This window comes from Streptomyces sp. NPDC018045, assembly GCF_044327445.1.
Lineage (GTDB): Bacteria > Actinomycetota > Actinomycetes > Streptomycetales > Streptomycetaceae > Streptomyces.
Map to the genome: position 1 here is coordinate 281987 of NZ_JBIRFL010000005.1, position 57671 is coordinate 339657.

General features: G+C 73.2%; 45 protein-coding genes and 1 pseudogene (2 of these 46 running past the window's edge). 27 read left to right on the plus strand and 19 right to left on the minus strand.

The window, feature by feature from the left end:
* A protein-coding gene (locus ACH4EB_RS15030) for a TetR family transcriptional regulator (RefSeq protein ID WP_398347866.1) crosses the window boundary here: on the minus strand, window positions 1-203 show its 5' end (the start). It extends 445 nt beyond the left edge of the window; 203 of the gene's 648 nt are visible here — the first part of the coding sequence; its start codon is at window positions 201-203; its stop codon lies off the left edge, out of view.
* Window positions 204-592: 389 nt separating this feature from the next.
* Here ACH4EB_RS15030 and ACH4EB_RS15035 point away from each other — a divergent pair, with 389 nt between their 5' ends.
* Both ACH4EB_RS15035 and ACH4EB_RS15040 read left to right on the plus strand, forming a co-directional pair.
* Window positions 593-1357, plus strand: a complete 765-nt coding sequence (locus ACH4EB_RS15035; RefSeq protein ID WP_398347867.1) for a VOC family protein — start codon at window positions 593-595, stop codon at window positions 1355-1357.
* 702 nt (window positions 1358-2059) lie between these two features.
* Entirely contained in the window at window positions 2060-4684 is a 2625-nt protein-coding gene (locus tag ACH4EB_RS15040) for a serine/threonine-protein kinase (protein ID WP_398347868.1), read from the plus strand.
* A gap of 77 nt (window positions 4685-4761) precedes the next feature.
* Here ACH4EB_RS15040 and ACH4EB_RS15045 read toward each other — a convergent pair whose 3' ends face one another.
* The gene (locus ACH4EB_RS15045) at window positions 4762-5691 is read right to left on the minus strand and encodes a hypothetical protein (RefSeq protein ID WP_398347869.1); all 930 of its coding nucleotides are present in this window, start codon (window positions 5689-5691) and stop codon (window positions 4762-4764) included.
* A 227-nt stretch (window positions 5692-5918) separates the two neighbouring features.
* Here ACH4EB_RS15045 and ACH4EB_RS15050 point away from each other — a divergent pair, with 227 nt between their 5' ends.
* Both ACH4EB_RS15050 and ACH4EB_RS15055 read left to right on the plus strand, forming a co-directional pair.
* Window positions 5919-6506 (plus strand): hypothetical protein, encoded by a 588-nt coding sequence (locus ACH4EB_RS15050; protein WP_398347870.1) that lies wholly within the window; start codon window positions 5919-5921, stop codon window positions 6504-6506.
* The gene (locus ACH4EB_RS15055) at window positions 6503-7036 is read left to right on the plus strand and encodes a hypothetical protein (RefSeq protein WP_398347871.1); all 534 of its coding nucleotides are present in this window, start codon (window positions 6503-6505) and stop codon (window positions 7034-7036) included. The genes ACH4EB_RS15050 and ACH4EB_RS15055 overlap by 4 nt, the downstream gene beginning before the upstream one ends.
* A 65-nt stretch (window positions 7037-7101) precedes the next feature.
* Here the strand turns inward: ACH4EB_RS15055 and ACH4EB_RS15060 are convergent, their stop codons facing one another.
* From ACH4EB_RS15060 to ACH4EB_RS15070, 3 genes are read right to left on the minus strand one after another with little or no spacing between them, the layout of a single operon-like run.
* Window positions 7102-7902: an enoyl-CoA hydratase/isomerase family protein gene (locus ACH4EB_RS15060; protein WP_398347872.1), complete on the minus strand. Its 801-nt coding sequence runs from the start codon at window positions 7900-7902 to the stop codon at window positions 7102-7104.
* The gene (locus ACH4EB_RS15065; RefSeq protein ID WP_398347873.1) at window positions 7899-8459 is read right to left on the minus strand and encodes a Zn-ribbon domain-containing OB-fold protein; all 561 of its coding nucleotides are present in this window, start codon (window positions 8457-8459) and stop codon (window positions 7899-7901) included. The genes ACH4EB_RS15060 and ACH4EB_RS15065 overlap by 4 nt, the downstream gene beginning before the upstream one ends.
* A 6-nt stretch (window positions 8460-8465) precedes the next feature.
* Entirely contained in the window at window positions 8466-9617 is a 1152-nt protein-coding gene (locus ACH4EB_RS15070; RefSeq protein WP_398347874.1) for a lipid-transfer protein, read from the minus strand.
* A gap of 136 nt (window positions 9618-9753) precedes the next feature.
* Here ACH4EB_RS15070 and ACH4EB_RS15075 point away from each other — a divergent pair, with 136 nt between their 5' ends.
* Window positions 9754-11403 (plus strand): FadD3 family acyl-CoA ligase, encoded by a 1650-nt coding sequence (locus ACH4EB_RS15075; RefSeq protein ID WP_398347875.1) that lies wholly within the window; start codon window positions 9754-9756, stop codon window positions 11401-11403.
* Between the two features lie 384 nt (window positions 11404-11787).
* A complete protein-coding gene (locus tag ACH4EB_RS15080) occupies window positions 11788-12399 on the plus strand; it encodes a hypothetical protein (RefSeq protein WP_398347877.1) in 612 nt (203 codons plus the stop codon).
* A 146-nt stretch (window positions 12400-12545) separates the two neighbouring features.
* Here ACH4EB_RS15080 and ACH4EB_RS15085 read toward each other — a convergent pair whose 3' ends face one another.
* On the minus strand, window positions 12546-14129 hold the full coding sequence (locus ACH4EB_RS15085) for a class I adenylate-forming enzyme family protein (RefSeq protein WP_398347878.1): 1584 nt from the start codon (window positions 14127-14129) through the stop codon (window positions 12546-12548).
* A gap of 151 nt (window positions 14130-14280) precedes the next feature.
* Here ACH4EB_RS15085 and ACH4EB_RS15090 point away from each other — a divergent pair, with 151 nt between their 5' ends.
* Window positions 14281-14712 carry a pyridoxamine 5'-phosphate oxidase family protein gene (locus ACH4EB_RS15090; protein ID WP_398347879.1) on the plus strand — a complete coding sequence of 144 codons (432 nt, stop codon included), beginning with the start codon at window positions 14281-14283 and terminating at the stop codon, window positions 14710-14712.
* A gap of 88 nt (window positions 14713-14800) precedes the next feature.
* On the opposite strand, the gene ACH4EB_RS15095 is transcribed toward ACH4EB_RS15090, so the two are convergent.
* The 3 genes from ACH4EB_RS15095 to ACH4EB_RS15105 form a co-directional block, all read right to left on the minus strand.
* Window positions 14801-15064 carry a hypothetical protein gene (locus ACH4EB_RS15095; protein ID WP_398347880.1) on the minus strand — a complete coding sequence of 88 codons (264 nt, stop codon included), beginning with the start codon at window positions 15062-15064 and terminating at the stop codon, window positions 14801-14803.
* A gap of 330 nt (window positions 15065-15394) precedes the next feature.
* Entirely contained in the window at window positions 15395-15766 is a 372-nt protein-coding gene (locus tag ACH4EB_RS15100) for a laminin G (protein ID WP_398347881.1), read from the minus strand.
* 210 nt (window positions 15767-15976) lie between these two features.
* On the minus strand, window positions 15977-18919 hold the full coding sequence (locus ACH4EB_RS15105) for a BTAD domain-containing putative transcriptional regulator (protein WP_398347882.1): 2943 nt from the start codon (window positions 18917-18919) through the stop codon (window positions 15977-15979).
* A gap of 354 nt (window positions 18920-19273) precedes the next feature.
* Between ACH4EB_RS15105 and ACH4EB_RS15110 the strand changes: the two genes are divergently transcribed.
* The 9 genes from ACH4EB_RS15110 to ACH4EB_RS15150 all read left to right on the plus strand — a co-directional run bounded on the left by ACH4EB_RS15110 (window position 19274) and on the right by ACH4EB_RS15150 (window position 30309).
* Window positions 19274-20494, plus strand: coding sequence for an amidohydrolase family protein (locus ACH4EB_RS15110; protein ID WP_398347883.1), 1221 nt, complete (start codon window positions 19274-19276; stop codon window positions 20492-20494).
* 176 nt (window positions 20495-20670) lie between these two features.
* Window positions 20671-21477: an alpha/beta fold hydrolase gene (locus ACH4EB_RS15115; protein WP_398347884.1), complete on the plus strand. Its 807-nt coding sequence runs from the start codon at window positions 20671-20673 to the stop codon at window positions 21475-21477.
* A gap of 69 nt (window positions 21478-21546) precedes the next feature.
* Window positions 21547-21930: a thiol-disulfide oxidoreductase DCC family protein gene (locus ACH4EB_RS15120; protein WP_398347885.1), complete on the plus strand. Its 384-nt coding sequence runs from the start codon at window positions 21547-21549 to the stop codon at window positions 21928-21930.
* A 244-nt stretch (window positions 21931-22174) separates the two neighbouring features.
* The gene (locus ACH4EB_RS15125; RefSeq protein ID WP_398348120.1) at window positions 22175-23122 is read left to right on the plus strand and encodes a TIGR03619 family F420-dependent LLM class oxidoreductase; all 948 of its coding nucleotides are present in this window, start codon (window positions 22175-22177) and stop codon (window positions 23120-23122) included.
* 57 nt (window positions 23123-23179) lie between these two features.
* Window positions 23180-23971, plus strand: a complete 792-nt coding sequence (locus ACH4EB_RS15130; protein ID WP_398347886.1) for an SDR family NAD(P)-dependent oxidoreductase — start codon at window positions 23180-23182, stop codon at window positions 23969-23971.
* Between the two features lie 137 nt (window positions 23972-24108).
* Window positions 24109-25233 (plus strand): LLM class flavin-dependent oxidoreductase, encoded by a 1125-nt coding sequence (locus tag ACH4EB_RS15135; RefSeq protein ID WP_398347887.1) that lies wholly within the window; start codon window positions 24109-24111, stop codon window positions 25231-25233.
* Window positions 25234-25276: 43 nt separating this feature from the next.
* The gene (locus ACH4EB_RS15140) at window positions 25277-27007 is read left to right on the plus strand and encodes an amidohydrolase family protein (protein WP_398347888.1); all 1731 of its coding nucleotides are present in this window, start codon (window positions 25277-25279) and stop codon (window positions 27005-27007) included.
* On the plus strand, window positions 27004-28494 hold the full coding sequence (locus ACH4EB_RS15145) for an aldehyde dehydrogenase family protein (RefSeq protein WP_398347890.1): 1491 nt from the start codon (window positions 27004-27006) through the stop codon (window positions 28492-28494). The genes ACH4EB_RS15140 and ACH4EB_RS15145 overlap by 4 nt, the downstream gene beginning before the upstream one ends.
* Before the next feature lie 237 nt (window positions 28495-28731).
* A complete protein-coding gene (locus tag ACH4EB_RS15150; RefSeq protein ID WP_398347891.1) occupies window positions 28732-30309 on the plus strand; it encodes an APC family permease in 1578 nt (525 codons plus the stop codon).
* A gap of 110 nt (window positions 30310-30419) precedes the next feature.
* Here the strand turns inward: ACH4EB_RS15150 and ACH4EB_RS15155 are convergent, their stop codons facing one another.
* Together ACH4EB_RS15155 and ACH4EB_RS15160 are read right to left on the minus strand one after the other, a co-directional pair.
* On the minus strand, window positions 30420-31124 hold the full coding sequence (locus tag ACH4EB_RS15155; protein ID WP_398347892.1) for a response regulator: 705 nt from the start codon (window positions 31122-31124) through the stop codon (window positions 30420-30422).
* On the minus strand, window positions 31121-32338 hold the full coding sequence (locus ACH4EB_RS15160; protein ID WP_398347894.1) for a sensor histidine kinase: 1218 nt from the start codon (window positions 32336-32338) through the stop codon (window positions 31121-31123). The genes ACH4EB_RS15155 and ACH4EB_RS15160 overlap by 4 nt, the downstream gene beginning before the upstream one ends.
* Window positions 32339-32725: 387 nt before the next feature.
* Here ACH4EB_RS15160 and ACH4EB_RS15165 point away from each other — a divergent pair, with 387 nt between their 5' ends.
* Window positions 32726-33508, plus strand: a complete 783-nt coding sequence (locus tag ACH4EB_RS15165; protein ID WP_398347895.1) for a polysaccharide deacetylase family protein — start codon at window positions 32726-32728, stop codon at window positions 33506-33508.
* Between the two features lie 104 nt (window positions 33509-33612).
* On the opposite strand, the pseudogene ACH4EB_RS15170 reads toward ACH4EB_RS15165, so the two are convergent.
* Both ACH4EB_RS15170 and ACH4EB_RS15175 read right to left on the minus strand, forming a co-directional pair.
* Window positions 33613-33819, minus strand: a pseudogene (locus tag ACH4EB_RS15170) (hypothetical protein); the annotation flags it as partial.
* 22 nt (window positions 33820-33841) lie between these two features.
* On the minus strand, window positions 33842-35380 hold the full coding sequence (locus tag ACH4EB_RS15175; protein WP_398347896.1) for a CehA/McbA family metallohydrolase: 1539 nt from the start codon (window positions 35378-35380) through the stop codon (window positions 33842-33844).
* Between the two features lie 202 nt (window positions 35381-35582).
* Between ACH4EB_RS15175 and ACH4EB_RS15180 the strand changes: the two genes are divergently transcribed.
* From ACH4EB_RS15180 to ACH4EB_RS15190, 3 genes are all read left to right on the plus strand, one after another.
* Entirely contained in the window at window positions 35583-36407 is an 825-nt protein-coding gene (locus ACH4EB_RS15180) for a TIGR03619 family F420-dependent LLM class oxidoreductase (protein ID WP_398347897.1), read from the plus strand.
* A 283-nt stretch (window positions 36408-36690) separates the two neighbouring features.
* Window positions 36691-39333 carry a bifunctional FO biosynthesis protein CofGH gene (locus ACH4EB_RS15185; RefSeq protein ID WP_398347898.1) on the plus strand — a complete coding sequence of 881 codons (2643 nt, stop codon included), beginning with the start codon at window positions 36691-36693 and terminating at the stop codon, window positions 39331-39333.
* A gap of 147 nt (window positions 39334-39480) precedes the next feature.
* Window positions 39481-42321 (plus strand): tetratricopeptide repeat protein, encoded by a 2841-nt coding sequence (locus ACH4EB_RS15190; RefSeq protein ID WP_398347899.1) that lies wholly within the window; start codon window positions 39481-39483, stop codon window positions 42319-42321.
* Window positions 42322-42394: 73 nt separating this feature from the next.
* Here ACH4EB_RS15190 and ACH4EB_RS15195 read toward each other — a convergent pair whose 3' ends face one another.
* A complete protein-coding gene (locus ACH4EB_RS15195) occupies window positions 42395-42655 on the minus strand; it encodes a hypothetical protein (protein ID WP_030021897.1) in 261 nt (86 codons plus the stop codon).
* Between the two features lie 219 nt (window positions 42656-42874).
* Here ACH4EB_RS15195 and ACH4EB_RS15200 point away from each other — a divergent pair, with 219 nt between their 5' ends.
* The 5 genes from ACH4EB_RS15200 to ACH4EB_RS15220 all read left to right on the plus strand — a co-directional run bounded on the left by ACH4EB_RS15200 (window position 42875) and on the right by ACH4EB_RS15220 (window position 50582).
* Window positions 42875-43996: an ADP-ribosylglycohydrolase family protein gene (locus ACH4EB_RS15200; protein WP_398347900.1), complete on the plus strand. Its 1122-nt coding sequence runs from the start codon at window positions 42875-42877 to the stop codon at window positions 43994-43996.
* 225 nt (window positions 43997-44221) lie between these two features.
* On the plus strand, window positions 44222-45202 hold the full coding sequence (locus tag ACH4EB_RS15205) for an ABC transporter permease (protein WP_398347901.1): 981 nt from the start codon (window positions 44222-44224) through the stop codon (window positions 45200-45202).
* A complete protein-coding gene (locus ACH4EB_RS15210; protein ID WP_398347902.1) occupies window positions 45202-46278 on the plus strand; it encodes an ABC transporter permease in 1077 nt (358 codons plus the stop codon). Before ACH4EB_RS15205 ends, ACH4EB_RS15210 begins: the two co-directional genes overlap by 1 nt.
* Window positions 46275-48806, plus strand: a complete 2532-nt coding sequence (locus ACH4EB_RS15215; RefSeq protein ID WP_398347903.1) for a dipeptide ABC transporter ATP-binding protein — start codon at window positions 46275-46277, stop codon at window positions 48804-48806. Before ACH4EB_RS15210 ends, ACH4EB_RS15215 begins: the two co-directional genes overlap by 4 nt.
* Window positions 48807-48884: 78 nt before the next feature.
* Window positions 48885-50582, plus strand: a complete 1698-nt coding sequence (locus ACH4EB_RS15220; protein WP_398347904.1) for an ABC transporter family substrate-binding protein — start codon at window positions 48885-48887, stop codon at window positions 50580-50582.
* A 24-nt stretch (window positions 50583-50606) separates the two neighbouring features.
* Here ACH4EB_RS15220 and ACH4EB_RS15225 read toward each other — a convergent pair whose 3' ends face one another.
* Both ACH4EB_RS15225 and ACH4EB_RS15230 read right to left on the minus strand, forming a co-directional pair.
* Window positions 50607-52199, minus strand: a complete 1593-nt coding sequence (locus tag ACH4EB_RS15225) for a sodium:solute symporter family protein (protein ID WP_398347905.1) — start codon at window positions 52197-52199, stop codon at window positions 50607-50609.
* Between the two features lie 370 nt (window positions 52200-52569).
* Window positions 52570-53355, minus strand: a complete 786-nt coding sequence (locus ACH4EB_RS15230; RefSeq protein WP_398347906.1) for an SDR family oxidoreductase — start codon at window positions 53353-53355, stop codon at window positions 52570-52572.
* Between the two features lie 375 nt (window positions 53356-53730).
* Here ACH4EB_RS15230 and ACH4EB_RS15235 point away from each other — a divergent pair, with 375 nt between their 5' ends.
* Window positions 53731-54594, plus strand: coding sequence for a hypothetical protein (locus tag ACH4EB_RS15235; protein WP_398347907.1), 864 nt, complete (start codon window positions 53731-53733; stop codon window positions 54592-54594).
* Window positions 54595-54783: 189 nt separating this feature from the next.
* Here ACH4EB_RS15235 and ACH4EB_RS15240 read toward each other — a convergent pair whose 3' ends face one another.
* The 3 genes from ACH4EB_RS15240 to ACH4EB_RS15250 form a co-directional block, all read right to left on the minus strand.
* On the minus strand, window positions 54784-54993 hold the full coding sequence (locus tag ACH4EB_RS15240; RefSeq protein WP_398347908.1) for a DUF397 domain-containing protein: 210 nt from the start codon (window positions 54991-54993) through the stop codon (window positions 54784-54786).
* A gap of 201 nt (window positions 54994-55194) precedes the next feature.
* Window positions 55195-56061, minus strand: a complete 867-nt coding sequence (locus tag ACH4EB_RS15245) for a helix-turn-helix domain-containing protein (protein ID WP_398347909.1) — start codon at window positions 56059-56061, stop codon at window positions 55195-55197.
* A 455-nt stretch (window positions 56062-56516) separates the two neighbouring features.
* Entirely contained in the window at window positions 56517-57290 is a 774-nt protein-coding gene (locus ACH4EB_RS15250) for a GPP34 family phosphoprotein (protein WP_398347910.1), read from the minus strand.
* A 248-nt stretch (window positions 57291-57538) separates the two neighbouring features.
* Here ACH4EB_RS15250 and ACH4EB_RS15255 point away from each other — a divergent pair, with 248 nt between their 5' ends.
* Window positions 57539-57671, plus strand: partial view of a D-alanyl-D-alanine carboxypeptidase gene (locus tag ACH4EB_RS15255; RefSeq protein ID WP_398347912.1) — the 5' portion only. It continues 2810 nt past the right edge of the window; 133 of the gene's 2943 nt are visible here — the first part of the coding sequence; the start codon lies at window positions 57539-57541; its stop codon lies beyond the right edge, outside the window.

A 57671-nucleotide genomic window follows, 5' to 3' on the forward strand; every position in this document is an offset into this window, starting at 1 on the left:
AGCACCGCGCCCTCGACATCGGGGAAGTACTGGTAGAACGTCGCGGGCGAAGTGCCCGCTTTGCGGGCCACATCGATGACCTTGACGTCTCTGTACGGGGACGAACTGAGCATGTCGCTGAGGCAGTCGAGCAGCTTCTGCCGGGTCGCCTGTCCACGGCGCCCGGCGACTCTGCCGTCGACGGTCCGAACTTGTCCTGTCATGCCGTCAGCTTACCGAGGGGTGATCGGAGCGCGATTTGGCTGCCTGCAAATGGGGATGCGGGAGTTCGGCCGTATCGGTCCTGGTCGGTCCCGTGCGCAGAGCGGCCGGGGCGGCCTGGGGCGGGCTCGGCGGACGGTTTGGCCCGAACAAGTGAATCATATTGTCAACAGGCTGTGGACAACTTTTCCGCACCGGTGGACGGGGTTCCGTCGGGGCGGAAGCGGGCGCTCCGAGCGCCTGCGCGGACGCCGGGCGGGTCATGCCGGATACGGAGCCGGTCCTTGCCGGACGCCGGGGAATGTCCGGTAAGGAGCGCGATCGCGGAGAATTGGCAAAATGTTCGATTACTCTCCGGGCGCGATGCTTGATCCAGGGCTAGTTTGGCCCCATGACTGCATTCGCGGCGGGCACCCCCTGCTGGGCCGATGTCATGCTGCCCGACCTGGAAGCGGGCAAGCGATTCTACGGAGAGCTGTTCGGCTGGACCTTCTCCGACGGCGCCCCCGAGTTCGGCAACTACACCGAGGCGTTCAAGGACGGCAGGGCGGCCGCCGGGCTGATGCCCAAGCAGGACGGCCGGATGCCCACCGCGTGGAACGTCTACTTCGCGACCCCGGACGTCGCCAGGGCCGGCGCGCGGATCCTGCGGGCGGGCGGCCGGATCGTCGCGGAGGCCGCGCCCGTCGGTGACTTGGGCACCATGCTGGTCGCCGCCGACCCCACGGGCGCGGTCTTCAGTGTCTGGCAGGCCGGCACCCACCCGGGCTTCGGGGTCCGGCGCGAGCCCGGCGCGTACGTCTGGACGACCCTGAGCACCCGCGACCCGCGGCGGGCCGACGCCTTCTACGAAGAGGTCTTCGGCTTCGAGAGCGTCGCCGACAGCCCGGCGTCGGACGGGCGCTTCCGGCCCTGGCGGCTCGCCGGCCAGGAGCGGGAGATCGGTGGCCGGGTCCTGATGGACGAGCGCGCGCCGGCCGAGATGCCGCCGCACTTCACCGTCTGCTTCCTCGTCCCCGGGATGGACGACGCCGTACGGACCACCACCCGGCTCGGCGGCCGGATCACGGTGGAGCCGGTCGGCACGCCGGGCGGACCGTTCGCGGTGTTCGCCGACAACCAGGGCGCCGGGTTCGGCGTCATGGCCCCGGAGTAGGGGGATACGCAGCACAATTGGGGTCGATGGCAGCTCCCGCTGTCGGGCCGCGGACGGCGCGGCCCGGCAGCGGGCCCGTGCGGGGCCGGGGCGCGGCGCGGTGGCCGCTCATCCGTGCGGGCAGCGCGATGACCTTGAGTACGGCACAGTGGGTACGGCCGCGCCGGTGCGCGACGGCGCGGCGGCGCGGGCCCGGCACGGGCGCCGCGCGCGGGGAGAGGACGGGGACGGGACGGCATGGACGGCAAGGGTGGCGTGACCGGCACGGGCGGCAGGCCGGGCGGACGGCGTCGGGTGATGCGGGACATACCGGGTCCCGGCGGGCGTTCCCGGACGAGGTGACGGACCGGCGGCCGGATCGGGGCGGTGCGACGGCGCGGCGACGGCACGCTGCGGCGGGTGCCGGTCGTACGGTGTTCGACAGCCCTTCGGCGGACCGCGCGGCACGGCGTCCGGCACCCGTACGGACGGACCGGCCGCACGGCACCGTCACGGCATGTGACGGTCCCGGTGCGTACCGCGGAAGCCCGCCGGGACACGACGGGAGCGGCCCCGGGTTCGCAACCCTGGGCCCGGCCAGGAAGAATCAGCACGCGTACGGCCGAATCGGCCAGGCGGTGAGACGCTGCACGGGGCAGTGGCTCTCGGCGGCCACTGGCTTTTGAGAGTCTCTTTTACGCCCCACGGGGAGGTGGCAGGCAAGTGGTGGAGCAGCTCACACAGCTCACGCAGCACGATCCCCGGCGGATCGGCCCGTTCGAGGTGCTCGGCCGTCTCGGGGCCGGCGGCATGGGGCTGGTCTACCTCGCGCGCTCGGCGTCCGGGCGACGCGTGGCGATCAAGACGGTGCGTACGGAACTCGCCGAGGACCAGTTGTTCCGGGTCCGCTTCACACGCGAGGTCGAGGCGGCCCGCGCGGTCAGCGGCTTCTACACCGCCGCGGTGGTGGACGCCGACCCCCGGGCCGCGGTGCCGTGGCTGGCGACCGCCTACGTGCCCGCGCCCTCCCTGGAGGAAATAGTCAATGAGTGCGGGCCGCTCCCGGCCCAGGCGGTGCGCTGGCTCGCGGCCGGCATCGCCGAGGCGCTGCAGTCCATCCACGGCGCCGGCCTGGTCCACCGGGACCTGAAGCCGTCCAACGTGCTGGTCGTCGAGGACGGCCCGCGCGTCATCGACTTCGGCATCGCCAGCGGCGTCTCCAACACCCGGCTGACCATGACCAACGTCGCCGTCGGCACACCCGCGTACATGTCGCCCGAGCAGGCCCGTGACTCCCGCAGTGTCACCGGCGCCAGCGACGTCTTCTCGCTCGGCTCCACCCTGGTCTTCGCCGCCACCGGACACGCCCCTTTCCACGGCGCCAACCCGGTCGAGACGGTCTTCATGCTGCTGCGCGAGGGCCCGGACCTGGCCGGGCTGCCGGACGAACTGCGGCCGCTGATCGAATCCTGCATGCAGATGGAGGCGCCCGGCCGCCCCTCCCCCGCCGACCTCCAGTCCCAGCTCGCGCCGCACCTGTTCGGCTCCGGCAGCGACGACAGCGGCACCGCCTCCGCCTGGCTGCCGGCCGGTGCCGTCGCGCTCATCGAGCGACGGCGCGGCGGGCGCCAGGCCACGCCGGCGGCCGTCGGCCGCGGCGGCTCCGGGCAGGCCCGCGCCGTGCGGCAGCCCGTACCGCAGTCCCCGCCGCCCGCCCCGCCCTCGCCGCCCCGCCCGCGCAACGCCCCGGCGGCCGCGATGGCCGCGCCCGCGGCGGAGCCCGGCTGGGCCGGAGCCGCGGGCGTGGGCCCCGGCGCGCGCCGGGGCGTCGACCCGCGCGGCGCCGCGCAGCCGCCGCAGTCCGCGCCCGCCGGCCCGGTGGCCGCCGCCCCGCCGGCCGCCCCGGCCCCGCAGGCCGCTTCCGCCCCGCCCGTACCGTCGCGGCTGCCGGACGCCGACCTCCCGGACGGCTCCGTACGCCTCGCCGGCACCTCGGCACCGATAGGTCCCGGCCCCCGCGCCGGGGACAACGGCCCACCGCCGCCGCGCGCCCAGGCGCCCGCGACGGACTGGGTCCGGCCGCCCGCGGGCGCGCCGGGCGCCCCCGCCCACGGCACCCACGACGGCGACCCGGCCGCGCCCCGGCCGCAGCAGGGCGGTGCGGCGGGACACGGTTCCGGTGCCCCCGCCGCCACCGGCGCGGGCGGTGCCGCGCCCGCCCGTTGGCGCCCCTGGCGCTTTCGCATGTCCAACGACGTGTGGGGCACGCCCACGGTCGCCGGCGACCTGCTGTACGTCACGTCCTTCGAGGTGCACGCCCTCGATGTGGCCAGCGGCCGCCGCCAGTTCAAGACCCGCGACGTCGCCTGGAGCATGGCCGTCGCGGACGGCCGTATCCACGCCTCCGACGGGCCGAGCCTGTACGCGCTCGACGCGGCCGACGGCACCGAGCGCTGGCGCCTGGGCAGCGACGGCTGGATCTACGCCCTCACGACCGGCCGGGGCACCGTCGTCACCGGCACCCGCGGCGGCGGCGTGCAGGCCCGGGAAGCCGCCACCGGCGAACGGCTGTGGGAGACCGGCGGCGTCCAGACCGACTTCGAGACCGCCGACCTGGGGCCGGTCGTGCACGAGGGCACGGTCTTCGTCTGGGCCGACGGACGGCTGAAGGCCCTGGAGGCCCGTACGGGCGCCGAGCGCTGGTCGTACCCGGTCGGCGACGCGGCCTCCTGCGGCGGGGTGCCGGTGCGGCTGCTGCCCGCGCCGGACGGCGCCGTGTACGTCACCGCGGGCACGCGGGTGCTGGCCATCGACATCGCGCGCGGCGAGGTGCGCTGGCACTTCGAGGCGCCCGCGGCGTTCCTCGGCCGCCCCGCGTACGCGCCGGGGCCCGCGGTCACCGGCGGCGGTCTCTACCTCGCCGACTACCTCGGCACGGTCTACGCCCTGGACGCGGCCGACGGCCGGGACCGCTGGCGGATCGCGACCGAGGCCCGGCAGTCCACCGAGCCGGTGCTCGTCGCCGACGGCGCCGTCCATCTGGGCAGCGGCAAGGCGCTCTACACCCTCGACGCCGTCACGGGCACGCCCCGCTGGCGTTTCCAGGCGGGCGGCGAGGTGATCGGGGCGCCCGTCGTGGCGGACGGCCGGGTGCACTTCGGCTCCGCCGACCACTGCCTGTACACCCTCGACGCGATGGGCGGTCAACTGCGCTGGAAGCTGGCCACCGGCGGCGAGATCACCGGCACGCCGGTGGTCGTCGGGGGCGTCGTCTACGCGTGCAGCAAGGACCGGTGCGTGTACGCGCTGGACGCGGCGAAGGGGACGGGGCTGGCGCGGCGGTCGTGACGCGGCCGCCGGCGTGTCCGCGCGGCGGCCGCCGGTCCGGTGCGCGCTGCTGTGTCGTGGCGCCAACAGCCGTACGGCTACTGCTCCTTGTCGAAGCGCGGGCGCTCTGCCGCAGGAGGCTCCGGTGTCTGGCCCGGTTGACTCGGTTGGTCCGGTTGACTCGGTTGGTCAGGCCGGCCCGGTTGGCCCGGCTGCCCTGGCTGCTCAGGTGGGCCCGCCTGCTCCGGTCGGCCCGTCTGCGCCGGTCGTTCCGGCGGCGGTGTCGTCCTGATGGGCCGCGTCTCGTCATCGGGCCGGGGCGGCGGCTGCCCCGGGTCGTCCGAGGCCGGTGGCATCCGTACGGCCCGGGTGGGCTGGTCGTCCCCGGCCGCGTGGCCCGGCTCCGGCGGCGGATGCCCGGCGCCCGGCCACCGTACGGGCGGCTGGTGATGCGGTGTCGCGCCGTACGCGGGGGTGCCCTGCGGCGGGGTGTCGCCGTCCCGGATCGGGCCGGGTTCCCACTCGGGGCCGGGCGCCATGGGCCGGGCGGGACCGCCGTACCGGTCGTCGTGGTCCGCGGCGTGCTCCGCGCGGCGGCGCCGGGAGCGTACGCCGCGGCGGCCGCTCATCACCAGGGCCGCCAGCCACAGGACCGCGCCCCCGCCGAGGGCGAAGGCCACTCCGAGGCCCAGGCCCTGGTTCGCGTTCTCGCCGACCGTCAGACTGCCCGCCTCCTGTCCCTGGCGGACCATCCACAGGATGGTGAAGCCGAGCACCACCAGCCCCGCCAGCGCGACGAGCAGGCGGGAGCGGAGCACCAGGCCGATCAGGGTCACCAGCGCGGCGAAGGCCATCGGCAGCAGCACCGAGCCGAACAACTCGGCCTTTTCGCCGGTGATGCCCCGGAACAGGTCCTCGATACGGATATCGCGTCCGTGACGGCCGTCGTACCAGGCACGGAAGGGGCTCCAGACGGCGGCCGCCGCTCCGGCGAGGGCCAGCACGGATCCGAGTACGTTGCGCACCACAGGCGTCGCCTCTCAGGTCGCTGATTCGTCCCGTTTCCCTCTGTAAACGACGCTACGCCCGACTGCACGCGAGCGCCAGAGCTGCGCGTTTTACCTGGTCAGGAAGAGATTTTGGGGAATGTGAAGAGGTTGCTAGTCTGCCGTGCACTCGTCAAGAAAAGATAAAGACGAGGTGCGCCGCACGCGCGGCGCGGTTCTTTCCACGGGGTCAACGGGGGCACAACATCATGAAGTTCCGTCATGTCCGCGCGGTCGCGGCGGCCGGGGTGGTCCTGGTCGCGCTGACCGGCGCCCGGCACTCGCACGGCGGCGGCTGCGGCAGCAGCCACAGCGGCGGCAGCGACGGCGGCTCCAGCAGCACGGGCAGCAGCGGCACCACCGGCAGCAGCACCAGTGGCGGCTACGAGGCCAGCACCGGCGGTTACGACGGCGGCACGAGCACCGGCGGCAGCACCACGAGCGGCAGCACGTCCAGCGGCAGCACCTCCGGTTACACCACCGGCGGTTCCGGCAGCAGCCGCAGCGCCATGGGCGACATCAAGATCGACGGTTGCCGGTACAACGGCTCCGGGAGCGTGAAGACCACGGTCAGCGCCACCAACAGCTCGTCGAGCAGCAAGTACACGTACCTGCTGACGGTGAAGTTCACCGCGCCGGGCGGCAAGGACCTCGGCACCCGCCACCCGAGCATCCCCTACGTGATGCCGGGCCGCACCGACTCCATCGACGTGATCCAGTACGTGCCGTCCGACGCCGCCACCGCCGGCACGTACCGCTGCTCGGTCACCGACGTCCAGCGCACCCCGCTGTCGTGACGGCCACCCGGGGACGGCGGTCCGCGCGGGCCGCCATCGCGGCCGCGACGGTGGCCGCCAGCGCGCTCGGACTGGTCGGCTGCGGTGCCCTGCTGCCGGGCGGCCACGCCCGCCGGCTGACACCGCCGCCGCCACCCAGTGGCTACAGCTCTGCGCCGTCGCCGGGCCCGTACGACTCGCCGTCGTACTCCTACTCGCCGTCGCCGTCGCCGGAGGAGACCTACGACCCGGACGGCCGCTCGGACGCGCGCGGCAGCAACTGCCGCTACGACCAGTCGGCCCGCCGCCTCGAATACACGGTCTCGGTGACCAACCCGTCGCTCACCAAGACCTTCACCTACGAGATGGCGGTCAACTGGATGAAGGCGCGGCCCGCCGACGGCACCGCGTTCGGGCTGCACCAGCGCAGCATCGTCGTACGGCCCGGGCGGACCGAGACGTACACGGCCGCCTACAGCTACACCAACACCTCGACACGGCAACTGTGGTTCCAGTGCGAGATTCGCAGGGCGCGCAAGTCGGAGCTGTGAGGGGGCCGTCGGCGGGCCGGTGACACCTTCGGGCGTACGGCCTCCGGGGCCGGTGCGCCCCGGCGTCAGCGCACCCGGAAGTCCCGGGTGCGGGCCGCGTGGAGCCCCGCCTGCTCCTCCGGCGGCAGGTTGCCCAGCGCGATGAGCTGCGGGGCGTGCGCCACGGCCTGCGCCCGCGCGGCCTCCCGCGACGCCCACAGGGCCCGTACGGTGCCCTGTACCGCACCGGTCGGCTGGGCGGCGAGCACGGCGGCGGCCCGCCGGGCCGCGGCCACCGCGCCGCCCGGCGGCGTCAGTTCCGACACCAGGCCCGTCTCGTAGGCGCGGCGGGCGCCGAGCCGCTCCGCCGAGCCCATCAGGGCCAGCCGCGCGATCTCGCCGTACGGCATCCGCTGCGCCATGAAGACCGACTCGTACGCGCTGACCATTCCGTACGTCGTGTGCGGGTCGAAGAACGTGGCCTCCTCGGAGGCGACCAGGAACTCGCACTCGCCCAGCAGATAGAACGCCCCGCCGCAGGCCATTCCCTCCACGGCCGCGACGACCGGCTTCCACAGGTCGTTCGTCTTCGGGCCGATGCCGAGCAGCGGGTCGTCGACCGAGTACGGGGAGGACGGCTGCGGGACGTCCGCCGAGCGGTCGATACCGGTGCAGAACGCCGCACGCCCGGCGCCGGTCAGCACGACGGCACGGACGTCGTCGGCGGAGCGGAACCGGCGCCAGACGGCCGCGAGCGCGCCGGCCGTCTCCAGGTCGACGGCGTTGTGGCGGCCGGGCCGGTCGAGCGTGACCAGGGCGACGCCGTCCGGTGCCGTCTCCACGCGGACGGGCGACGCCGGTTCCCCGGGTACAGAAGGCGGCGTCACGGGCGCTCCAGCAGCCAGCGCGGCACGGTCACTCCCGGCGCCTGCTCGTGGAACGCCACCTTGACCGGGGCCCCGATGCGCAGGCGGGCCGGGTCGACGGAGTTCAGCGGCGCGTCCGGGGCCGTGACCAGGTTGCCGGCGAGGCGGATGCGCGGGGCGTCGGCCAGCTCCACCAGGATGACGTTGTACGGGGCCTGGGCGGCGTAGGCGGGCAGCAGGGGCGGGTGCGGCAGGACGTACGACCAGATGCGGCCGCGGCCGGACATCCGCCGCCAACGGTCGTCGAAGGACTGGCAGTGCGGGCAGCAGGGGCGGGGCGGGAAGCGGAGTTCACCGCAGGCGGCGCAGGACTGGACGCGGAGTTCGTGCCGGGCGGCGTACCGCCAGAAGGGGGCGCCGTCGTCGTCGGGGACGGGGAGGAGGAGGGCGTCGGAAGGTGTCGTGTGCTGATCCGGGCCCGGAGCCGAGGTGGGGGAGGGGGCCGGGTTTCGGTCCCGTCCCTGGTCAGGGGCCGGGTCCGGGCCGTTGTCAGTGGTCGGCCTCATGCTGGTGGACATGAGCACTCAACTCCTCAGCAGCAGGGCCGATGTGGGCACACCCTCGCCGGCCGTGACCAGGCAGGTGGCGGCGTCCGGGACCTGCGCGGTGCCGGTGCCGCGCAGTTGCCGGACGCCTTCGGTGATGAGGTTGAAGCCGTGTACGTACGCTTCGCTCAGCCCGCCGCCCGCGGTGTTGAGGGGGAGCCGGCCGCCGATCTCCAGGGCGCCGCCCTCGGTGAAGGCCGCTCCCTCGCCGCGCCCGCAGAAGCCGTAGCCCTCCAGGGAGAGCGGGATCAGTGGGGTGAACGCGTCGTAGATCTGCGCGACGTCGACGTCCTCGGGGCCGAAGTCGGCCTGTTTCCAGAGCTGCCGGGCGGCGGTCCAGGCCGGTCCGGTGAGCGGGTCGTCCGTCCAGTAGTTGACCATGCCGTGGTGCTGGGCGGGCAGGCCCTGCGCGGCGGCGTGCACATACACCGGGCGGTGGCGCAGATCGCGGGCGCGTTCGGCGGCGACGACCACGCACGCCAGCGCGCCGTCGGTCTCCAGGCAGTTGTCGAAGAGGCAGAGCGGTTCGCTGATCCAGCGGGCGGTCATGTACATCTCGCGGGTCAGCGGCCGGTCGTACATGACCGCGGCCGGGTTCTGGTTGGCGCGGTTGCGGCAGGCGAGTGCGACGTTGAAGAAGTGGTCGCGGGTGGCGCCGTATTCGTGCATGTAGCGCCGGGCGAGGATGCCGATCTCGTCGGCGGGACGCAACAGACCGAAAGGGCGGGTCCATTGGGCCGGAGTGGGCAGTTGGACAGTGGTATTCCGCCACGGGCGGGGCCCCGAGCCGCGCTTGCGCGAGCGCCAGGCGACGCCCACGCTCGCCTGGCCGGTGGCGATGGCTGCCGCCAGGTGCCCCACGGTGGCACACGAACCCCCGCCGCCGTAACCGGCCTTGGCGAAGAAGGTGACGTCACCGGCGCCGATCGCCTTGGCGACCTCCACCTCGTCGGTCTCCTCCATGGTGTACGAGGCGAACGCGTCCACCTCGGCGGGGGCGATCCCCGCGTCGTCCAGGGCCGCGACGATCGCCCGGCACGCCAGCGCGCGTTCGGACTCGGGCAGCCGCTTGGCGAACGCCGTCCGGCCGATCCCGGCTATCACCGCCGCGTCCTTGAGGGTCGCGCCCATCGCCACCTCCGTGGTCGGCCGTCCGTGCGGGCCTCCGTGCGGGCCTCCGGGTGCCCGGCGCGGACATCCGTGCTGACAGCCGAGGAGGCTACCGCTAACCTGACGGGTAGTCAGCTCTTTCGCGGGAGGTTGTGCGATGCGCGGTGATCCGGACGAGCCCGACGCCACCGACCCCCGCGCCGATCTGGAGCACGGCACCCTCCCCCGCCTGGTGCGCGCCGCCGCCGAGCGGTACGGCCCGGCCGAGGCGGTCGCCGAGGGGCGCCACCGCCTGACGTTCGCGCAGCTCGGGGAGCGGGTCGAACGGGCCGCCGCGGCCTGCGTCGCCGCCGGTGCCGAACCGGGCGACCGGGTGGCCGTCTGGGCCCCCAACACCGCCGACTGGATCATCGCGGCGCTCGGCGCGGTGACGGCCGGCTGCGTCCTGGTCCCGGTCAACACCCGCTTCAAGGGCGTCGAAACGGCCGACGTCCTGCGCCGTACCCGCGCCCGCCTGCTGTTCGTCACCGGCACGTTCCTCGGCACGTCCTACGTGGCCTCGCTGCGCCGCGCGGCCCGGGAGGGCACCGGCCGGGGCCCGTTGCCCGGCCTGCCGGACCTGAAGCAGGCCGTCGTCCTGTCCGGGGACGCCCCGGACACCTTCCTCACCTGGAAGGACTTCCTGTCGGCGGGCGAGGCGGTGCCTGCCGGAGTGGTGCGCGCGCGGGCCGACGCGGTCCGCCCCCAGGACCCCTCCGACATCATCTTCACCTCCGGCACCACCGGCCGCCCCAAGGGCGCGGTGATCACCCACGTCCAGACCCTGCGCGCGTACGCCGTCTGGAGCGAACTCGCCGGACTCGCCCCCGGCGACCGCTACCTGATCGTCAACCCCTTCTTCCACACCTTCGGTTACAAGGCCGGGATCATCGCCTGTCTGCTGCGCGGCGCGACGATGATCCCGCAGCCGGTCTTCGGCGCCTCCACGGCGCTCGCCCACATCGCCGCCGAGCGCGTCACGGTCCTGCCCGGCCCGCCCACCCTCCACCAGCAGCTCCTCGACCACCCCGACCGGGCCCGGTACGACCTCGGCTCGCTGCGCCTGGTCGTCACCGGCGCCGCCGTCGTACCGCTGGAACTGGTCGAGCGGCTCCGCGGCGAACTGGGCGTCGCCACCGTACTGACCGCCTACGGCCTCTCGGAGAGCTCCGGCATCGTGACGATGTGCCGCCGCGACGACCCGCCCGGCACCGTCGCCGCCACGTCCGGGCGCGCCATACCCGGCACCGAGCTGCGGATCGCGGACACCGGGGACCGGCCGGTGGCGGCCGGCACGGCGGGCGAGGTCCAGGTCCGCGGCTACCACGTCATGACCGGCTATGACGGGGACCCGCGGGCCACCGCGGACGTGCTGACCCCGGACGGCTGGCTGCGCACCGGCGACATCGGAGTCCTGGACGCCGACGGCAACCTGCGGATCACCGACCGCCTCAAGGACATGTTCATCGTCGGCGGCTTCAACGCCTACCCCGCCGAGATCGAGCGCCTGCTCGCCCGCCACCCGGATGTCGCCGAGGTCGCCGTCGTCGGCATCCCCGACCCCCGGCTCGGCGAGGTCGGCAAGGCGTACGCGGTCCGCCGCCCGCGCTCCACGCTCAGCGCTGCGGAGCTGATCGCCTGGGCGCGCCGGGAGATGGCGAACTACAAGGTGCCGAGGGAGGTCGCATTCGTGACGGCACTGCCGCGCAATGCGAGCGGGAAGGTGCTGAAGGGGGAGCTGCGGAGCGGCGCGTCGACGCCCGCGTAGGGGGAAGCCTCTGGCCGAGAGCTTGCATCCGGCGGTACGAGGGGCCAACAGGGGGCGAGGGGGTACGAGGCCGGACGAGACGGCCGGTGGCACTGTCCGCCACCACCTCCGACCGGCGCCGCCCTCCGGTTACCGGCGCGTCAGCCGGGTGTCAGCCGCGCCCGGCACCTTGGTGTACGTACCACCGAGCGGACCGGAACGCCGGCCGCCGACGGCGCGCACACCGCCGCCGGGCGGTCGCCCGCGGGCCCGCGTCGCACGCCTTGCACCCTTGGGGGACCCGCATGTCCAGCCTCGCCACCGCCGTCTTCCGTCGCGGCCGCCGCCTCGACGCCGCCTCGACGCCGCCTCGGTCATCGCGGTCGCGGCGTTCTCCCTCACCGCGTGCGACAGCCTGTCCGGCGACCGGGGCCCGGCCAAGGGCGCCACGAGCCAGGCCCCCGAAGGCGGCACGCCCGGCGGCTCCGGCACGCCCGGCGGGCCGGGCTCCGCGGGCGGCGACACGGGCATCTCGGGCGCGGGCCCTTCGGGCACGGGCTCCTCGGGTGCCGCGGGCGCGGGCTCCTCGGGGGCGCAGGGCTCGGACGCGTCCACCGGCGGCGAGGGCACGGCACATCGACCGGCGGGGCCACCTGGGCCGCCGGGATCGGCAAGGGCTCCACGGGTTCCGGCACGGGCTCCGGCGCCGGCCGCAAGGGCGTCGACGTCACCCTGGTCGTCGGCACCCTCAAGTACCTCTTTCCCGGCAAGCTCACCGTGACGCCCGAGTCCGGCCCGGAGCAGGTGTTCTTCGCCGCGAACGACACCAAGGTGCTCGGCGCCACGACCCTCTGCGGCGGCCCCGACGGCCAGGTCACCATCACGGACGGCAGCTACGGCACCACCACCTGCACCACCGGCCAACTCGACAAGGCCGCCAAGCTGAACGCCGTCCAGGTCCGCGCCACGATCCACCAGGGCATCGCCACCGAGGTCGAGGAGCGCCACCACCCGTAAGCCACGCCGCACCCCCAGCGCGAAGCCCCCGGCACCCCCGGCCGGGGGCTTCGCATCCCCATCGCCCGCGCCCCGGACTCCTCAGGCCCCGCCCCTTCAGGACCCGGCCCCCTCAGCTTCTCGGCCCCCTCACGGCTTCGGGCCCCTCAAGGCCCCCCGAACCGCTCCCGCAGTGCCGTCTTGAGCACCTTGTCCAAGGGGCCGCCCCGGGGCAGCGCGTCCACGACCTCCAGTTGTTCCGGCAGTTTCTGCGGCATCAGACCGGCGCGGCGCAGGTGGGCGGTGAGGGCGCCGAGCGTCAAGGCCCCCGTGCCCGTCCCGGCGGCCGGCTCCGCGAGGGTCACCACCGCGCAGACCCGTTCGCCGCGGTCGCGGTCCGGCAGGCCGATCACCGCCACCTCGGCGACCGCCGGGTGCTCGCGGATCAGGCCCTCGATCTCCGGGGCGGAGAGGTTCTCGCCCTTCCGGATGATGATGTCCTTGAGCCGCCCGGTGAGGACCAGATGCCCGTCCGTACGCAGCAGTCCCAGGTCGCCGGTGCGGAAGTAGCCGGCCGCGTCGAACGCGCCGGCCGTCAGCGCCGGATCCGTGTAGCCGCGGCAGACCATCGGCCCGCGTACCGTGACCTCGCCCGGTTCGCCGGGCTCCGCCTCGCTGCCGTCGGGGCGGGCGATGCGCAGGCGGGCCCCGGTCACCGGCTTGCCCACGGTGTGCGCGAGCTGTTCGTCGCTGTCGTACGGCGTGCCCATGGTGATCATGGGGCACTCCGTCATCCCGTACCCGTGCACCACCGCGCACCCCAGCTCGCGGCCCGCCGCGTGGTACAGCTCCGGCGGCAGCGGCGCCCCGCCTCCGGACAGCAGCCGCAGGGTGGGGACGAGCCGGCCCGCCGGGCGCGGACCGGCGGGCCCCCGGCGCCGACGGGACTCGTCGAGGAACGCCTGGTAGAAGGCCGTGCTCCCGCCGGCCATCGTCACCCCGTGCCGCCGGTACGCCGCCGCCGCCACCACCGGGTCGAACGTGTCGAGCACCACCGCCGGGAAGCCGCTGAGCAGCATCGCGATGACGTAGTCGGGCCCGGCGATGTGCGCGTACGGGAACGCGATGGAGCCGGTGTCCGTGTCCGTCGTGCCCAGCGCGGTGGCCAGCCCCACGCCGCCCGCGATGAGCGAGCCGTCGGTGTGCTCGACGCCCTTGGGCTCGGCGGTCGTGCCGGAGGTGTAGTAGATCCACGTCGGGGTGCTGCCCGGCCGGACGAACTCCGGCAGCGCGCCGTCGGGCGCGGCCTCCGGCAGTCCGTCGGCGACGGAGAGCACGCGGACGCCGCCGGGCGCCGCCTTCCGCGCCGTGCCCGCGTAGTCGTGCCCGCGCCACTCGCCCGGCACGATCGCGTACTCGGCGGCCGACTGCCGCAGCGCGAAGCCGACTTCCCGCTCCCGGTACAGGTGCGGTACGGGGATCTGTACGGCACCGAGCCGGGCCAGCGCGAGCGACACCCCGACGGTCAGCGGCCAGGTGGGCAACTGCCACAGGACGCGCGTTCCGGCGCCGATCCCCAGGCCGTGGAACCCGGCCGCCAGCCGCAGCGCCCGGTCCCGCAGCTCGCCGAAGCCGACGGCCCGGCCGGAGCCGCCGGTGGTCTCGTCGAAGAACATCGGCGCCCGCGGGGACACCTCGGCCCGGTACCGCATCAGTTCCCACAGCGAACGCACACGATCGGGTTCGAACACGTCGCGCCTCCTCGGGGAGCGGAGGCGCGACGGTAGCAGACGGCCATGGAGATGACGAGGCATCAGATGGCGGGTGCCGACGGAACATTCGCGTGGCGTGCGGCGTTGGGGGGCTGACGACCTTGTCCGCACGGTACGCGAGGAGTTTTCCATGGCGTTGAGTACGGAAGAGCGCGAGGCTTTCCTGGCCGAGCCGCACATCGGAGCGCTGTCGGTGGCATCGGGCGAGGCGGACCGCGCCCCGCTCACCGTCCCCATCTGGTACGCGTACGAGCCGGGCGGCGAGCTGTGGATCACCACCGAGCGGGACGCGCGCAAGACCCGGCTGATCGCGGCGGCGGGCCGGTTCTCCATGATGGTGGACCGGGTCACGCCGACGGTCCGCTATGTGTCGGTCGAGGGAGAGGTCGTCTCGACCGAGCCGTCGACGGACGAGGAACTGCGCGCCATGGCCGAGCGCTACCTCGGTCCGGAGGCCGCCGCGGCGTACATCAAGGACGTCCTGCCCACGCTCGGCCCGCCGGTGACCATCCGGCTGCGGCCGCGGCGCTGGCTGTCGTCGGACATGGGGTCGCTCCAGTAGCGCGGGCGCCGCAGGGACGCCGAAGGGGGCCGGTCGTGTCCGGTCCGGCCCCCGGCGTACGTGCTCCGGCCCGGACCGGGCCGGCGGGTCACGGACGGTGGGTGTCCAGGACCACGAAACCGCCGGCGTCCGGCCGATGGGTGTCCAGGGCCACGGCGTGGCCCGCGCGCTCCGGGCGGTGGGTGTCGGGTGCGACGGAGCGGCCAGCCGCTATCGGCCGGTGGGTGTCCTGGGCGGTGACGCCGGCCGGGCTGCTAAGGGTGTGGCTGTCGGCCATGGCGGGGACCGCCGCCGCGCCCGCCACCGCGGTGGTGAGAGCGAGGGTGACGAGGGTGCGCTTGGTACGGCTCATTCCGACTCCTCCGTGGGGAATCCCTGGTGAGTGACGCTGATTTCTGGTGAGGCTGGTGTTCGATCCCCCCGGCCGGAAAGAGCCGTGACGATGGGGAGATGACGCATGGCTGCGGGTATGCCGCGGGGACCGGCTTCGATGGCTCCCCCCTGAGTGCCATCGAAACCGGCCCCCGCGATCCCCCGGATCCCCCCGGATCCCCCGGTTCCGTGGTCCCCCCGGATCCCCCGATCCCCCGGACCACCGAAACCGCAGTGGGTCTGGTGCGGTGGTGCTCGCCGTACGGGCGGGCCGGTGATTCCCCCGTGGCCCGCCCGTACGGGCGTCGCGCTACTTCGGCTCGGCGACGGGAAGGTTGCTCTCACCCATCACGACCACGTTGCCGTCCGTGCCCGGTGTGGGCTGCTTGCCGTCCTCGGTGATCAGCGAACCGTCCGTGATCGGCCGGTGGCTGTCCTGAGGCTGGATGGGCCGGTGGCTGTCCTCGGGCTGGATGGGCCGGTGGCTGTCCATGGGCTGGATCGGACGGTGACTGTCCTCCGGCTGGATGGGCCGATGACTGTCCTGCGGCTGAATGGGCCGGTGGCTGTCCATCGGCTGGATCGGCCGGTGACTGTCCTGAGGCTGGATGGGACGGTGACTGTCCAGCGGTTTGACGATGTCCCTGTCGTCTTCCTTTCGAACCTGGTTCTGAGAGCTCACGGTGATCAACTCCGTTGTGTGGGCGCAATCGGCCCACCCGGCCGGCAACTCCCCCGTGGGTCGCCGGACGGGCGGACCACGGCCTGGCACCTTACGGTGGGGCCTGGTCACCGAGCCGCTTGCCCCCCGAGGCGGCGGATCGGTAATTAGAGAGTGGCCCCTCGCGATGAACGATCGATAAACGCCTGAAGCCCCCGGTCCGGGCGGCTTCTACACCAGCGCGGCAGGGGCGGTGAGGTCGTGAATCGCCCCGTCCACGGGCAGGCCGAGCTGCTCGTGGATGGACACGACTTCCTGCCAGCAGACCTTCGCCCGGCCGGTGTGCCCTATCTGGTTCAGGGCGTGCCCCAGCGTCGTCAGCGCGTCGGCCCGCCAGCGGCCGCCGCCGAGCCCCCGCAGGGCGGACAGCGCCTGCTCGGCGTAGTTGGCCGCGTTGGCCGGCCGGTGGGCCGCCAGGTCGACCTCGGCGAGCCGGAGGTAGGTCATGCCCTCCCAGAACCGCTGCCGGCTGTCGCGGAAGATGGCGAGCGCCTCGGTGAGCTGCCGGGTGGCCTCGTCGAGTCGGCCGGCGAGCGTCAGCGCCATGCCGAGCGCGTATCTGCCGTTGCCGAGGCGGCGGGAGGCACCGACCTCCCGGAGGGTGGCGATGCCCTGTTCGGCGAGTTCGATGGCGCTCTCGACGCGCCCGGTGTCGAGGTGCAGGCGCGAGAGGTTGCACAGCGCGCTGGCCTCGGACTGCTTGTTGTTGTTCTCGCGGAAGGCGAGCAGGGCCTGGTTCAGATAGCCCTCGGCCGCCTCGTGGCGTTTTTGGATGCTGGCGATGATGCCCCGGTCGTTGGGGCCGTTCGAGGCGGAGAAGGAGTCGCCGGCGGCGAGCCCCAGCAGGGTGGCCAGCTTCGCGTGCTCGTCCGCCTCGTCGAGCCGGCCGGACTGGGTGTAGCTGGGGGCCAGCGCCCAGTGGGCCCGGCCTTCCGCGTGCTGGTCGCCCGCCCGGCGCGCGGCGGCCAGCAGGGCGAGATTGGCCTGCTCGTACTGGCGGTTGTTGGCGCCGTACTCGGCCATGTCCCGGGTCAGGAGCAGCAGGTCGACAGCGCGCCGCAGCACCTGCTCGCCGGTGTTCTGCAGCGCGCAGGCGATCAGGCAGCGGGTCTCGTTGAAGAGCCAGCTCAGTGCCTCGGTGCGGTCGGTGAAGAGCAGGCCGGGGTAGTGCGGGGTCTCGGTGTGGTCGGCGAGGCGGTCCCCGGGGCGCTCCAGCGCGTACATGTGGGTGGCGGTGGCCAGGTAGAAGTCCAGCAGCCGGGACAGGGCCGCGTCGCGCTCCTCGGCCGGCTGCTCGTCGCGCTCCGCGCAGGAGCGGGCGTAGAGATGGACCAGGTCGTGGAAGCGGTAGCGGCCGGGGGCCGCGGACTCCAGGAGGGAGGTGTCGACCAGCGTTTCGAGGAGCGTCTCGGCGTCGTCGGGTTCCATGTCGAGCAGCGCGGCCGCCGCGGCGAGGGAGATGTCCGGGCCGTCGGCGAGGCCGAGGAGCCGGAAGGCCCGCGCCTGGCGGGGTTCGAGCTGCTTGTAGCCCAGCTCGAAGGTGGAGTTCACGGCGAGGTCGCCGGCCCGCAGCTCGTCCAGCCGGCGGCGCTCGTCGGCCAGCTTGCGGGCGAGTACGGAGACGGTCCAGGTGCGGCGGGCCGCCAGCCGGGACGCGGCGATCCGGATGGCCAGCGGCAGGAAGCCGCAGGCGCCGACCACGTCCATGGACGCCTCGCGCTCGGCGTTGACCCGTTCCTCGCCCACGATGAGCGCGAAGAGGGTGAACGCTTCGTCGGGGCTCATCACGTCCAGGTCGACCAGGTGCGCGCCGGCCAGGTCTATCATCCGGACCCGGCTGGTGATCAGCGCCGCGCAGCCGTCCGTACCGGGCAGCAGCGGGCGGACCTGGGCGGCGTCGCGGGCGTTGTCGAGCAGGACGAGGACCCGGCGCGCGGCGAGGGCCGTGCGGTAGAGGGCGGCCCGTTCCGCGAGGCCGTCGGGGATGGCGGTGACCGGCGTCCCCAGCGCGCGCAGGAACGCGCCGAGCACCACCTCCGGGTCGGAGGGGGAGTGCCCGGCGCCCTGGAGGTCCACGTAGAGCTGGCCGTCCGGGAAGTGCGCGTGGGCGGCGTGCGCGACGTGCACGGCGAGGGTGGTCTTGCCGACGCCGCCGATGCCGGTGAGCGCCGAGACGGCCATCACCCGGCCCTCGGCGGTGGCGAGCTGCTCGCTCAGTTCCGTGACGAATGCGGCCCGGCCGGTGAAGTCGGCGACGGTGGCCGGAAGTTGCTGTGGACGGACGAAGACGGGCTCGCCGGGGTCCTGGGCGCCGGGCGGCATGGTGGGCGCGTCCAGCTCCGGGTCCGCGCGCAGGATGCGCTGCTGAAGATCGGAGAGCGACGCGCAGGGGTCCACCCCCAGCTCATCGTCGAGCAGACGCCGCGTATCGGTGTATACGGCGAGTGCCTCGGCCTGCCGGCCCCCGCGGTACAGCGCCAGCATGAGGAGTTCTCGCAGCCGCTCGCGCAAGGGGTGCGCGGCGGTCAGCGCGGTCAGCTCCGAGACGGCCTCGGCGTGGCAGCCCAGTTCCAGGTCGAGCTCCAGCCGCGTCTCGATGAGGGACAGGCGCCACTCCTCCAGGCGGGTGCGCTGGTTCTCCGCGTAGGGCCCGGCGAGGCTGGCCAGCGGCTCGCCGTCCCAGAGGGCCAGCGCGGAGTCCAGGAGGTCGCGGGCGCGGCAGCGGTCGCCGGACGCCCGGGCCTTCTCGGCCTCGGCCGCGTACTGCTCGGCGTGGTCCATGTCGAGGTCCAGCGGCCGGTGGTCCACCGACCGGAGCGCATACCCGCCGGACTCGCTGACCAGCGTGTCCGCGTCCGCGCCGAGCGCCTTGCGGATGCGGGAGGCGTACGTGCGCAGCGCCGCGAGGGCGGCGTGCGGTGGTTCCTCGCCCCAGAGGGCGTCGACGAGTTCGGACGCGGTGGCGGTGCGTCCGCCCCGCAGGAGAAGGGCGGCCAGCAGCGCACGCTGCTGCGGGGAGCCGGCCGCCAGTGGCGTCGCGCCGCGCCAGGCCCGTACGGGACCGAGCACGGTGAAGCGGAGCCGCTCCTGGCCCTGCCCCGGACCGTCGTCCATGGTGTCCCCCTGCCCTGTGCACTTCGTTCGCATCGGCCAGTCTGCCTTGTCGTAGCCCCTTACGTCAGTAGGGGTCCGGTCTCAGCACGGACTCTCCACGCCTGGGGTTCGGGCTGGTGTTCGGCTGGGCGGCGGGTGGGGAGCCGGCGCGGGCGTCGGTGCGGATGCCCGTGCGGATGCGCGTGCAGCCGCCCGTGCACGGCCCGCGTGCGGGCGTGGGCCCGAGCGTCGCTGCTCAGCCGCCTGCGGGGCCGTGCGGCGCCCGGACCGGCCGCGGAACGGTGTCGCCTGCACGCATTCCTTGGCGCTCACCGCGAGCTGACGGGCCGTCAGTTCAGCGCTACGGTAAAAACCATGGAGAGTTTTCCGAAGATAATCTCGGTGGACGACCACACGGTGGAGCCGCCCCACGTCTGGCGGGACCGCCTCCCCTCGAAATATCAGGACATCGGCCCGCGCGTCGTGCGGGCCCCGCTGAAGGAGATGACCTTCGTCGGCGGCCGGTTCGCGCCGAAGATGGGCCGGCCGGGGGACGCGGGCCCGCTCGCCGACTGGTGGGTCTACGAGGACCTGCACCGCCCGCTGACCCGCCTGGACACCGCCGTCGGCTACGCCCGCGACGACATCAGACTCGAAGGCATCACCTACGAGCAGATGCGCCCCGGCTCCTTCAGCGTGCCGGAGCGGCTGGCCGACATGGACCTCAACCACGTCCAGTCGGCCCTGTGCTTCCCGACGTTCCCACGCTTTTGCGGCCAGACCTTCACCGAGGCCAAGGACCGCGAACTGGGGCTGCTGGGCGTGCGCGCGTACAACGACTGGATGGTGGAGGAGTGGTGCGGACCGGCCGCGGGCGGACGCCTCATACCGCTCGGACTCGTCCCGTTGTGGGACGCGGAGCTGGCCGCACAGGAGGTGCGCCGGAACGCGGAACGCGGCGTACGGGCGGTCTGCTTCAGCGAGATTCCGCCACATCTGGGCCTGCCCAGCATCCACACCGGCGACTGGGACCCCTTCCTGCGCGCCTGTGAGGAGACCGGGACCGTCATCGCCATGCACATCGGCTCCTCCAGCAGGATGCCGTCCACCTCCGCCGACGCGCCGCCCGCCGTCGGCTCCACGATCACCTTCGCCAACTGCTGCTTCTCGATGGTCGACTGGCTGATGAGCGGCGCGTTCGACCGCTTCCCCGGCCTGAGGATCATGTACGCGGAGGGGCAGATCGGGTGGATCCCGTACATCCTGGAACGCGCGGACGTGGTCTGGGAGGAGAATCGCGGCTGGGGCGGCGTCGCCGACAAGGTCCTGCGGCCGCCGTCCGAACTCTTCGCCGGGCACGTCTACGGCTGCTTCTTCGACGACGCCTTCGGCCTGCGCAACCTGGACGCGATCGGCGTCGGCAACGTCCTGTACGAGACCGACTACCCGCACTCGGACTCCACCTGGCCGCGGTCGAAGGAGGTCGGCGAGGCCCAGATGGGACACCTGGAGCCCGAGGTGGTCGAACGGATCGTCCGCGGCAACGCCATCGACCTGCTCGGGCTGACGCCGGACGGGCTGTGGGCGGGAGCGTAGGCACGGCGCACCCCCGGGCCGGGTGACGCCTGCCGCGCGCCTTCCCCCTCCCCGCGCGGCCCGCCGTACGGTCACGATGGGACGGGCGGCCACGACCGGGCCGCCCGCACGGTCGGTGCCGCGCGCGGCACGCCGCCGTACGGACCGTGCTCCGCGGGGGCCTGGAGGTGACGCACATGACGACGTTCGTGCTGGTGTCGGGCGGGTACACCGGAGGATGGATCTGGCGGGAGGTGGCGGACCACCTGCGCGCGGCGGGACACCGGGCGCATCCGGTGACACTGACCGGGATGGGGGACCGCCGCCACCTGTCGGGTCCGGGCACCGACCTGCACACCCACATCGAGGACGTGGCGCAGGTGCTGGACCACGAGGGCGCGGGTGAGCCGCACGAGGCGGGCGAGACCGTCCTCGTCGCCCACTGCTACGGCAGTTACCCGGCGCTGGCCGCCGCCGACCGCGCCCCGGAGCGCATCGCCCGCCTCGTGTTCGTGGACGCGGGTCTGCCCCGCGACGGCCACGCCGTCCTCGACGCGCTGCCCGACCCGGCCGTACGGGACCGGCTGCGGCGCCGCGCCCAGGAACACGGCGACGGCTGGCGGCTGCCGCCGCCCGCGTTCGACGAGACGGAGATCTGGGGCAGCCTGGACGGCATCTCCGAGGAAGGCCTGGACCGGCTGGCCCGCCTCGCCGCGCCCCAGCCGCTGGCCACCCTCACCCAGCCGGTCCGGCTGACCGGGGCGACGGCCGGACTGCCCTCGACCGGCATCTTCTGTACCCGCAACGTCACCAGCACCGCGGCCGTGCGCGCCCTGGTGGCCTCCGGGGACCCGGCCTTCGCGGGCCTCGCCGATCCCCGGGTCGGCTTCTTCGACCTCGACACCGGGCACTGGCCGATGCTGTCCCGCCCCGGCGAGCTGGCCGACCTGCTGCTGCGGGCCGCGGCGGACGAAGGGGAGCGGATCGGCGCACCCGGCCGGTGAGCGGCGCCCGCCGGGCGCGCGGTCCGGGGTGCCGCCGGTGCGCCGGCGGCACCCCGGCATGATGGGGACATGAGGACACGCCCCGTACTCGTCTACGACGGAGACTGCGGTTTCTGCACCACCTCCGTGCGGTTCGCCGAACGCCGCATCCGCCCCCGCTGCACCGTCACGCCCTGGCAGTTCACCGACCTGGAGGCGCTCGGCGTCACCCGGGAGCGGGCCGAACACGAGGTCCTGTGGATCACCCCGGCCGGGCGGGTGTACGGCGGCGCGCAGGCGGTCGCCAAGCTGCTGATGAGCGCGCGGGGCGCCTGGGCCGTGCCGGGCGCGCTGCTGACCCTGCCGCCGTTGCGCCGGCTCGCGCACGCCGGGTACCGGCTGGTGGCCGACAACCGGCACCGCATGCCCGGCGGCACGGCGGCCTGCTCGTTGCCCTCCCGCCTCAGGCCCTGACGCCCGCGCCGCCGCCCGTACCCCCGCCGCCCGTACCCCCGCCGCTCGTACCGCTGCCGCTCGTACCGCTGCCTCCCGGCCCGCCGCCTCCCGGCCTCTTGCCTGATGCCTCGTCAGCCCACACCATGACCCCCAGCCGCCGACGACGGGCCGTCGGCCGAGCGCGGGAGTGGACGCGGACGTGGACAGCGGTACGGGAAGCGGCAAACGCGGCGGTGCGCGCACCGGCGGCGCGGACGACGGGGTGCGGGTGCTGCCCGAAGGGAAGCCCGCCTACGGCATCCAGCTCCCCGTGCAGTCGCAGAGCACCCTCTACGCGGAGCCGTGGGAAGCCGCGGCCGGCCCCGCCGACCTCGTCGAGATCGCCCGCGCCGCCGACCGCCACGGCTTCGCCTACGTCGCCTGCTGCGAGCACATCGGCGTGCCACGCCGGCTGGCCGCGGCCATGAGCACGGTCTGGTACGACCCGGTCGCCACCCTCGCCTACCTGGCGGCGGCCACCACCCGCGTACGGCTGCTCAGCCACATCGCGCTGGTCGGTCTCAAGCACCCGCTGATCAGCGCGAAGCAGTACGCGACGCTGGACCACCTCTCCGGCGGGCGGCTGATCCTCGGGGTCGGCGCCGGGCACGTACGGGAGGAATTCGATGCCCTCGGCGTGGACTTCTCACGGCGCGGCGCCCTGCTGGACGAGGCGATCGACGCGCTGAAGGCGGCCCTGGGCCCGGGGGAGTTCCCCTCCTACAGGGGGGAGCGGATCGCCTTCGAGGGGCTGGGGCAGTCCCCGCGCCCCGTACAGGTGCCGCGTCCGCCCGTCTGGGTGGGCGGTTCGTCGCCCGCCGCCGTCCGCAGGGCGGCGGTGCGGGGCGACGGCTGGCTGCCGCAGGGCGACCGCAGGGACCAGCTCCCGGCGCGGCTCGCCAGATTGCGGCGGCTGCGGGAGGAGGCCGGGATCCGTACGCCCGCCGAGGCCGGCGCCATCACCGAGCCGCTGTACGTCGGTGAGCCCGGGTGGGAGGTCGGCCGGCGCACCCTCGCCGGGGCGCCCGAGCGGCTGGCGGAGTCGCTGCGCGAGTACCGGGCGATGGGCGTGCGGCAGATCCAGGTGCGGTTCCGCAGCCGGAGCCGTACCGAGCTGACCGACCAGATGGCGGCGTTCGCGGAGGGCGTCGCTCCGCATCTCGACGGCTGAGACGCGGCCGAAGCGCTCGCGCCGCGGCACCGGGGCGGCGGAAGGGACCGGTACGGCATGGGGAAGCTGGACGGCCGGGTCGTCATCATCACCGGCGCGGCGCGCGGGCAGGGCGAGCAGGAAGCGCGGCTCTTCGTCGCGGAGGGCGCGCGCGTGGTGCTGGGCGACGTGCTGGACGGGCCGGGGGAGGCGCTCGCGGCGGAACTCGGCGCCGGCCGCGCCCGGTACGTCCACCTGGACGTCGGCCGGGAGGCGGACTGGGAGGCGGCGGTCCGGGCCGCCGGGGACACGTTCGGCACGGTCGACGGGCTGGTCAACAACGCCGGGATCCTGCGCCTCAACGAGCTGGCCGCCACTCCGCTCGCCGAGTTCCAACAGGTGGTGCGGGTCAACCAGGTCGGCGCGTTCCTCGGGATGAAGGCGGTGGTCCCGGAGCTGACGGCGGCCGGCGGCGGCACCATCGTGAACACCGCCTCGTACGCCGCACTGTCCGGCATGGCGTACCTGACCGCGTACGCGGCGTCGAAGGCCGCGGTGGTCGGCATGACGCGGGTGGCGGCGATGGAGCTGGCGGGCCGGGGCATCCGGGTCAACGCGATGTGCCCGGGGGCGGTCGACACCCCGATGACGCGGCCGGAGCGGGGGCCGGCGGGCACGGCGGACGCCTCCGAGGCGTCCGCGCGGGACCTGGACGCCTTCTACGCCAAGGTCGTCCCGCTCGGCCGGATCGGACGGCCGGAGGAGGTGGCCCGGCTGGCGCTGTTCCTGTCGTGCGCGGACTCCTCGTACATCACCGGGCAGCCGTTCGTCATCGACGGCGGCTGGCTGTCCGGCATCAGCCTGTACTGAGGCGCGTACGCCGCCCTGCGGCCCGTACCTGATGAGGCATCAGGTATTGACGCTCCGCGGGCCCGGTGCGAGAGTCGACGTGATCTGACGGAGCGTCAGGTAACGGCGCCAGGGCGGACGAGGGACGGTGAACCCCCGTGGAATTCGGGCTGTTCGTACAGGGATATGTGCCCGCCGCGCGGGCGAAGACCGACCCCGAGGCGGAGCACCACGCGCTGATGGAGGAGACCGGGTACGTCATCCAGGCCGACCGGTCCGGGTTCAAGTACGCGTGGGCCTCCGAGCACCACTTCCTGGAGGAGTACTCCCACCTGTCGGCCAACGACGTGTACCTGGGCTACCTCGCCCACGCCACCGAGCGCATCCACCTCGGCTCCGGCATCTTCAACCCGCTCGCCCCGGTCAACCACCCCGTCAAGGTCGCCGAAAAGGCCGCCATGCTCGACCACCTCTCCGGGGGCCGCTTCGAGTTCGGCACCGGGCGCGGCGCGGGCAGCCACGAGATCCTCGGGTTCATGCCGGGCGTTACCGACATGAACCACACCAAGGAGCTGTGGGAAGAGACCATCGCCGAGTTCCCGAAGATGTGGCTCCAGGACGAGTACCAGGGCTTCCGGGGGAAGCACTGGCAGCTCCCGCCGCGCAAGGTGCTGCCCAAGCCGTACGGGCCCGCGCACCCGCCCATGTGGTACGCGGCCGGCTCGCCGTCCTCGTACGCGATGGCCGGGAAGAAGGGCCTGGGCGTGCTCGGCTTCAGCGTGCAGAAGGTCGCCGACATGGAGTGGGTCGTCGAGGCGTACAAGACCGCCGTCGAGCAGGCCGAACCGGTCGGCGCGTACGTCAACGACAACGTCATGGTGACCTCCACCGCCATCTGCGCCGAGACGCACCGGAAGGCCGTGGAGATCGCGGTGGGCGGCGGGCTCAACTACCTCCAGTCACTGCTGTTCCGCTACCACGACACGTTCCCGCGCCCCGAGGGCATCCCCGAGTGGCCCGAGCTGCTGCCGGAGTACACTGAGGAGATCATCGAGCTGCTGATCGCCGAGGAGCTGATGATCTGCGGCGACCCCGACGAGGTCTTCCGCCAGTGCAAGCGCTGGGAGCAGGCCGGCGCCGACCAGCTCTCCTTCGGCCTGCCCATCGGCGTCTCGCCCGAGGACACCCTCACCACCATCCGCCTCATCGGCGAGCACGTGATCCCGAAGATCGACACGGACCCGGTCCACCGGACGGCCCGCTTCCGGCAGGCCGTTCTCTGAAGACGCCCTCTGAAGAGCCCGCGCCCGAGGGAAAGGGACCCGGATGCTCGACCACCTGATCAAGGGCGCCACCGTCGTCGACGGCACCGGCGCCCCCGCGTACGAGGCCGACCTCGCCGTCCATCAAGGGCGGATCGCCGCCGTCGGCCGGATCACCGACCCCGCCAGAACCACCGAGGACGCCCACGGCCTGGTCCTCGCCCCCGGCTTCGTCGACCCGCACACCCACTACGACGCCCAACTCTTCTGGGACCCGTACGCCACCCCCTCCCTGCACCACGGTGTGACCACCGTCGCGGGCGGCAACTGCGGCTTCACCCTCGCCCCGCTCAACCCGGACCGGCCCGGCGACGCCGACTACACCCGCCGCATGATGAGCCGGGTCGAGGGCATGTCACTGGCGGCCCTGGAGCAGGGCGCGCCGTGGAACTGGTCCACCTTCGGCGAGTACCTCGACGCCCTGGAAGGCCGGACCGCCGTCAACGCGGGCTTCATGGTCGGCCACTGCGCGCTGCGCCGCCACGTCATGGGCCCGGACGCCATCGGCGGGCAGCCCACCGCAGCACAACTCGACGCCATGCTGCGGCTGTTCCACGACGCGATGGACGCGGGCGCCTGGGGCCTGTCCACCACCCAGTCCGCCACCCACTCCGACGGCGACGGCGAACCGGTCGCCTCCCGGCACGCCCGGCCCGCCGAACTCCTCGCCCTGTCCCGCGCGGTCGCCGACCACGAGGGCACCCAGCTCGAAGCGATCGTCGCCGGCTGCCTCGACCGGTTCGCGGACGCGGAGATCGACCTGCTCGTCGGGATGTCGGCCGCCGCCGGACGCCCGCTGAACTGGAACGTGCTGACCATCGACGCGTCCGTACCGGAACGGGTGCCGCGGCAACTGGAGGCGAGCGAGCGCGCCCGTGGGGCCGGCGGGCGGATCGTCGCCCTCACCATGCCGATCCTGACTCCCATGAACATGTCGCTGCGCACCTTCTGTGCCCTCAACCTCATCCCCGGCTGGGGCGACGTCCTCGCCCTGCCCGTACCGGACCGCATCGCCCGGCTGCGCGACCCGGCCGTACGGGAGCAGATGCTGCGGCGCGCGGCGAGCGAGGAGGCGGGCGTCTTCCGGCGGCTGACGGACTTCGCCCGGTACGTCGTCGGCGACACGTACTCCGCCGCGAACCGGGGCCTCTCCGGCCGGGTGGTCGGCGACATCGCCGCCGAACGCGGGCTGGAACCCTTCCACTGCCTGGTGGAGATCTGCGCCGAGGACGAGCTGCGTACCGTCCTGTGGCCGATGCCGACCGACAACGACCCGGCGAGCTGGGCACTGCGGCAGCGCACCTGGCAGCACGAGGACGTCCTGCTCGGCGGCTCCGACGCGGGCGCCCACCTGGACCGCATGTGCGGCGCCCCGTACACGACGCGCTTCCTCGGCGACTGCCTGCGCGGCCGGAAGCTGGTGGGGCTGGAGGCGGCCGTACGGATGCTGACCGACGACCCGGCCCGGCTGTTCGGGCTGCGCGACCGCGGCCGCATCGCGGTGGGCCACCACGCCGACCTGGTCCTCTTCGACCCGGAGCGGATCGACGCCGGCCCGGCCCGGCTGGTGCACGACCTGCCGGGGGACAGCCCGCGGCTGGACTCCGAGGCGGCCGGCGTGGTGAGCGTACGGGTCAACGGCGTCGAGACGGTCCGGGACGGCGCGGTGACCGGGGCGGTGCCGGGGACGGTGCTGCGGTCGGGCCGGGACACCGAGACGGTGCGTACGCGGTGAGCCCGCAGGGCCTGCCCGCGCCCCGGCCCGAGCGGCTGCTGATCGGCGGCGGGTGGACCGCACCCGGGCACGGGCACTACGAGGTCATCGACCCGGCGACCGAGGAGAGCGTCGGGCTGGCCGCGGAGGCGAGCCGCGACCAGGCGTACGAGGCGGCCCGCGCGGCGCGCGAGGCGTTCGGGCCCTGGTCGCGCACGGCGCCCGGGACCCGGGCCCGGGTGCTGGACCGCACCGCCGAGATCCTGGCGCGCGACCTCGGTCCGCTCACCCGGCTCGCCCGCGCGGAGACCGGGGCGACCACCGGGACGGCCCGTGCGATGCAGGTCGGCGTCGCCGTCGCCCGCTTCGAGCGGTACGCGCGCGGAGCGCTGGAGCCCGTCGAGACGGCGCTGCCGCCGCAGATCAACGAGGCGGGCCCGTTCGGGAAGGCGGCCGTCCTCGGCGCGCTCGCGGTCCGCCGCCCCGTCGGCGTGGTCACCTGCATCACCTCCTACAACAACCCCTGGGCCAACCCGGCGGGCAAGATCGCGCCCGCCCTGGCCATGGGCAACACCGTCGTCATCAAGCCCGCCCCGCAGGACCCGCTCTCCGTCCACCGGATGGCCGAGGCGCTCCAGGAAGCCCTGGACGAGGCCGGGGCGCCGCCCGGCGTGGTGAACCTGGTGACCGGCAGGGACCCGGCGGTCGGCGAGGCCGCCGTCGACGCGCCGGAGGTGGACATGGTCAGTTTCACCGGCTCCACGGCCGTCGGGCAGCGGATCGCCGAGGTCTGCGGGCGCGGTATGAAACGCCAGCTCATGGAGTTGGGCGGGAAGGGCGCCGCGCTGGTCTTCGACGACGCCGACCTGGACGCGGCGGTCGCCGGCATCGGCACCACGTTCTCCTTCTACAGCGGCCAGATCTGTACGGCGCCGACGCGGGTGCTCGCCCAGCGCGGCGTCCACGACACGCTGGTGGAGAAGCTGGCCCGGTACGCGGGCCGCCTGAAGGTGGGCGACCCGGGCGCGCCGGACACGGTCGTCGGCCCGGTGATCTCCGCCGCCCACCGGGACCGCGTCGAGTCCTACATCGCCCTCGGCCGCGAGGAGGGCGCCCGCCTGGTCACCGGCGGCGACCGCCCGCCCCTGCCGCGCGGCTTCTACGTGGCCCCCGCCCTCTTCGCCGACTGCACCCCCTCCATGCGCGTCGTACGGGAGGAGATCTTCGGCCCGGTGGTCGTCGTCCTCCCCTTCGACGACGAGGAGGAGGCCGTCGCGCTGGCCGGCGACAGCGACTACGGCCTGCTGGACTACGTCTGGTCCGGGGACGTGGCGCGCGCGTTCCGGGTGGCGGGGCGGTTGCGGGCGGGCGGGGTGGGCGTCAACACGGTCGGCCGGAACATGGAGGCGCCGTTCGGCGGCTTCAAGCGCAGCGGGGTGGGGCGCGACGTCGGCTCGTACGCGCTGCACGCGTACAGCGAGGTGCAGGCGGTGGTGTGGCCGGGGTGAGGCCGGCGGGAGACCGGGCGGGAAAATTTTGAAACGGGACGAACCGGACGGTGCTGCGGTTCCCGCAGTCCGGAACCGAGCGGTACGACCTTCAACTTACCGCCCGTAACGCGCCGTCGGCCTTTCAATCTCCGGCCGTCGGCCAGCCCGTGCACCCTGAACCAAAGGTTCCGCCGCTCGCCGAGGGGGGATCTTCAGCCTCCCGATGCGGAAACAGCAGCGCTTAACGTCCTGTTCATGGTTCAGGCAGACCCCCGGCCCCAGGCCGGAGACACGGTAACGAGGGCCGGCGGCACGGCCGGTGACGACACCGGCGGGACCCGCGGCAAGGGCCTGAGCGGCAACTCCGTCGGCCTGCTCGGCAGCGCCGTCATCGGTGTCTCCACCGTCGCCCCCGTCTACTGCCTCACCTCGACGCTCGGCCCCACCGTCGGCGAGGTCGGCCTCCAGATGCCCGCCGTCTTCCTCGCGGGCTTCCTGCCGATGCTGCTGGTCGCCTTCGCCTACCGCGAGCTGAACCGGGCCGTCCCCGACTGCGGCACCTCCTTCACCTGGTCGGTGAAGGCGTTCGGCCCGCGCATCGGCTGGATGTGCGGCTGGGGCCTGGTGATCGCCACGATCATCGTCCTCTCCAACCTCGCCGGCGTCGCGACCTCGTTCTTCTGGCTCCTGCTCGGCGAACTCACCGGCAGCGACGCCGTCGCCGCCCTGGACGGCAGCACAACCGTCCACGTCCTGACGTGCCTGGCCTTCATCGCGCTCGCCACGGCCGTCAGCTACCGCGGCATGACCGCCACCAAAGGCGTGCAGTACGCGCTGGTCGGCCTCCAACTGGCCGTGCTGGCCGGCTTCGTGGCCATGGCCTTCGGCGCGGCGGGCGCCGGCGACTTCACCGGCTCCCTGCACTTCTCGATGAGCTGGCTGAACCCCTTCGCCGTCCAGTCCTTCTCGGCCTTCACCGCCGGTCTGTCCCTCTCGATCTTCATGTTCTGGGGCTGGGACGCCTGCCTGACCGTCAACGAGGAGACCGCGGGCAGCGACCGGACCCCCGGCCGCGCCGCGCTCCTGGCCATGGCCGTCCTCATCGGCTCGTACCTGCTGACCGCCGTCGCCGCCCAGATGTACTCCGGCGTCGGCACCGAGGCGCCGGGACTGGGCAACCCCGACACCGCCGACAACGTCTTCGCCGCCCTCGCCCACCCCGTGATGGGCCCGGTCCTCGGCGTCCTCCTCTTCGTCGCGGTCCTCGCGTCCGCCGCCGCCAGCCTCCAGACCACCTTCATCCCGGTGGCCCGCACGGTCCTGGCGATGAGCGCGTACGAGGCCCTGCCGCCGTCCTTCGCCCGCGTCCACCCGCGGTTTCGCTCACCGGGCCGCGCCACCGTCGCGGCGGGCATCGCCACCGGCGTCTTCTACGCGGGCATGACGTTCCTGTCCCAGAACGTCCTCGTCGACACCATCTACGCCCTCGGCCTCATGATCTGCTTCTACTACGCGATCACGGCCTTCGCCTGTGCCTGGTACTTCCGCCGCGAACTGCGCGGCTCCGCCCGCGACATGCTCTTCAAAGGCGTCTTCCCCACCCTCGGCGGCCTGCTCCTGACCGCCGTCTTCCTCAAGACCCTCACCGACATGTGGAACCCGGCCTACGGCTCCGGCAGCTCCGTCCTCGGCGTCGGCTCCGTCTTCGTCATCGGCGTCGGCCTGCTCCTGCTCGGTTTCGTCCTCATGCTCGTCATGCGGCGCCGCAGCCCGGCGTTCTTCCGGGGCGAGGTGCTGACGCGGTCGACGCCGGCGATGGTGGTGGAGGAGTAGGGGCGGTGTCCGGCCCCCCCTGCCCGGCACACCGGTTCTCGCGGCCCGGCATACGGCTCCTGCGGCCGGCATACCGGTTCTTGCGGCCCGGCCGCCGCCGGCCCGGGCGCTCAGACTCTGCCGGATCGGTACACCAGCAGGGCGATCTGCACGCGGTTGTTCAAGCCGCACTTGGCCAGGATGTGCGAAACGTGGGACTTGACGGTCGGAACGCTCATGTACAGCTCGGCCGAGATCTGGGCGTTGGTCTTGCCCTGGCCGATGGCGACGGCGACCTCCAGCTCACGGTCGCCGAGGAGGCCGAGCAGATGCCGGGCCTCGGCGTCCTGGCCCGGTGCCGGTGTGGCCGCGGGGGCGGGCGCCGGCGCCTGGGCCGGAGCGGAGGACCCGGGAGAGCCGGTCGTGACCGTACCGATCAGGTGGCGCAGCGCTTCGGGGGACATGACCGGCTCGCCCGCCGCGGCCCGGCGCACGGCGTCGATGATCCGGTCGGGGTGGGTGTGCTTCAGGAGGAAGCCGGCGGCCCCGGCCTGGAGGGCGCGCAGGACGTACCCGTCGGTGGTGAAGGTGGTCAGCACCACGACCTCGGGGGCGTCGGGGCGGGCCCGCAGCCGGCGGGTGGCGTCCAGGCCGTCGACGGTGGGCATCCGGATGTCCATGAGGACGAGGTCGGGCGCGTGCCGGTCCGCCAGCGCCTCGACCTCGCCGCCGTCGGCGGCCTCGGCGACGACCTCGATGTCGGCGGCGGAGGCGAGCATCATGCGCAGGCCCGCGCGTACGAGGGCGTCGTCGTCGACGAGCAGGACGCGGATCATGCGGGCCACGGCAGCCGTGCCCGGATCCGGTGGGTCCCGTCGTGCAGGCCGTAGGTGAGGGCGCCGCCGACCAGGGCCGTGCGCTCCTGGAGGCCGATGAGCCCCAGTTCGCTTCCGGGGACGCGGGGCCTGGCGTCCTCGGGCACCGGGTTGGTCACCTCCAGGGCCAGCCCCGTGCCCGCCGTTCCGTGCACCGTGATCGTCACGGGCTGGCCGGGCGCGTGCTTGCGGGCGTTGGTCAGCGCTTCCTGCACGATCCGGTAGGCGGTCCGCCCGGTCGCCATGGGTACGGCCTCCTTGTCCGGGACGGACTCGTCCAGGTCGATCCGCATACCGGCCGTACGGGACTCCTGCACCAGGTGGGCCAGGTCGGCGAGCACCGGCTGGGGCGGCTCGGAACGGGTGGTGTCGGCCAATGGGGCGCGCAGCACGCCGAGGACCTCCTGTAGGTCCTCCAGCGCCTGGTGGGCACTGGAGCGGATGACGGCCGCGGCCTGCCCGACCTGGTCGGCGGGCGCCCCGGGGTTCACCTCCAGGGCGCCGGCGTGCACGCTCAGCAGGGACAGGCGGTGCGCGAGCACGTCGTGCATCTCGCGTGCCAGCGATTCCCGTTCGCGCTGGCGGACCTGGTCGGCGCGCAGGACGGCCTCCGTACGGGCGTGCTCGGTGCTCTCGTGCAGCACCCGCAGGAACAGCCCCCAGCCGACCGCCGCGCCCACCAGCACGACCACCAGCGCGCCTCCCGTGCGCGCCGTGATGGAGAGCTTCACGTCGGTGAGGTAGGGGTGCAGTGCGAAGTACAGCGCGAAGGGCAGCAGGGAGAACGCCGTCACGCAGAAGGTGGTCCGCGAGGTACGGGTGGCGGCGACGGTGAACAGGGCGACGAGGGCCGCGGGAAGCAGCGGCCAACTGATCGACAGGAACATCAGCACCACGGCGATCGGGACCGGCCACCGGCGGCGCCACCACAACAGCACGCTGCCCACCAGCGGAACCAGCAGATCCGCGTGCCCCTTGAGCGGTGGCGGGAGGACATGGTCCACCGACAGGGGCATGAAAGACGTGAGCCCCGGATGCAGCCATACGCCCTTCGGGTCGCCCGCGGCCGCGGAATTCGCGTAGCCCGCGGCCACCGAAAGGGCGGCGGCCCCGACGACGGCCAGTGCGTCGATGATTCGGCTGCGCCGGGCAGGGTCCATCGCTTTCCAGCTCACAGCCGTAAAGCATACGTCTTCGGCGTCCCGGCATCCGCTCAGGACGGCGGCGGGATTACGCACACGTCTATTCCCCTACCTAAGTACGTGCCTGCCTCCCGGTACCTAAGTATGTGCCACCTCCCCCTGACTCATCCTTTCGTCACCTCGTCGCCGAACATGCCGATCTTGCGCCGTCGCGTTCCCGTAAGGGCCCACTTTCCACTGCCCGGTACCTGCTCCCACCACCGGCGCAATACTCCGCACCAGCAAAAGCCCTCCCCCCACCCAAGTGAATGCCACGAAATGAATTCCACCACCGCGGCTCATCCTTTGGCTCCGTCGCCCCACCCATTACCGACCTTCCGCCGAAGCCGCAGCAGCATTCCGCTCCCTACCGTTCCTTTCATGATCTGTTCCGGGAATTCCGCCGCCGCCCGACGTGCGAGAAGGGCGGGCGCGCCACTGCTCGCCGCCGTCACCCTCACGGTCCTCGCCGGCTGTAGCACCCTGACCGGTGTCGTCTCCCCCGCGGAAGCCCGGGAAGGGACGAAGCAGGACGCCGAACGCCTCCAGCCGGTCGACTGCCGCACCGACAAGTGCGTCGCGCTCACCTTCGACGGCGGCCCCAGCGAACCGACCCCGAAACTGCTGGACCTCCTCCGGCGGGAGAAGGTGCCGGCCACCTTCTTCCTCCAGGGAAAGGGCCACACCGACACCTACCCGGACACCGTGCGCCGGATGGCCGACGAGGGCCACGAGATCGCCAACCACACCTGGTCGCACGAAGACCTCACCGCACTCACCCCCGACCAGATCCGCGACGAGACCGCCCCGGTCCAGGAGGACGTCAGGAAGATAACGGGCCACTACCCGACCCTGATACGCCCGCCGGGCGGCGCCACCAACGACCGCGTATCCGACGTCCTGAAGAAACTGGGCCTGTCACAGATCCTGTGGAGTGTCACCGCCAAGGACTACCGGACCACCGACACCGCTCTGATCAAGAAGCGAGTCCTCGCCCAGACCGAACGCGACGGAATCATCCTGCTGCACGAGCGCTACGCGGGAACCATCCCCGCCGTGCCGGACATCATCACCGAACTCCGCCACCGGGGCTACACCTTCGTCACGGTCCCCCACCTGCTGGCACCGGCCACCCCACAGCCCGGCACGGTCTACCGCCCGTGAACACCCTGCCGCCACCGCCGGCGGGCTGAGCGGTGTTCAGTGGGAGCAGGGGGCTGTGTGGTGGGGTCGCCGCGCTCAGGACTTCATCTCCGCGACCACCCGTGCCGCTGGGCCAGGAGGGCGTGGGAGTGGACACGGCCCTGGCGTTCCTGGCCGGATTGCGCCTTCAGGAAGCTGGTCAGGGCCTTGATCGAGCCGGTCAGGTCCTTGAACTCGTCCAGCATGTGCGCGATGTGGAAGAGGTACGCCGAGGCGTCGTAGCCGCCGATCGATTCGCGCCGGGAATCCGCCTCGGGAAGCGCGGTCTCCGCAGCGGCTTCGTGATCCCCGAGATCAAGCCCGCCCCAGGAACACCGGATTCGTCATGGCCGCCATCGGCCCCGGGGCGCCGGGGGCGGTGGGCGGATGGCGGACCTCCGCGCGGACGTAGGCGGCGTTCGCCGGGGTGGTGTGCCAGGTGGCGGTGCCTGAGGTGGGGAGGGGGGTGGTGAAGAGCCGGCCCTGGTCGGTGAGGAAGCGGATGCTGCTGTCGGGGGGTGCGCCGGTGACGTGGAGGCGGAGGGTGACCGGGGTGGAGGCGGGAACGGGGAGGCGGCCGCCGATGGTGGCGTGTTGGCCCTGGGGGCCGGTGGCGGTGAAGGTGAGGGTGAGGGCGGAGGATTCGGCGAGGTAGGCGCGGCCCGCCCGGATGCCGTCGAGGATCGCGTCGCGGGAGAGGTCGTCGGCGAGCACGACGGTCTGGGGGAGGCCGATCACGTCCGGGTCGCGGTGGGCGTCGCTGTGGCCGACGCCGGGGAGGAAGCGGCCCCGGCCGTGGGCGTGGGTGACGAGGGCGTTGTCCCACTCGGCGACGGCCACCTCGTCGTCGAGGGTGAAGGGGCCGTTCCAGATCTCCACCGCGTCCGCCTCGGCGTAGCCGAACTTCCAGTTGCAGCCGATGCAGGTGGCGTGCGGGTGGGCCGGGACGACCAGGCCGCCCGCGCGGTGGATGCGGCGGGCGAAGCGGGGGAAGGCGCCGTCGCGGGCACGGTAGCGCCAGTCGATGAAGACGCCGGGGTCGGTGCCCATCGCCACCACGTGGCCGTTGCGGGTGGTGACCTCCTCGCCGGTGAGGATGAGCAGGTCATCGCCCCACAGTCCGTCCCAGGCGGAGTGTGCGGCGGTGGTGTTGTGCTCGGTGGTGGTGAGGAAGTCCAGGCCGGCGGCGCGGGCCAGGGCGGCGATCTGGGCGGGGGTGCGCTTGCCGTCGGAGTGGACGGAGTGGAGGTGGTTGTCGCCCCGGTACCAGGAACGGCCGCGGCCCTTGGCGCGTTGGGGTGGGTAGGTGGGGGTGCGGGGGGTGCCCCGGGGGCCGTGGCGGAGGGTGATGGTCACTTCATAGGTGAGGCCCTGCGGGGCGACGGTGTACGGGCCGAGGACGACGTGCCAGGTGCCCGGGTTGACGGGGCCGGGGAGATAGCCGGGCGTGGCGTCGTCGGCGCGCAGGAAGAATTCCGTACGGGCGCCACCCGACCACCCACGGAAGCCGCGCCCGCCCAGGTCCGTACCGCGCTCGTCGAAGATGCCGATGTCGCAGGCGTTGCCCGCGGTGCCGGGCGGGGTGGCGGGCCGGTCGTAGGTGTAGGAGACGGCGATCTCGCGTACGCCGTGCGGGACTTCCACGGGGAGGTGGACGTAGTCGGGGGCGCCGGTGGGCAGCCGGCCGGTGACCTTGCGGGTCTCCTCGCCGGTGCGGGCGGCGCCCTGCGCGGGCCCGCCGCCGTCGTCGGCCGCCGCGAAGCTCACACCGTTCACCGTAAGCGCCGCGGCGGCTCCCGTCATCAGGAGGGCGCGGCGCCCGAACGGACCGCTGGTTCTGTCGTCGTCGCACATGGGGCACCGCTTTCGGGGTCGGTGTGAGGAAATCGGCGTGGCGAACTCTCGTATTGAGGCGTGAACGGGCGGTCAAGGGAAGGGGGCGGGGCAGAGACGCTCTCGTGTGGCGCGTTCGGCGGCCACCGCACCGGCGCCTCATGGACGCTGCCCTTTCCCGGGGGTAGGAAGGGAGCACTGCCGACGCGGAGGTACGCCCAGTATGCGGATCTCGACCACCATCTTCCTGACCGACGAGACCGTCCGGCCCGACCGGCTGGCCCGGGAACTGGAGCAGCGCGGTTTCGCCGGGCTCTATCTCCCCGAGCACACCCACATCCCGGCCAGCCGTGACACGCCCGCCCCCATGGGCGAGCCGCTGCCCCGTGAGTACGGGCGCACCCTCGACCCGTTCGTGGCCCTGGGCCAGGCCGCCGCCGTCACCGAACGGCTGACGGTCGCCACCGGCGTCACCCTCGTCGCCCAGCACGACCCGATCGCGCTGGCCAAGCAGGTCGCCACGCTGGACTTTTTGTCGGGCGGGCGGTTCACGCTGGGCGTGGGGTACGGCTGGAACGTGGAGGAGGCGGCCGACCACGGGGTCGACTGGCCGACCCGGCGTGAACTGGTGCGGGAACGGATGCTGCTGATGCGGGCCCTGTGGGCGGACGAGCCGACCGCCTACCAGGGCCGGTTCGCCTCCGTACGGGCCAGCCTGGCGCACCCGAAGCCGGTCAAGGGTGCGCCGCGCACGCTGGTCGGCGGCGCGCCGGGACCCCGGCTCTTCGCGGGCATCGCGGAGTACGCGGACGGCTGGCTGCCGATCGGCGGCGCGGGACTCGCGGAGGCGCTGCCGGCCCTGCGGCAGGCGTGGACGGACGCGGGCCGGAGCGGTGAGCCGGTCGTGGTGCCGTACGCGGTGCAGCCGTCGGCCGGGAAGCTGGCGAAACTGCGGGACTTGGGGCTGGCGGAGGTCGTCGTGGGGCTGCCGTCGGCGGAGGAGGCGGAGGTGCTGCGGACGCTGGACGAGTACGCGCAGTATTTGTGAGTCACGGGCTCTGAGATGAGGCGCCGACCTGTGGTGAGGCGCCGGATCCGGGGAGAGGCACGGGTGCTGTGGTGAGGTTCCGGCTCTGAGGTGAGGCACTGGCTCCGAGGGCGGGACCGGTTCCCGGCACGGGGGAGCGCTGTGCCTCCGTACGGCCGGACTCCGCCCGCCCAGGCTGCCCGCCGCGGCTCCGGAGGGAACCTCCGCCTGACGTGATCAGTGGCACACCGTCGCAGGCCATCCGGTCGGCGGCGCTGTCGGTGGTCGCTCGTATGCTCGTTGGATGACTAGCAGCGCGCAGGTACCCGGGCAGGGGACGGACCGGGTGGCGGTCCCCACCGGCACGCCCTCCTCCGCCACCGCCCCCACCGCCAACGCCATGCGCCGCGCCCTCAAGCGCGCCCGCGACGGCGTCGCGCTCGACGTCGCCGAGGCCGCGGTGCTGCTCCAGGCGCGCGGCGACGACCTGCGGGACCTGTGTGCGTCCGCCGCCCGGGTGCGCGACGCCGGCCTGGCGGCCGCCGGCCGGCCCGGTGTCATCACGTACTCCAAAAGCGTGTTCATCCCGCTCACCCGCCTGTGCCGGGACAAGTGTCACTACTGCACCTTCGCCACCGTCCCCGGCAAGCTGCGCCGCGCCGGCCACGGCATGTTCATGTCCCCGGACGAGGTGCTGGACATCGCCCGCCGCGGCGCCGAACTGGGCTGCAAGGAAGCGCTGATCACGCTCGGCGACAAGCCGGAGGACCGCTGGCCCGAGGCGCGCGAGTGGCTGGAGGCCGAGGGGTACGACTCGACCATCGCGTACGTACGGTCGATCGCGATCCGCATCCTGGAGGAGACGGGACTGCTGCCCCACCTCAACCCGGGCGTGCTGTCCTGGACGGACTTCCAGACCCTCAAGCCGGTCGCCCCGTCGATGGGCATGATGCTGGAGACCACCGCCGAGCGCCTGTGGAGCGAGCCCGGCGGCCCGCACCACGGCTCCCCCGACAAGGAACCGGCCGTCCGGCTGCGCGTCCTGGAGGACGCCGGGCGCTCCAACGTGCCGTTCACCAGCGGGCTGCTCATCGGCATCGGCGAGACGCACGAGGAGCGCGCCGAGTCGCTGTTCGCGCTGCGCAAGGTGCAGCGCGCCTACCACGGCATCCAAGAAGTCATCGTGCAGAACTTCCGCGCCAAGCCGGACACGGCGATGCGCGGCATGCCCGACGCGGAGCTGGCGGACCTCGCGGCCACGGTCGCCGTCGCCCGGCTCATCCTGGGGCCGTCCGGCTGCCTCCAGGCGCCGCCCAACCTGGTCGACTCCGAGTACGCGCTGCTCATCGACGCGGGCATCGACGACTGGGGCGGCGTCTCCCCGGTGACGCCCGACCACGTCAACCCCGAGCGGCCCTGGCCCCGGATCGAGGAGCTGGCCGAGAAGTCCGCCGCCGCCGGCTTCGAGCTGCGCGAGCGGCTCGCCGTCTACCCGGAGTACGTCCAGCGCGGCGAGCCCTGGCTGGACCCGCGCCTGCTGCCGCACGTCCGCGCCCTGGCCGACCCGGAGACCGGCCTCGCCCGCCCGGACGCGAAGGTCGAGGGCCGCCCCTGGCAGGAGCCCGACGAAGGCTTCTCCATGAGCGGAGCGGGCCGTACGGACCTGCACCGCACCATCGACACGGACGGCCGCACCACCGACCGGCGCGACGACTTCGACGAGGTGTACGGCGACTGGGACGCGCTGCGCGAGGCCGCCGCCCCCGGCATGGCGCCCGAGCGGATCGACACGGACGTCCGTGCCGCCCTGGCGCGGGCCGCCGACGACCCCACCAAGCTCACCGACGCCGAGGCGCTGGCCCTGCTGCACGCCGACGGCCCGGCGCTGGACGCGCTGTGCGGCATCGCCGACGACCTGCGCCGCGCCACGGTCGGCGACGACGTCACGTACATCGTCACCCGCAACATCAACTTCACCAACGTCTGCTACACCGGCTGCCGTTTCTGCGCCTTCGCCCAGCGCCGTACGGACGCCGACGCCTACACCCTCTCCCTCTCCCAGGTCGCCGACCGCGCCCAGCAGGCGTGGGACGTCGGCGCGGTCGAGGTCTGCATGCAGGGCGGCATCCACCCCGACCTGCCCGGCACCGCGTACTTCGACATCGCGCGCGCGGTCAAGGAACGCGTCCCCGGCATGCACGTCCACGCCTTCTCGCCGATGGAGGTCGTCAACGGCGCGTCCCGCACCGGACTGTCCATCCGCGAGTGGCTGGGCGAGGCCAAGGCCGCCGGGCTGGACAGCATCCCCGGCACCGCCGCCGAGATCCTCGACGACGAGGTCCGCTGGGTGCTGACCAAGGGCAAGCTGCCCACCGCCACCTGGGTCGAGGTCATCAAGACCGCCCACGAGCTGGGCCTGCGCTCGTCCTCCACGATGATGTACGGCCATGTCGACCAGCCCCGGCACTGGCTCGGCCATCTGCGGCTGCTGGCGGAGATCCAGCAGGAGACCGGCGGCTTCACGGAGTTCGTGACACTGCCGTTCATCCACACCAACGCGCCCGTCTACCTGGCCGGCATCGCCCGGCCCGGCCCGACCACCCGCGACAACCGCGCCGTCACGGCCATGGCGCGCGTCCTGCTCCACCCGCACATCCCCAACATCCAGACGAGCTGGGTCAAGCTGGGCACCGAAGGCGCCGCCGAGATGCTCCGCTCCGGCGCCAACGACCTCGGCGGCACCCTGATGGAGGAGACCATCTCCCGCATGGCGGGCTCCAGTTACGGGTCCTACCGCTCCATCCGGGACCTGGTCGCCATCGCGGACGCCGCGGGCCGCCCGTCGCGCGCCCGCACGACGTCGTACGGGCCGGTCCCCCCGGAGCGCGAGGCGGCGGCGCTGGCATCGGACGGGCATCTGCCGGAGTTGCTGCCGGTGGTGGAGTAGGAGCCCGTGTCATGACCCCGGCCGGAGCGCCCGGCCGGGGCGGTGACGCGGGTCCCCACGGCGGCCGGGGCGCTACGCGGAGCGCCGGCGTGGCGCTACGGTTACGCCTCAGGAGCCCGCCGGGGGACGCGGGCCGGGAGGTGAGCGGTGCACCGCGGACGGCTGTCGCGGCAAGAGCTGATCCGGGCCCGGCGCGGGGACGGCTTCGTCGGCCGCGACGGCGAACTGGCCGCGTTCCGCGCCAACCTCGCCCGGGACCCGGCCGACCCGGACTTCCGGTTCCTGCACCACCTGCGCGGTCAAGGGGGCGTCGGAAAGACCTCCCTGGTGCAGCGCTTCGAGCAGATGGCACGCGAGCGGGGCGCGCTGACCGTGTACACCGACGAGTCGGTGCACGGCGTCCCCGAGGCGATGGCCGAGATCAGTGCCCGGCTGGGCCGCCAGGGCAGCCCGCTGAAGTCCTTCGACAAGCTGCTGGCCACCTACCGGGAGCGGCGGCACGAGGCCGAGGCGGCGCTCGCCGGGCCGGACGAACCGGGCGGCGAGGCGCCGCCCTCGCCCGGCAGCATGCTCATCGCCCGGGCGGGAGTGGCGGGCATGGGCCTGATCCCGGGCGCCGGGCCCCTCGCCGGCGCGATGGACACCACCCAGCTCGCCCGGGGCACCGACCGGCTGCGCGGCCGCATCGGCGCCCGGCTGCGCAATCACGACGACGTACGGCTGGTGCTGTCCCCGGTCGAGGTGCTGACCCCGGTCTTCGTGCGGGAGCTGGGCGAGGCCGCCGACACCGTGCCCGTACTGGCGCTCTTCTTCGACACCCACGAGGCGACCGGCCCGCTCCTGGACACCTGGCTGCGCGACGTCCTCTTCAGCGACCGCTACGGCCCGCTCGCGCCGAACGTCATGGTCACCCTCTCCGGCCGGGACGCGCTGGACCCGAGCTGCTGGGCCGACCACCTCGACCACGTCACGGACGTACCGCTGGACGCCTTCACGGAGGCCGAGGCCCGGCGGTTCCTGGCGGCCCGGGACATCACCGACGCGGAGACCGTCGAGGTGATCCTGCGGCTGACCGGCCGCCTGCCGGTCCTGGTGTCCACCCTGGCCGAGAACCGGCCGCACGCGGCGGAGGCGGTCGACGACCCCAGCGACACCGCCGTCGAACGTTTCCTGAAGTGGGAGACCGACCCCGTACGGAGAGAAGCCGCGCTGGCGGCAGCCCTGCCGCGCCACCTGGACGAGGACGTGTACCGGGAGGCGGTCGACGCCGCGGCCGCCGACCACTTCGGATGGCTGTGCGCGCTGCCGTTCGTCACCGGCCGCGGCGGCCGGTGGCAGTACCACGAGGTGGTACGTACGGCGATGCTGCGCCTCCAGCGCCGCCGCTCGCCGCGCGTCTGGGCCGAGCGGCACGGGCGGCTGGCGGCCGCGGCGCGGCGGTGGCGGGAGGAGTGCGCGGGCGACCGGGGGCCGGCCGAGTGCCGCCGGGACGGGCGGTGGCGCGAGTTCCGGCTGCGGGAGATCTACCACGCGCTGTGCGCCGACCCGCGGGTGTTCCTGGCCGAGGCCCTGTCCGAGGTCACCCGCACCGCCCAGTACGAGCCGCCCGCCGTACGGCTGGTCGCGGAGACCGTACGGCAGGCGGGGAAGGACGCGGACGCACCGGAAGCCCGGGACTGGGGCGCGCGGTTGACGGCCGCGCTCGACGGGCCGGAAGGGCCGGCGCAGGCGCTCACCGTGCTGCTCGCCCGGCCCGGCCTCGACCTGCCGGAACAGGTACTGATCCACCGCCTGCGCGGCCGCGAACACCGCAAGGCCGAGAACTGGCAGCAGGCGTTCGCCGACTTCGGCCGGTGCCTGGAGCTGGCGCCGGACGACGTCCACGCGCTCGTGGGCCGGGGGCTGACCCACCGGTACCGGCGCGACTTCGAGCCCGCCGTCCAGGACTTCGCCCGTGCCCTGGAACTCGACCCGGGCTCGGTCTCCGCGGCCTTCCACCTCGGCGAGGTCAACCGCCTCATGGGCCGGTACGAGGAAGCGCTGGCCGCGTTCGACCGGCCACTGGAACTCGATCCGCGCTACCCCCCGGCGCACGGCAGCCGCGCTGTCTGCCTGCGCCACCTGGGGCGCCACGAGGAGGCCCTGGCGGTGCTGGCACACGCCATCGAGCTGCACCCGGACTACGCCTGGGCGATGGCCGAGAGGGGCATGACCTACCGCGCGATGGGCCGGTACCCGCAGGCGCTGGCGGAGTTCGACCGGGCGCTGGCCGTCAACCCGTCGTACGCCTGGGCCGCCGGGGCCCGCGGGCGGGTCGCCCTCCTCGCGGGGCGGCTCGCGGAGGCGGTGGCGGACTTCGGCCGGGTGGCCGCCCTCGGGCCGGCCGATCCCTGGCTCCACGCCCGCCGCGCCAAGGCGCATCAGCTCCTGGGCGCGGAGGACGAAGCCCTCGCCGACTACGACCGGGCCCTCGCCGGCTGCGGCCGGACCGCCGCGCCGGAGGCGCCGGACGGTCCCCGGGCCGTCTTCCTGGCCGCGCGCGCCGGATGCCTGCGCCGGGCGGGACGGCTGGACGCGGCGCGCGAAGCCGTCGAGGCGGCCTCCGCCGCCGCACCGGACGACCTGCTGGTCCGGTACGAGTCCGCGCTGCTCACCGCCGCAGAGCGCGGGGTACGGGCATCCGCGCCCGCCTGGGAGGCGCTGCGGGACGCGGAGGCCCGGCCGACGGACGGTGACGGCTTCACGGGCCCCGCCGCCGTCGCGCTCGTCAGCCGGTGCGCCCTCGCCGACTGGACGGGCGCGCGGACCACGCTCGCCGGGCTGCTCGGCGACGGCACGCCCTGGGAGCGCACGGCCGAGGCGGAGTTCGGGCTGCGGGACCTGGCGGCACTGTGGACGGAACGGGACGCAACGGTCACCGGCCGGTTCGAGGCGATCCACCGCGTACTCCTGCGACGGATGGCGGAAGCCGCCTGCGCGAGCCTGTGACCGGCTCCGCCGCCCCGCCGCGCCGTGACCGGCTCCATCGGCCCGCCATGCCGTGACCGGCTCCGCCGGTCCCTCATCCGTCCCCGGTCTCCGCCTCCGCCTCGTGCTGGAGGATGCACTGCTGCCACTGCGCCAGCGCTTCCGCGCGGTCGCCGCCGGTGTCCTCGGCGGCGGAGATGAGCGCGTCGGCCGCCATCGCGGCCAGCCGGACGGTGATCTGGCACACGTCGCGCTGGGAGAGCGGCCGGAGGAGTTCCACGGCACCGTCGCTGTCACCGGCCAGGGCGCAGGCCACGGTGGCCATGGCGGTGCGGTCCCACTCGAAGTCGGGCATGCGGGGAGCATTCCCACGGCGGCCCGGTCGTATGACCTCGGTGCGCGGCGGGCACGACTGTGCTGATCGGGGACGTAGTGATCAAAAGCCGCCACCGGGGTGACCGGTGGCATAGCGCTCCTTGCCCGGAGTTGACTGTTCATGGTCGATTACAGTGCTGCGGCAGGGGGAGCGTAAGGGCCCCGTAAGGGAAGTGGTGGGCCACGGGGAGGGACCGAAGTGAGCGCAGCGGCAGGCGGCACGGCCATCTGGGGCCGGGCCGAACAGCAGGACTTCCGCAGCCGGGTACGCGGCTGCCTGCTGGGCGGGGCGATCGGTGACGCGCTCGGCGCGGGCATCGAGTTCGACTCGCTGGACGCGATCCGCGCGGCGCACGGCCAGGACGGTGTGACGGACTACGTACCGGCCTTCGGGCGGCGTGGCAGGGTCACCGACGACACGCAGATGACCCTGTTCACCGTCGACGGACTGATCCGGGCCCAGGTGCGGCGCGACACCGGCGCCTGGCACCCGCCCACCGACGTGCACCGCGCCTACCTGCGCTGGGCCGCCACCCAGCGCGACTGGGGCCCCGACGAGCGCCGGAAGGACGACGGCTGGCTCGCGCGCGAGGAATGGCTGTACGCGCGGCGGGCGCCCGGCCGGGCCTGCCTGTCCGGGCTCGGTGACGAGGTGATGGGCACGCTGGACAAGCCCAAGAACCCGGGCTCCAAGGGGTGCGGCGCGGTGATGCGCTCGGCGCCGTTCGGGCTGCTGGTCGGCTGGGAGCCGCAGCTCGTCTTCCAGCTCGCCGTCGAGTGCGCCGCCCAGACGCACGGCCACCCGACCGGCTGCCTCGCGGCCGGCGCCCTGGCGGTGATCACCCACTCGCTGGCCCGGGGTGAGGACCTGGACGGTGCCGTGCAGAAGGCCCTGGCCCACCTGGCCACCCGGCCCGGCCACGAGGAGACCGGTGACGCGCTCAAGGGGGCGCTGGGCGCCGTACGGCAGGGCATGCCGACGCCCGCCCGCGTGGAGTCGTTGGGCGAGGGCTGGACGGCCGAGGAGGCCCTGGCGATCGGCGTGTACTGCGCGCTGGTCGCCGAGGACGTCCGGCACGGGCTGCTGCTGGCGGTCAACCACGGCGGTGACAGCGACTCGACCGGCGCCATCTGCGGCAACCTCCTGGGCACGCTGCACGGCGAGACGGCGCTGCCGCCCGGGTGGCTGGCCGAGGTGGAGGGCCGGGCGACGATCCTCCAGCTCGCCGACGACTTCGCCATGGAGATGACGCAGGGCCCGGCGCTGCACGGGCCGGGGAACTCCGCGCCGGGGTGGCTGGAGCGGTACCCGCGCGCGTGACCCTGCCGAGGGACGGATGTGCCGCGCCCCCGTATACCCGTATGCGGGTACGCCCGTGCACCCGTACGGCGTGTGCGTCGGACGTGAAGTCACCTGCGCGCCAAGGCCGTTCGCATTGTCCCGCTTTGGGGGAGACTTGGTCGACAAACCCGCCCCGCGCATGCGAGAACAGCCCAGAGGGCCGGGGGCGGCCCGTACCGCAAGCGTACGAGGGGGGACGAGACCATGGGCCGCTACCTGCTGCGCAGGCTGGCCGGCTATCTGGTCCTGGTGGCCGTGGCGGCGTCCCTGACGTACGTCCTCGCCGGGCTGAGTCTGAACCCGCGCGCCCGGTTCGAGAACCGCAACCCGCCGCTGCCCGAGGCCTCCGTCACCCGGACCCTCGACGACGTCAACATGAACCCGGACACCCCGGTGATGACCCGCTTCGCACGCTGGGCCGGTGACCTCGTCCACGGCGACCTCGGCCGGACCGTCTCCGGCGACTCGCTCAACGACGACTTCGGCCGCCGGGTCGGTGTCAGCACCCGGCTGCTGCTCCTGGCCACCTTCGTCGGCTCGGCCCTCGGTGTCGCCGTCGGCGCGTACGGCGCGATCCGCCAGTACCGGTTTTTCGACCGGTTCTCCACCCTCGCCTCGTTCTTCGTACTGGCCATGCCGGTGTTCGTGGTCGGCGTCGCGCTGAAGATCGGGGCCACCGCCCTCAACGACGGCACGCAGACCATCAAAGTCCTCGGCGAGTACGACGCGCAGTACGCCGGCCGCTGGGACCCCGCCGCACTCCTCAACCGCGCCCAGCACATGCTGCTGCCCGCCCTGACCCTGATCATCGTGCAGGTCGCCCTCTACAGCCGCTACCAGCGCAACACCATGCTGGACGTGCTCGGCGCCGACTTCCTGCGCACCGCCCGCGCCAAGGGCCTGCGCCGCCGTACCGCGCTGATACGGCACGGACTGCGCACGGCCGTCCTCCCGGTCGTCCCGCTCTTGGTCTACAACATCGTGCTGCTCTTCGCCGGCGCCACGTTCGTCGAGAAGACCTTCGGCTGGCACGGCATGGGCGAACTGCTCGTCGACGCGGTCGCCGGACAGGACGTCAACGCGGTCGCCGCGGTGGGCCTGTTCACCGCCGTACTGGTGCTGGCCGCCGGACTGCTCTCGGACCTCCTGTACGCGGCCCTGGACCCCCGCGTACGGGTGCGGTGATGCGTCACGCGGGCGCCGGCCGCACGGCGCGGACCGGCCGTACGCCACGGGACCGCGACCGCCGCACGGCGCGGCACCACACGACGCAGCCCGGCCCGTCACAGCCCGGCCCGTCACGGCCCGGCCCGTCACAGCACTGCACGCCCGGCCACCCCCGCCCGTCACGCGCCCGCCTCACCGCGCGCCGCTTCGCGCGCAACCGGCTCGCGTCGGCCGGGCTGGCGCTGCTCGTCCTGCTCTTCCTCGCCGCGTACGCCGGCCCGCTGCTGAGCCCCTGGGACCACCGCACCCACGACTTCCTCAACTTCCTGTCCGGCCCGTCCGCCGACCACTGGTGGGGCACCACCCAGAGCGGCCTGGACCTGTACGCGCTCACCCTGCGCGGACTCCAGAAGTCCCTCGTCATCGCCCTCCTCGCGGGCGTGCTGTGCACCTTCCTGTCGGCCGTGGTGGGCGCCTTCGCCGGGTACTTCGGCGGCTGGACCGACCGCGTCCTGACGGGGTGTGTCGACCTGCTGCTGGTGATGCCGGCGTTCCTGGTCGTCGCCGTCCTGTCGCCGCTCGTGCGCGGCTCCGGCTGGCCGGTCTTCGTCGTGCTGCTGGCCGCCTTCAGTTGGATGATCACCGGGCGGGTGGTCCGCAGCGTGACGCTCACGCTCAAGGAACGCGCATACGTCAAGGCCGCCCGGTACCTGGGGGTACCCGGGCCGGTGATCGTCTTCCGGCACATCCTGCCCAACATGGCCTCCCTGCTGATCATCGACGCGGTCGTCCAGGCCGGGGCCGCGGTCATCGGGGAGAGCGGGCTGTCGTACTTCGGATTCGGGGTGCAGCCGCCGGACGTGTCGCTCGGCACGGTCATCGCCGACCACACCAACATGGCCGCGAGCTACCCGTGGCTGTTCTTCTTCCCCGCCGGCTGCCTGGTGCTCATCGGCGTCGCCCTCGCCTTCATCGGCGACGGGCTGCGGGACGCGCTCGACCCCGAAGCGGCGGGAGCGCAGGCCCGTGCCAAGCGGCGTACGCGGCGCGGGCCCCGTACGGTCGGCGGCGCGCCCACGGAAGGGCGCCGGTGACCGGACAGCACCCCGATCCCACGGCCGCACGCGCCGCCCTCCGGGTCACCGACCTGCACGTCACCTTCCCCGGCGAGAGCGGCCCCGTACACGCCGTACGCGGTCTGAGCTACGCCGTACGGCCCGGCGAGGTGCTCGGCATCGTCGGGGAGTCCGGCGCGGGCAAGTCCGCCGCCGCGCAGGCCGTCCTCGGGCTGCTCCCGGACGGCGCCGAGGTACGGGGCTCCGTCGAACTGGACGGCCGGGAACTGACCGGCCTCGACGACGTCGCGCTGTCCAGGATCCGCGGCAACGGCATCAGCATGGTCTTCCAGGACCCGCTGTCCGCCCTCACGCCCGTCTACAGCGTCGGCAGCCAGCTCGTCGAGGCACTCCGCGTCCACCAGGACCTCGGCCGCAAGGCCGCGCGGACCCGCGCCGTCGAACTCCTCGGCCTCGTCGGCATTCCCGATCCGCACCGCCGCGCCGACGCCTTCCCGCACGAGTTCTCCGGCGGGATGCGGCAGCGCGCGGTGATCGCCATGGCCATCGCCAACGACCCGAAGGTCATCGTCGCGGACGAGCCGACCACCGCCCTGGACGTCACCATCCAGGCGCAGGTCCTGGACGTCCTGCGGACCGCCAGGGAGGTGACCGGCGCCGCGGTCGTCCTGATCACCCACGACCTGGGCGTGGTCGCCGGGTTCGCGGACCGGGTGCAGGTCATGTACGCGGGGCGGCCGGTGGAAGCCGGCACGGTCGACGCGATCTACTACCGGCCCCGGATGCCGTACACCGTCGGCCTGCTGGGCGCCACTCCCCGGCTGGACAGGCCCTCGGACGCGCCCCTGGTGCCCGTACACGGCACCCCGCCGCCCCTGACGGCACTCCCGCCCGGCTGCCCGTTCGCCCCACGCTGCCCCGTCGCCGTGGCCCGTTGCCACGAGACGGAACCCGCCCCGGCCCCGGCCGTGGGCACCACCCACTCCGCCGCCTGCCACCGCGGCGAGGAGATCGCGCGGGGGGCGCTGCCGCGGGCGGGAATCTTCGCGGGGGTGGGGGAGGGGCATGCGGAGGGGGGTGTGGGGGCTGAGGGAGCGGCTGCGGGGGCTGGGGAAGAGGCTGCGGGGGCGGAGCCTGGCTGTGCGGATCGCGCGCCTATGGGGGCGAATCGAACGCCCCTGTCCCCCCAGCAGGGGGTTACCCAAGGGGGGCGAGCGCGAACCGCGCCGTCCGGCCCCGGCACGCCCTCCGACGCGTCCTCCGGCAGGCCCCCCGACGCGGAGGCCACACTCGCGTGGCCAGGCCCGGCCCGCGCGGATCGCGCGCCTACAGGGGCGAATCGAACGCCCCCGTCCCCCCAGCCGGGGGTTACCCAAGGGGGGCGAGCGGGAACCACACCACCCGCCCCGCCCACACCCCCCGCCCTCCTGGAGATCGACGGGCTCGTCAAGCACTTCCCGCTCACCCGGGGGACTTTCGTCAAGCGCACCATCGGCACCGTGCGGGCCGTGGACGGGATCAGTCTCGTCGTACGGGAAGGGGAGACGCTCGCCCTGGTCGGTGAGTCCGGGTGCGGCAAGACCACCACCCTGATGGAGGTCATGGACCTGGCGGCCGGGCAGGCGGGCACCGTCCGCCTCTTCGGCCGGGACGTACGGGAACTGGACCGCGCCGCGCGCCGGAGCCTGCGCCGTGACCTCCAGATCGTCTTCCAGGATCCGACGGCCGCGCTCGACCCGCGGATGCCGGCCGGTGACATCCTCGCCGAGCCGCTGCGCACCCACCGCTGGCCCAAGGACCGGATCGCCGCCCGCGTGCCCGCCCTGCTGGAGACGGTCGGTCTGACGGCCGCCGACGCCGGCCGCTACCCGCGCGAGTTCAGCGGCGGCCAGCGCCAGCGCATCGCCGTCGCGCGCGCCCTGGCGCTGGAGCCGCGGCTGCTGGTGCTGGACGAGCCGGTCTCCGCGCTCGACGTGTCCGTGCAGGCCGGTGTGTTGAACCTGCTGGACGAGCTGAAGGCCCGGCTCGGCCTGAGTTACCTGCTCGTCGCCCACGACCTGTCCGTCGTACGGCACACCGCCGACCGGGTCGCGGTCATGTACCTGGGCCGCATCGTGGAGTCGGGGGACACCGCGGACGTGTTCGCTGCGCCCGCGCACCCGTACACGCGGGCCCTGCTGTCCGCCGTACCGCTGCCCGACCCGCGCAAGGAGCGCGCCCGTACCCGCGTCCTGCTGGGCGGCGATCCCCCGAGCCCGGCGGACGTGCCGTCGGGCTGCCGGTTCCGCGGCCGCTGCCCGCTCTACGCGACGCTCGGCGCCCCGGAACAGCGGCGCTGCCAGGAACAGGACCCGCAACCGGGCCCCGTCGCGCCCCGCGACGGAACAGCCGACCGGCAGACCCCGGACCGCAGCCCAGCGCCCCCCGGAGCGCCCCGCCCCGAGGCGTCCCGCCCCGAGGCACCCCGCCCCCATGCACCCCGCCCCCACGCGCCCCGCCACGAAGCCGCCTGCCACTACGCGTCATCCGCCCCGGCACCGCCCTGAGGAGGCTGAAGAACACCTCCCGTACTGCGCCCGCCCTGTGTTTTCGTCAGTCCAGTCGAGAAAGGGAACGTCTTCGCAATGAAGCTCTCCAGAGTGCCGCTCGCTCTCGTCGCCACCGCCGTGGTGTCGTCCTTGGCGCTGACCGCTTGCGGTGGGCCGGACGACGAGCGGGGGGACGGCAGGCCGAAACCGCCGCCGAAGACCACCGCGCTGGACATCAACCGGACCGACCCGGCGCAGCTCAAGCAGGGCGGCACGCTGAACTGGGCGATAGACCAGTTCCCGGTGCAGTTCAACGAGATGGAGACGGACGGCAACCAGGCCGCCACCAACGCCGTCGTCGAGGCCGTGATGCCGTCCCTGTGGCACTCGGCGCCCAACGGTGAGCAGGTGCCCAACAAGGCGTTCCTGCTGGACGCCGCCAGCCGTACGGAGGGCGGCAAGCAGGTCGTCACGTACCACCTGAACCCCCGGGCGAAGTGGTCCGACGGCACCCCGGTCACCTACCGGGACCTGGCGGCCAACGTACGGGCGCTGAGCCGCAAGGACGCGGCGTTCAAGGTCGGTTCCCCGGCGGGGTACGAGGACGTGGCGTCCGTACGCCGGGGCAAGGACGACCACGAGGCCGTCCTGACCTTCGGCAAGCCGTACGCGGACTGGCGTGCCCTGTTCGGCGCGCCCAACAACACCCCGCTCTACCCGGCGAAGTACATGGCCGACGCCAAGGGCTTCACCACCGGCTACCTCAACCGGATCCCGGTCACCGCCAACGCGTACAAGCTCGGCGGCATCGACCGGACCGCGCAGACCGTCACCCTCGTCCCCGACCCCGCGTGGTGGGGTGAGAAGCCGAAACTCGACAAGATCGTCTTCCATGCGATGACGACCGAGTCGATGCCCGCCGCCTACGCCAACGGCGAGATCGACTACTTCGACCTGAACGCCGGAGTGGCCGCCTTCAAGCAGGCGTCCGGTGTGAAGACGGGGGAGATCCGGGAAGCCGGCGGGCCCAACTACCGGCACCTGACCTTCAACGGCAGGAGCCCGAAGCTCAGCGACCCGAGGGTGCGCCGGGCGCTGTTCAAGGCCACCGACCGCGAGACGCTCGTGAAGTCCAGCGTCAAGGGCCTCAACTGGGAGGCGCGGCCGCTGAACAACCACTTCCTGGTGCCCAGCCAGAAGGGCTACCGGAACAACGCCGGGGACCTCGGCACGTACGACCCGAAGGGCGCCGCCCGGCTGCTGGACGAGGCCGGCTGGAAGCTGGACGGCACGGTCCGCAAGAAAGGCGGCGAGGAACTGAAGCTGCGCTTCCTGATCCCCACCGGCCAGCCCGCCTCGAAGAACGAGGCCACCATCCTCACCCAGATGTGGGCTCAGGCAGGCGTCCGGCTCGACATCCGGACGGTGCCCGTCAACGAGTTCTTCGACAAGTACCTGACCCCGGGCGACTACGACGTGGCGCCCTACAGCTTCTCCCGCACGCCGTTCCCCGCGACCGGCTCCAGCGGTACCTACGCCCGCGACGGCGGCGGCAACGACTCCAAGACCGGCAGCGCGAAGCTGGACGACCTGCTGGACAAGGCGAGCCGCAGCACCGGCCGGGCGGCCGCCCTGGAGGCCGTCAACGAGGCCGACGCGGAGGCATGGCGGATCGCGGGCGTGCTGCCCACCTACCAGCTCCCCGAGATCACCGCGGCCAAGAAGACCCTGGCCAACCTCGGGGCCCAGGGGATGGCCGACATCATCTACGAGCGGATCGGCTACACGGCGTAGCCCGCCGCGCCGGACCGGTCCGGTTCAGCGCGGTGTGGCACGGTGGCCGGGCCCGCCGACCGGCCCGGCCGTCGTGCGGGCGGCGGCGCCCGCGCCACCCGTGCCGCCGTCGTTCCCGTCGTCGTCCTCGTCGGAACCCGAGTTGATACGGGCGAGCACCGCGTCCCGCTCCGGGGTGTCCTCCGGCTTGACGAAGCCGATCAGGACGTACAGCACCAGCGAGGTGGCCACCGGCGCGACGACCTGGATCTGGAGCCGGACGCCGGTCAGCCCGTAGTTGGTCAGCCAGAAGGCGAACAGGCCCGCCGCCCAGGACACCAGCGCCGCGGTCGGCCCCGACCTGCGGAAGCGCGGCACCATGCCCAGCAGGAACGGGATCGAGATCGGCCCCACCAGACCGGCCACCCACTTGATGACGACGGTGATGATGTCCTTGAACGTCGGCGAGTTGACCTGGGTGGCGACGGCCATCGACAGGGCCAGGAAGGCGACGGTGGACAGCCGCGCGGCCAGCAGGCCCGCCCGGTGCGACCAGGTGCGGGCCCGCGCGCCCAGCTTCGGCAGCGCGGGCGCGATGTCCCGGGTGAAGACGGCGGAGATGGCGTTGGCGTCGGAGGAGCACATGGCCATCGTGTGCGAGAAGAAGCCGACGATGACGAGGCCGAGCAGGCCGTGCGGCAGCAGGTGCTCGGTGAGCAGCGCGTACGAGTCGGAGGCGTCCGGCTTCTCCGCCTTGACCAGCAGCGGCGCGACCCACATGGGAAAGAAGAGCACCGCGGGCCACACGAACCACAGGGCCGCGGACAGCCGCGCCGAACGCCGCGCCTCGCGGGCGCTGCGGGTGGCCATGTAGCGCTGCGCCTGGTTCCACATGCCGCCGCTGTACTCGAAGGTCTTGATGAAGAGGTACGCCAGCAGGAACGTCAGGGTGTACGGCCCGACCGTCGGCCGGGCGTGGCTGTCGGGCAGCCGGTCCCACACCGTCCACAGCGCGCCGACGCCGCCCAGCTCGGCCAGAACGGTCACCAGCATCGCCACGCCCGCCAGCAACTGGATCACGAACTGACCGAGTTCGGTGAGCGCGTCCGCCCACAGGCCGCCGACCGTGCAGTAGACGCCGGTGACCACGCCGGTGATCAGGATGCCCTGGTTGAGGGAGAGGCCGGTGAAGACGGACAGCAGGGTGGCGATCGCCGCCCACTTGGCCCCCACGTCCACGATCTTCAGCAGTACGCCGGACCAGGCGAGCGCCTGCTGGGTGGGCAGGTTGTAGCGGCTCTTGAGGTACTCCAGCGGCGAGGCGACGTGCAGCCGTGAGCGCAGCCGGTTCAGCCGCCCGGCGAACAGCCGGGCCCCGATGGCGATGCCCACCGCGATGGGGAAGGACCAGGTGACGTAGGACGTGACGCCGTACTGGTAGGCGATGCCCGCGTAGCCGGTGAACATCACCGCGCTGTAGCCCGACATGTGGTGCGAGATGCCGGACAGCCACCAGGGCATCCGGCCGCCGGCGGTGAAGAAGTCGCTCACGTCGTCCACGCGTGTGTGGGACCACACACCGATCGCGACCATCACGCCGAAATAGCCGATGAGCACGGCCCAGTCGAGACTGTTCATGCCCCCTCCAGGGGTCCGCCATGTGAACGGGAAGACACTTCGCCGTACGGTCCGCGGGGCGGTGCCCCGTGCGCGAGCGGGGGCTTCGGGGATTGAACCGTCCATGGCGATGACCGGTCAAGGGTGCCGACGGTCAAGGATGTGAACCACTGACAGCTAGGCGAACGATTTAGCGGTCCCTCGGCCTCTGGGGGAGTCGCTGGGCACGGCCGCCGGACACCACGATGAGCACACACTTCGCCGGGCGAGGCGCGGCGGGACGCGCCGGAAGGGCGGCGGTTCGGGGCGCGGGGGGACGCGCCGGAAGGGCGGCGGTTCGGGGCGCGGGGCGGGCCCCGTGGGGAAGGGGGCGGGCGGCGCCTGCCCGCTGTCAGCGCATGATCTCCCCGGCGTTCACCAGCAGCGACTGGCCGGTGATCGCCCGCGCCCGGTCGGACGCCAGGAAGACCGCGGTCTCGGCGACATCGGCGTCCGTCGCCATCTCCGGCAGCGCCATCCGCGCGGTGAGCCGGTCCAGCACCTCGCGCTCCGGTACGTCCTCGGTGTGCGCCACATACCGCACGTACGCCTCGACCTGCGGTCCCCACATCCAGCCCGGCTGCACGGTGTTGACCCGAATCCGGCGCGGCCCCAGCTCCCGCGCGAGCGCGTACATCGCCGAGACCAGCGCGCCCTTGGACGCCGCGTACGCCGCCTGCCGCACCTCGGACGGCGCGGCGACCGACGACTGGGTGCCGATCAGCACGACCGATCCGCCGCCGCGCTCCGCCATCGACGGCAGGCAGGCGCGCGTCATGCGCAGCGTGCCGAAGAGATTGACGTCCACGACCCGCTGCCAGGCGTCGAAGTCGGCGTCCGCCAGCCCGCCGAAGTGCGAGTCGAGCGCGGCCACCTGAACGAGGGCGTCGATGCCGCCGAAGCGCTCGACGGCGAGCGCGGCCAGCGCGCCGCACTGGTCCTCGTCCGCGATGTCCGTCACCCGCCAGGCCACGCGTTCGCCCGACGGATCGGCCTGCGCCGCCGTCCCGGCCAGACGGGACTCCGTACGGGCGCCGAGCACCACCGAAGCGCCGTCCCGTACGCACGCCAGCGCCACCTGATGGCCGAGCCCGGCGCCGACGCCCGAGATGACGACGGCCTTGTCCCGCAGCAGCATGCGCGCCTCCCGGCCGGGCCGACCGCCGACGGCGAGCAGGCGCCGCCTGGCGACAGGATGTGACGGACCGTCAGGATACGTACTTTGGGGCGCGCCGGCCATGGGTGTGGGGCCTCTATGGCCGAGCGGCCGCTATGGGGGTGCGGCCCCGACGGCCGTGGGACCCCTGCGGCCGTGGGCCCCCAAAGCCGTGCGGCCGACAGCGCCTTCGCCGGCCGCCGCAGGCCCCTTCCCCCAGGATCTCCTCCGGCGGATGCGTCACGAAGGGCAGCCGCGCGGGCCCCGCGTCGGCGGCCGCGCCGGGGAGCCACCGGTGTGCACTCGGCGTGCCGCCCCCCTCCTCAACTGACGGTACGTCAGCTACACCTGAGAGGCATGACCCACGACCCCGGCACGGCCGAGCCCCCGGACACCCGCAGCGGGACCTACGCCGAACTGGCCTCCGTCGGCCCCTACGGTGTGCGCCCCGGGCACGCGCTGATCACCATGGTCGAGCCGCATCCCGGTCACGAGTACGCCTACAACCGCTGGTACGAGGACGACCACTACCTGGCCGGCGCGATGGCGATGCCATGGATCTTCGCGGGCCGCCGCTGGGTCGCCACCCGCGACCTCCAGCTCCTGCGCTACCCCGCGCGGTCCGCCGTCGCCCGACCCGTCACCGCCGGCTGCTACCTCGCCACGTACTGGATCACCGAAGGGCGCTACGACGACCACCTGCGGTGGACCGTCACCATCAACCGGCGGCTGAACGCCGACGGCCGGATCCATCACGCCCGTACGCACGTCTTCACGGCCTTCCACGACCACCGGGCCACCGTCTACCGGGACGGCGCCCGCGGCCCGCGCGACATCCACGCCCTGGACCACCCGTACGCCGGACTGGTCGTCGAGGTCGTCGACGCGGCCGACGCGCGGGGCTGTGGCGCGCTGCTGCGGTGGCTGACGGACGAGTGGCTGCCACGCCGGCTGGCGGGCTCGCCCGCGGCCATGGTGACCGTCTTCCGGCCCACGCCGCTGCCGGACGACCGGATGCCGTACGTGCGGCAGGTGGCGGGCCTGGATACCCGGCTGACGCTGCTGTGGTTCCTCCAGGAGGACCCGCGCGCGTGCTGGGAGCCGTGGTTCACGGGGCTGGACGGGGAGGTCGCCGCCTCGGGGCCGGGGAGGGTGGAACTGGTCGCGCCGTTCGTCCCCACGGTGCCCGGGACCGACCGGTACGTGGACGAGCTGCGCTGAGGCACGGGGAGGGGAGCCGCGCGGGCCCGCGGGCAAGGCCGAGCCCCCTCGGCCGGGACGGCGATCCAGTCGAGAGGGCTCTTGGGTGGTACTCGTCATGCGGGGTGCGATTCATGTCATGCGGTGTGACCGGTTCAGGAGGGCCCATGGAAGGGACCCGCACCCCCGGCCGGACCGGAGCCGAACGGCTCAGGCCAGGTCGTACGCGCCTTTGTGCACGTCCGCCACGAAGGTGCTCCACGCGGCGGTGTCGAAGGTCAGGCGCGGGCCGTCGGGGTTCTTGGAGTCACGGACCGCGATGGCGGCGGGCGCCGGGACGGCGACCTCGACGCAGGCACCGTTGCCACCGGAGTACGAGGACTTCGTCCAGGAGAAGGCGGAATTGGGCTGGATGGACATGTTCACTCCGACTCATTGTGAGCTGCACCGCGTTGCCGCGGATTCGGTAGTCCTGACGCTACGCGCCAACATCACCGAGGGCAGGAGCAGTTCACCCATCCGTATGGCATATTCCTTGATCTCTTTTCAAGTGACCGCAGGGCGGTGTACGGTGCCGGGCTTTCTTCCGGAATGCTGGATTCAGCCATCCTGTCGTCGTGATCAGGACATGCTGTCCGCGTGCTTCTTCGCCGCCGCGGCGATGAACTCCCGGCTCTGGTCCGCGCTCAGCGCCTGGGCCCGCAGATGTTCGTACATGATCGTGTACTTGTGCACATCGTTGGTCTTCTCCAGATACAGATCGCTGGTGACGCCTTCGATGTAGACCACGCTCGAATCGGCCGCGTCGTCGAACTCCAGGATCGAGAACGTGCCGGACATGCCGGCGTGCGCGCCCGCGTCGTACGGCAGTACCTGGACCGTCACATGCGGCAGCTTGCTGACCTCCACGAGGTGGTCGAGCTGCTCGCGCATGATCAGATGACTGCCCACGACACGGCGCAGCGCGCTCTCGTCCAGGACGACCCACAACCGCAGCGGGGTGTCGGGGTGGTTGACCCGCTCCTGGCGGCGCATCCGCACCTGAATACGTTTCTCCAACTGTTCCTGCGTGAGCTCCGGGACCGTGCCGGGAATGACGGCCTCGGCATACCCGGGCGTCTGCAGCAGGCCCGGCACGAGCAGCGACTCGTACACCCGCAGCGAGGCCGCCTCGGTCTCCAGGCCGATGTAGACGCTGTACGGGATGTCGCCGAAAGCGTGCCACCAGCCCTGCTGGCGGGAGTCCTTGGCCATCTGCATCAGCGAATCGACGACCCGGTGGTCGTCGACCTCGTACACCCCGCACAGATCCCGGACGTCCCGCTGGCTGATGCTGCGGCGGCCGTTCTCCAGTCGGCTGATCTTCGACTGTGACACGAGCAGGCGCTCGGCGACCTCCTCCGCCGTCATGCCTTTCAGCTCGCGGAGCCTGCGCAGCTCCTGGCCCAGCCGGCGCCGCCGGACGGTGGGATTGATGTTGGACGCCACGGGACGTGCACCTCCGGCTCCGTACTGCTGATTTCTCCTGCTCAGCAGATTGCCATCCCAGGTCCGCGCAGCGCAGTGGAATGGACACACAAGGCGAGCGGGCGTGCGCGCGGGGTGGCGGCCCGGCCGTCGTCCGGAACGGCCGGGCCGCCACCCCGCGCCTGCTGCGGCTCCCGAACGGGACCGTGGGGACGGTGGTGCGGATTTCCTGTGGTGCGGGTGGTGCGGGTGGTGCCGAGGTGCGGGTGGTGCGGTGCTGCCGTGGTGCCGTAGGTGCGGTGGTGCGGCCGTGCGGTGGTTTCGTGTCGCCCCGCGCGCCTGTCGTGGGGAGCGCCGGGTGGACGGGTGCGCCTGACGCGCACCGGTGTGCGGTTGCTGCGTGGTGTGTTCGCGCTCAGTGCGTACTGCGGTGGTGCGGTGCCGGGCTCGTCGTCAACGCGCGCCGGCGAGGGACGTCAACGCGCGCCGACGCGGGCCATGGTCCCGTGCCGCGGCTGCGCCGGTACGCCCGCGGGCTCGGCTGCGACGCGGGTCGCGGGCTGCCTGCCCGCTCCCGGCCCGGATCCCGCTCCGGACGCCGCCACCGGTGCGCGCCGCGGCTGCGCCGCGACGCCGTTCTGCACATCCATCACGGCATGTGCGACCAGCCCGCCCATCGGGTCGTGCCGGATCAGGTCCCGGAGGCGGGAGCGCGAGGAGCGCCCCTCGTTCCCGGGATACAGGTGCTTGCCGAGACCGACCGCGTGGGCCAGCGCGGCGAGCGCCGCGGTCCGCGGGTCCGGCGGTACGCCGGTGCGGATCGCACTGTCCAGCCGGTTCTTGATCTCCCGGCTGATGGCCGTGTCCGTCGCCTGGTAGCGAGTCGTCGGCAGCACCCCGCACATCTGGCCCGCCACGGCATGGACCATGCCGCACCGCTCCAGATGCGTGAGATACGTCTGGCGCAGCCCCAGCCGGGGCCCGCCGATCCAGTGGACGGCGCGCACCGGGCTGCCGCGTCGGCGCAGCAACTCAAGCGCGGAGTCCAGAGTCGGATCTCCGGTCGGCCGTGGCAGCACCACGGCGATACGATCCCCGTCAGGGGCTATCCGTCCGGCCAGAGCCAGCTCCACGAGCTGGGCCCCGGCCAGACCGAGGTCGAGCGACTGCGGCTGCGCTGTGGTTCCCGTTGCCGGGTCCAAAGCGAGCAGCAGAAGCTCCTCCGGAATTGTTCTGCGGCTCCTGCCCATCCATGCCTCCCCGCGTGGATGAATGACAGGGTGACCCCTCTCACATTCATCTGTCGAGAGTGCGTGGGGGGTTAGGCAGGGAACCTGTAGGTATGTCGTTCTCGTCTAGCACCTTGGCGACGCCTTCTGTGGGGCGGGGCGCCCAGCGTTTCGCGTGGCGGTGCGGACCTGCCTCGCGGACACAGGACACTTGGCAACACTGGGCCAGTCAGAGCGCGACGTATCGCGGACGTGTGAAGGAGACATAGGTGGCGGGCGAGTCCCCCGGCAAGCCGGAGCAGAAGCAGTCGTCGGGGGAGACGGCGGGGAGCGAACGCGATCCGCGGCTCGCAGTCTTCCGCGAATCACCGGCCGAGCCGAAGAAGCCGGCCGGGAAGACGA

Coding starts and splice junctions, on each gene's coding strand:
- ACH4EB_RS15035 (WP_398347867.1), top strand. CDS start 593: ATGACTGCATTCGCGGCGGGCACCCCCTGCTGGGCCGATGTCATGCTG.
- ACH4EB_RS15050 (WP_398347870.1), top strand. CDS start 5,919: ATGAAGTTCCGTCATGTCCGCGCGGTCGCGGCGGCCGGGGTGGTCCTG.
- ACH4EB_RS15065 (WP_398347873.1), bottom strand. CDS start 8,459: ATGTCCACCAGCATGAGGCCGACCACTGACAACGGCCCGGACCCGGCC.
- ACH4EB_RS15070 (WP_398347874.1), bottom strand. CDS start 9,617: ATGGGCGCGACCCTCAAGGACGCGGCGGTGATAGCCGGGATCGGCCGG.
- ACH4EB_RS15075 (WP_398347875.1), top strand. CDS start 9,754: ATGCGCGGTGATCCGGACGAGCCCGACGCCACCGACCCCCGCGCCGAT.
- ACH4EB_RS15090 (WP_398347879.1), top strand. CDS start 14,281: ATGGCGTTGAGTACGGAAGAGCGCGAGGCTTTCCTGGCCGAGCCGCAC.
- ACH4EB_RS15095 (WP_398347880.1), bottom strand. CDS start 15,064: ATGAGCCGTACCAAGCGCACCCTCGTCACCCTCGCTCTCACCACCGCG.
- ACH4EB_RS15105 (WP_398347882.1), bottom strand. CDS start 18,919: ATGGACGACGGTCCGGGGCAGGGCCAGGAGCGGCTCCGCTTCACCGTG.
- ACH4EB_RS15110 (WP_398347883.1), top strand. CDS start 19,274: ATGGAGAGTTTTCCGAAGATAATCTCGGTGGACGACCACACGGTGGAG.
- ACH4EB_RS15115 (WP_398347884.1), top strand. CDS start 20,671: ATGACGACGTTCGTGCTGGTGTCGGGCGGGTACACCGGAGGATGGATC.
- ACH4EB_RS15120 (WP_398347885.1), top strand. CDS start 21,547: ATGAGGACACGCCCCGTACTCGTCTACGACGGAGACTGCGGTTTCTGC.
- ACH4EB_RS15130 (WP_398347886.1), top strand. CDS start 23,180: ATGGGGAAGCTGGACGGCCGGGTCGTCATCATCACCGGCGCGGCGCGC.
- ACH4EB_RS15140 (WP_398347888.1), top strand. CDS start 25,277: ATGCTCGACCACCTGATCAAGGGCGCCACCGTCGTCGACGGCACCGGC.
- ACH4EB_RS15150 (WP_398347891.1), top strand. CDS start 28,732: ATGGTTCAGGCAGACCCCCGGCCCCAGGCCGGAGACACGGTAACGAGG.
- ACH4EB_RS15155 (WP_398347892.1), bottom strand. CDS start 31,124: ATGATCCGCGTCCTGCTCGTCGACGACGACGCCCTCGTACGCGCGGGC.
- ACH4EB_RS15165 (WP_398347895.1), top strand. CDS start 32,726: ATGATCTGTTCCGGGAATTCCGCCGCCGCCCGACGTGCGAGAAGGGCG.
- ACH4EB_RS15175 (WP_398347896.1), bottom strand. CDS start 35,380: ATGTGCGACGACGACAGAACCAGCGGTCCGTTCGGGCGCCGCGCCCTC.
- ACH4EB_RS15180 (WP_398347897.1), top strand. CDS start 35,583: ATGCGGATCTCGACCACCATCTTCCTGACCGACGAGACCGTCCGGCCC.
- ACH4EB_RS15185 (WP_398347898.1), top strand. CDS start 36,691: ATGACTAGCAGCGCGCAGGTACCCGGGCAGGGGACGGACCGGGTGGCG.
- ACH4EB_RS15195 (WP_030021897.1), bottom strand. CDS start 42,655: ATGCCCGACTTCGAGTGGGACCGCACCGCCATGGCCACCGTGGCCTGC.
- ACH4EB_RS15205 (WP_398347901.1), top strand. CDS start 44,222: ATGGGCCGCTACCTGCTGCGCAGGCTGGCCGGCTATCTGGTCCTGGTG.
- ACH4EB_RS15210 (WP_398347902.1), top strand. CDS start 45,202: ATGCGTCACGCGGGCGCCGGCCGCACGGCGCGGACCGGCCGTACGCCA.
- ACH4EB_RS15220 (WP_398347904.1), top strand. CDS start 48,885: ATGAAGCTCTCCAGAGTGCCGCTCGCTCTCGTCGCCACCGCCGTGGTG.
- ACH4EB_RS15225 (WP_398347905.1), bottom strand. CDS start 52,199: ATGAACAGTCTCGACTGGGCCGTGCTCATCGGCTATTTCGGCGTGATG.
- ACH4EB_RS15230 (WP_398347906.1), bottom strand. CDS start 53,355: ATGCTGCTGCGGGACAAGGCCGTCGTCATCTCGGGCGTCGGCGCCGGG.
- ACH4EB_RS15235 (WP_398347907.1), top strand. CDS start 53,731: ATGACCCACGACCCCGGCACGGCCGAGCCCCCGGACACCCGCAGCGGG.
- ACH4EB_RS15240 (WP_398347908.1), bottom strand. CDS start 54,993: ATGTCCATCCAGCCCAATTCCGCCTTCTCCTGGACGAAGTCCTCGTAC.
- ACH4EB_RS15250 (WP_398347910.1), bottom strand. CDS start 57,290: ATGGGCAGGAGCCGCAGAACAATTCCGGAGGAGCTTCTGCTGCTCGCT.